Raw genomic sequence first — 57671 nt, forward strand, 5'->3', positions numbered from 1 at the left:
CATTTCGATCCCTAGATGCGCCATTCGTCGGAACTATAGCTATATTAAATCACAGGTCGAGTGTAGTTCCATTAGAAAGTCCATCTACATTTCTAACAGGCGCAACAGCGTTCTCCCAGTGTGCAGATCTCAAGTCCATGTTAGTCGCATAGTTGGCTGCTGCGATATTTAAAGGTATTCTGAAATCGTACACGGTAGTTCCATCGCTAATACGCAATGATTCCGGAATCATTCTGTTGTATGTTGGTGACCACGCTGGCCTAACATAGGTGTTTTGAGTACCGTAATCATGGGACAGTTCAAGAGTTTTTCTAGCAATGTGACACCACGAAAGAAGTATATTATTCTTATCCCCTCTTTCATATCTATTTTTTACGGTTAAAATAGCGTCACCCTGACCGAAAGAAGGTCGTGCTGTATATCCACTACAGGTCTATTTTCAACGATGAACGCTACCATCGTAGTTACGTCAATAATATCGTAGCTTTCATTGATAGTAATCTTATCCGAAGCATAGTAAATGCCGTCGCTAACTTTTTGACAACATTCAAGTCGTCAGCCTTAATTTCCTGTATAAGGTTTTTATACAAGGAATAGCTGAACTGCACTAGCTGATCCAACAGCAAAGTTTGTCGTATTCGATGCGCCTGATACATATATTAAAGACTTGCGCGAAGGAGAAACGAAAAGCCATCCATTATCAGTAGCGGTATTTTGCGAGATAAGAGTTAGTGTATTTGCATCCGGTACCTGTAAAAGATAGAATTTCAAACCGCTACCATCTCGCCAAACACTACCAACATCGGAAACAGTCTTGCCGTGCCCTGTCACTGTAGCGTTAACTACGCCAAAATAACCGTGATTGCTCCCTAAATGCCCTCCATTGAAGTTAATAGGTGATGCCTCGTCAGAGCTTCCTCCATTCAGCCCAAATACTGCCGTAGCTTCTACATCATCCCCTTTGTTGATCAATTTGTTAGATGCAATATTGATAACGTTATTTGCTGATGATCGAAATCTTAATCCTGTAACGATGTCGTATTCACATGAAATTACAGTTCCTATATACAGGTAGTCCCCGATAGAATGACTTCTATACTTCTTTTCGATAGTAGCTACCATTGGGAGATATTCAGGTCTTACCTGCCCGCTCTTGTTATAAGATTGATATATTGAATTTAACGGAGCTTTACCCAGCGCCATTACGCCATTTCCGTCACCTGTGTGATTGAATCTGATATTCATTTCCAACGATACCGCTCCTGTTGGAACTGTGAAAGTATCGTTTATTTGTTTCCCATTTTATGTGGGTGAGTAATCTATAAATTCGCTACCATCGTCATTTACAGTTTAAGCAAGCCGCCTACAGAATTTAGAAAACGTAAGTTACCGTTGGTCGCGTTCCTTCCTATAATCGTGATAACGTCATATCCTATAACGGATAATGGCTGAGAATACGATGAGTTCGCATCATTTTTAAGTACGCCGGTGTATAAAAGTGCACAGACTACCAATCAATTAAGAATCAGGCCACTTAACACGAAAAAAACTACTGTAGGGACAATAGTTTAAAAAATTTAAGGGATACATCAAATGGTTACTTTGCGAAATTCAATGCTGTCTCATTCATATCGTTGTTGATATAGTCATTTATCAATTAACAGATCTGATCGATACACTTAAGAAGAAATATTACATGAACCTTTATATTTAAGTTTTTATCATCAACAAAACCTACATGGACATTGTATATCAGATTAAAGCAGATAAAATATCACCGATACACTAAAAAGCCGCCAACTCAAAGACGGTAATCTCTGGTGCAATACCTACGCGGCCTGGGTATCCTAAGAACCCATAGCCCGTATTGACGTACAACTGGCTGTTTCCTTCTTTGTAAAGACCTGCCCATTCTTTGTAGATATACTTTGCCGGCGACCATTGGAAGTTCTCGCCACGTACACCAAACTGCATACCATGCGTATGGCCGGCAAACATAGCATCAACATCGATGTTCAACACTTCCGCACGCCAATGAGAAGGGTCATGCGATAGCAATAGTTTAACGGGTTTTTCGTCCGTTCCCATCAATGCTTTCTTCAGATCGCCCTTTTTAGGGAATCGACCGGTACCCCAGTTTTGTACGCCTACGATTGATAACTCGTCGGACCCCATCTTGATGGTCCTATTTTCGTCCATCAATAAATCCCAGCCCATCACTTTATGCGTATCAATAACGTCTTGAAGGTTCTTGCGCTTTGCCGGAGAATCCTCCTTGCCATAGTAATAATCGCCATAATCGTGATTTCCTAAAGTGGAGAACACTCCCAGATCGGCGTGCAGCTTAGAGAAGATATCCTGGTAGTCTCTCATTTCGGAAGCCACATTGTTCACTAAGTCTCCAGTAAAGAAAATCATATCTGGCTTTTCGCCTAACAACATCTCAACACCACCTAGCACGGCTTTCTTATTATAAAATGAACCCGAATGCACGTCAGATATCTGTGCAATCTTAAGTCCATGGAATGCTTTCGGAAGATTAGGCAATACTAATTTCTGACGACGGATTCTATAGTCATATGCCGTTGAAATTACGCCCCATGCCAAGGGAAGCATCGGAAGTGCCGCGACTAATATCCCGGACTTCATAAGAAACTCCGATCGAGAGATTCCGTTTTTAGGAACTTCCGGCAGCGGCTTTTCAAGTTCTTCGATATTTTCTTCTAGATGGGTTACCTTTTTAGGGCTGAATAATCGAGACAGCCATATCCCACCACGCCTGATATCATCGATGATCAATACCGCCGCAAAGATAAACTTGCTAACTGCCGTCATAAAGAAAGCAACAAGAATGATCGAGCGATACATCAGTGGAATACTGTATTGAAAAGAAATAAACAGTCCTATCAGCAAGGATATCGAATAACCCCACCACAAATAGCTGAACCACCTTGTCTTTACGAACTCAATATTGGTCGCGCGAAGGGCGAAAAATATGTAAAAGTCCAGTATGAATAATAGAACTGTATTTAATTGTAACATCTTTAATTATTATTTGCTAACACCAACCTGCGCAGCGTTTCAATCCATTTCGGATTTCTGTTCAAGCTTTCTACCATATGCACTTCTTCTCCACCCAATGCTTTAAACTCGTTAGCATATTCAACCTGAATCTCGTCGATCGTCTCAATACAATCAGCCACGAATGCAGGACTGAATACTAAAATACGTTTTGCCCCGCTCTCCGCTAATTTGTGAAGGGTATCAGACGTGTATGGTTGAATCCAAGGTGTCTTACCCAAGCGAGATTGGAAGCAAACAGTGAACTTATCTTTTGGTAGGTTTAATTTCTCTGTAATAGCCCTCGTTGTTGCATAACAGTGCGACAAGTAGCAATATGGATTTGCCTCTGTCTTACAATGATCACAACCAAAGTCTGGACATTTCACATCGCCGCCTGCATGCACCTTTCCCAATTGACGAACTGGAAGACCATGATAACTAAATAAAAAATGGTCAAAGGATGCCAAATCATGCTTTAAAGCATGCTCTGCAATTACCTCAATCATCAAAGGATCATCGTAATAGCTGCTGACGAAGTTTATCTTTGGAATAAATTGCCAACTGCGCATAATCTCCATTACTTTATCAATAACAGAGCCGGTTGTTGCTGAGGCATACTGTGGAAATAATGGAATAACAGTTATTGACTCAAGCAGCATGGCCTCCATTTTCACTAACGCATCGTCTATCGAAGGATTCTGATACCGCATTGCCAATTCGACATGATATTCATCGCCTAATACTTCCTGTAGTTTCTTTTGCTGGTATAGGCTGTACGTCATTAAGGGTGAACCTGCTTCATTATCCCAAATACTTGAATAGGTCGCAGCAGAATCGCTGGATCGTTTCGGAACAATAATACCTTTCACCAACAGTGTTCTGGAGATATAGGGAATATCCATAACACGCGGATCCATTAAAAACTGTGTTAAATAACGTTTAACATCACTTTTGGCAGGTGAGTCAGGCGTCCCCAATTGCACTAACAGTACCCCCTTTTTAGCTTTATTCCTCATATGGAGAGTAAAAATAATTATTAATTATAGCAAAAGAGGCTCTGCTATAGAATTTTAAAATAAGATGACGATTAATAAGACTCAATAGTCTCTTTCACTTTCTTCATCAACCACATCGGAGTCGATGTAGCTCCACAGATACCTACGGTATCATTCTCAGCAAATAAACTGCTTTCCAGTTCTGCCGGATCGGAAATAAAGTGGGTTTCCGGATTGACTTGTTTACAAACTTCAAACAAGACTTTACCGTTAGATGATTTTTTACCGGATACAAAGATGATCTTGTCGTATTGTCCAGCAAAATTTCCAAGATCCTCATAACGATTGGAAACCTGGCGACAGATGGTATCATTTGCTTTCACCTCATAGCCGCGACGCAACAGCTCATCTTTGATCTGATAAAAGCGATCAACCGACTTGGTTGTCTGGCTATATAAGGTGAATTTAGCCGGTAATTCCACATTATCGAGCTCGTCGATATCCTGAAATACAATAGCCTCATTGTTCGTCTGCCCTTGCAAGCCGATCACTTCAGCATGGCCGTGCTTTCCGAAGATCAGGATTTTCTCCTCGTCATCATGCGATGTTTTGATACGGTTTTGAAGTTTCAACACCACCGGGCATGAAGCATCAATCAGCGTAATATTGTTTTCAAGGGCGATTCGATAGGTTTCAGGCGCCTCTCCGTGAGCACGGATCAGCACCTTTTCATTTTGAAGGGTCTGCAAGTCATCATGCGAAATAATGCGAAGTCCCTTGGCTTTTAGCCTAGCGACTTCCTCATCATTGTGCACAATATCTCCCAAACAATAAAGATAGCCATCTTCATCAAGAATCTCTTCAGCCATATCAATGGCATACACAACTCCGAAACAAAAGCCGGAATCTTTATCTATGGTCACTTGCAGGTTCTTCGACATACTACAAAGTTACGGTTTAGCGTCTACTAAACAATATCCCGAACTATAATTCTGTTGTCTACTTCAGCACAAACTTGAATCCTAATGAAAATCTTCCTGGTTCAAAATGTGAACTATGCGATAGATTCCACCAAGGTTTCCAGTCAAAATGCATGGCTAATGGTGTTGAAGGAATTCTGAATTCCAAACCTACTGCCGGGCGGATCGCCACGTCTACGTGATTGTCTTCATCCCAACGATCATCATCGTCAAACCAATCATCATCCCATTTTCCATGATCGATGAACGATAATTGTGGACCAACGCCAATATACCATGATAGGCCCCTAGCACCCGATATACGCTGATTGTAAGAATAATCAACGCCCAAAACCGTGATATGATCACCGAACAATAGTTGTGCATTACCGGCATTATAACCTCCAAAACTGTGTTTGATTTGCGGACCAAACAACGTTTGTCCATCTCCAGCGTCAATACCTAAGCCTAGTGCCGTACGATAAGGCGTTTGTGCCTGTACCCCGGTAAAAGCAAAAAGGAATCCCAATGACATTAAAATAGGTAAAATGATTTTCTTCATATCCAATTAAAGTGTTTGTGATTTATAAACTTTGTGCATCAAAGTTTCCGCTGTTTAAACAAATAACTTGCCAAAATACGTTAAAACCGAGTTTTAGACCGGTAAAAAGCAGCAAATCAGTCTTTGAATATTTAGATTCCTACTTAGGGTTGAGGATATGCCTCTCTCTTCATCCATAGCAATCCGCTTTAAAAACAGACACTTTCAGAAAACTTTCATCTTCCATTGGCACCATCAACAAGGATGAATTTCTTGATGACCATTGAAAACAAGCACGTTCAGAAAAAAAAAGCGGGACATTTAACTGCATTCCTGTTTATTTATTGTAGGGAAAGCGTAACTTTGCAAAAAATTTTTAGAGTAAAATGGCTACAAACAGAACATTCACAATGATTAAACCAGATGCAGTTGCAAATGGTCACATTGGTGCTATCTTAAATGACATTATTGCTGGCGGTTTCAAAATCGTAGCAATGAAATACATTCACTTGACAGAAACTTCTGCGGGTAACTTCTACGCAGTTCACAAAGAGCGTCCTTTTTACGGCGATTTAGTAAGCTTCATGACTTCAGGTCCTATCGTAGCTGCTATCTTAGAAAAAGAAAACGCTGTTGAAGATTTCCGTACATTAATCGGTGCTACCGATCCAGCAAAAGCTGCTGAAGGTACCATCCGTAATAAATATGCGAAATCTATCGATGCGAATGCGGTTCACGGTTCAGACTCTGACGAAAACGCAGAAATCGAAGGAAACTTCTTCTTCAACCAATTCGAGAAGTTTTAACCTGCATTAAAATATTATAGTAAAAGGGAGCTTTGCTCCCTTTTTTATTTATATACACCTGTTTTTAAGCAACATACAACTCTTTCAACCCTACCCCTGTTACCATAGCGTCACCAAGGTTTCTCTACCTACAAATTAGAAAAACTGTTAAACCATATATTATATCAAGGATTCGCAAACGCGCGAAGCAGTTTCATTTTAAAAAAATGAATATATTTGGTATTAACTACGACCAAACGGAAAACCGCACACAAAATGAAAACAAAACAATTATCTGCACTGCCCTCATTATTCGTTCTTCTGATCTTTCTACCGATTGCCAGTCATGCGCAATTTGGAGGTCTATTGGACAAAGCTGCGAAAGCAACGGGTGCCAAGGGAGCAAAGGTGCTTGGACTCGATAAAATGTTTAAAGCACCGGAAGCAATCAGCACGAATTTCGAGGATGTCAACCGTCAAGGCCAAGAGATGCCTGACTTTCAAAATGATGCGACTTATAAAGCATTAACCTCCCTTCCGAAAAAAAGTGAGTCTGGCTATGTGTTAGCTGCGGGACATTATGAGATCACCAACAAGAGTTATTGTCTAAAGGCGGGCACCTATGCCCCATCTTCGGGTGATGGCTATATGTATGCACCAACTTTGGGCAAGAAAGAGGAGCTTGTGATCGCTATCTTAAAGAGCGCAGAAAAGCACCCTGAAGTGAAACAAAGCGATATACAGATGCTATTATGGACCATCATCGCTCGCACAAAGTTCAGTGATTATTCTGGCCCGGTAAAGGTGACGGCTTTAAAATTATTGAGCCCGAAGCAGCTGTTGCAATTGGAAGGCGGAGCCCTAGGTATCCTTCCGTTTGATGTTGTTCAAGAAGCAAAGAATAAATTACCAAAAGAACTGCAGGCGGTATTTGAGGCGGAGAACCAGATTAGAAACCTAGTTTTATCCGGAAACTATTCTTATGCAGAGTTTGAGCAATATGCAATTCTAGCGGGCATGGCTCCGGTAAGAGAAGATACGCCGAGCGGCATTTGGACCTACCACCCAGATGGTTATTACATCCGTTATTTCCCAAGCGGATACAGCCGTACGAAAACACAAATTTATGTGCCGGCGGAGACCATTGAAAGAAATGCGGCAAAAGAATTGATTTATGATGCCACAGACGATATTGCCTGCCCTGCGAACGTAGGATCGCAACGCCTAGCACAAACCAACGAAGTGGTTGAAGATTAAGCACTGATATTGGGTTATCATTCAGGATGGAGACCTACTATGGTCGTAACTCCTTTGACTCAAATCCCTTGTAAAGCCCTTTCAAACCCAATACAAACCCCAATCATAACCCTTTCCAGACGGTTATGTTTGGGGTTTGTATTGGCATTATATCGGAGATAATACATCTTTGTTCTGTCTTTGTTATCAGGATGCAATGGTTTACTTCACGTTAATCACATGGTGAAGGGAAAGTTGCATCTGAAAGGTCCCTTTATTTGAGCCCACATGCTGCAACATACTTCCCAGCTGAATTCCTAAATTATGTTTCACCTTATAGCCTACTGCGGCGTAAATACGATTCCTGTCGAACGTTCTTAAAGGTTCGGGCTGGAGGGCGTTGATAAATACCTCTTGGTATAATGCTAAATAGGTACCGCCTGCGTTGAACTTCTTTTCACTGAGCGGAATGTCTGCAAATAGACAATAACGAGCTCGTCCATAAAAATCGCGATCTTCTATAAAGCGTTCTTCTAGGCGCAGGCGATGGCGGATTCGGGTGGATTTTACGGCATGAGTGAACACGAAATCTTGAAAGATGCGATGTTCGTTGAACGGGGCGTTCGGAGCTCCTTTCAATTCTGAGTAAATAAAACCATAACCTAATACTGCGGTTAGAAAGGGTTTAATTTGGTATTGCCCTCCTACTCGGATTAAAGTCTGATTATGATCTCCACCGAATTGAAAATCTCGAAGTTGCGCCTCATGATAAATTCCAAATCGGCTATTGTCGAACTTTGTTTGACCGTAATATAAGAGGGCCGATTCTAACTGTTGTGCATAAGAAAAGCCTATGCCTGTGATAGCAAGTACTAAAATAAGAAAGGTAGATTTCATTTCAGCAAGATAAATAATACCATTAAAAGCTTAAATATTACCGTAAGTAAAAATCTTGATAGACTTCTCGAAAAAATTAAACAAAGGCCAAATAAAAATCCCCAATTGCGCTCCCGTTTGTTGGTTGCGCAATTGGGGATTGCTAGCTTTAAGCTTTCCGAAAACTTCTGTGCCCTATTTCAGTTTCTGATGGAATATCTCTTCTGCTTGCGCATCATCAAATGCTTTTATTTGCTTCAATAGCTTTTTCTTCATTTTCTTCAAAATGCTTTGATAGGAAGGATCTGCTACCAGGTTCTTTAGCTCCTGCGGATCTGTTTCTAAATCGAAAAGTTCCCATGCCTCTACACGTTTATAGAATCGAATCAGTTTATACCGTCCTGATTTCACCCCGAAGTGCGGCGACACCGCGTGTTCTCCATTTTCAAAGTAATGGTAAAAAATATCCTCACGATGTTTTTTATCCGTCTTTGGGAGCACCACAGCGAATGATTTTCCCTGCATATCTGCAGGTTTGGCAACACCCGCTAGTTCTAAAAGGGTTGGCGCTATATCGGCGTTCACTACATTAGCTTCAATCTTTGAAGTTGCCGGAATAAGCCCCGGCATACGCATAATCATTGGCGTTTTGAAAGACTCTTCATACATGAAACGCTTATCGAACCATCCATGTTCACCCATGTAAAATCCTTGATCGGAAAGATAAATGACAATCGTATTCTCTTCTAATTTGTTCTTCTTCAGATAATCTAAAACACGACCAATATTGCGATCCATAGACTGCGCTGTGTTCAGATAATCGATCATATAGCGTTTATATTTCCACTCTGCGAGCTGCTTACCTTGCAAATTACGGTTTTTGTAATCCTCAAAGATAGGACGATAATACTTGATGTAGGCCTCTCGCTGTGCAGCGTTCATCCTTTTGAAATTACCATCAGCCATCATCTCCTCCAGCGAGTTGAACATCTTGAGATCGTATCCCATGCGCATGTCCTTGTCAATCGACATTTCCTGAACTTCCGCAGCTTTTCGGCTCTGGTAGTTATCATAGAATGTTGAAGGAGTTGGGATATTTTGATTGTCATAAGTCCCGAAATCTTTCGGATCCGGCATCCAGGTTCTATGTGTCGCTTTATGGCCAATGATCAAACAGAACGGATTTTGTTGATCGATCGTATCTAACCAATTCAAAGCTTTATCGGTTACTAAATCAGATACATAGCCTTCCTCTCGTTTTTTTCCTTGTTTTGAAACAAAATCAGGATTGAAATAGTGTCCTTGACCGATGAGTATATCATAATAATCAAAACCTTGAAGCTCCTCACCCAAATGAATTTTCCCAATCCAGGAAGTATGATAGCCAACCTGTTGCAATTCCTTTACAAAGAGGTTTTGTGAGAAATCAAATACAGAGGTTTCATTATCCTTGAACCCATTTTTATGGCTGTATTTCCCGGTCAATAATGTGGCCCTAGAAGGACCACATATCGAGTTATTGACATATGCGTTCGTAAATACCGCACCATCTTTTGCTAGCCTGTCGATTTGAGGCGTTTTCGCGAGCTGTGAACCGTAGGCTCCGATGGTTTGATAGGAATGGTCATCAGAAATGATAATGACTATATTGGGCTTCTTTTGCTGTCCTAAAGCAGCTATTGCACAAGCCATATACATGATAAAGAACACGAACCTCATATTGCCCTATTTTTGTTGTTTAAAAACTAAATTAACGGTTTCTCCGTTGGTTGATTTGATAAGCACCGTTGCTTCGCGCGCCGCTGACGTTGTATTGCTTGCAATTACGACTTGCTGCGTTACTTTTGCAGAACCATATTTGCGATTGATACTGATCCAAGAAGCGTCTGCTCCTGCTTCAATCCACCATCCATTTGTTGTTGCATCGATGGTAAGTGTATAAGAGCCGCCATTTGCGGGAATACTTGCCGGAATTTCATGAGTAACATCAAATGGTCCGGGTTGAGGTTTCACATGCTGATCCTTCTCACAAGAGGAGAAGAAGATGGCAAAAAGGAATACCATCAGAAAATAAGATGTATGTCGAATAAATTGCATTATATTATTTTTCATCGTTTACCAATTAGGGTTCTGTTTCCACTTTCCATTTGTCAACTCCAACATTCTTTGTTGAATTGGCAATAGATAATCTCTATTCACTTTAAATCCATATCCGTTCGGCATCACTTGCTTATACGGGTCTATATATCGCTTAGCGTCATTAGGCTGTCCGCTCAGAAAGAAGTTTACGCTTTTACCGGCTGGAGCTGTATCGAAATAAAGCAAGGCATCATTGTAGAAACCGGTTGCTGTGTTTTGTACAGCTAGATCGCTTCCTACGAAAAGCGCTCCTAAAGGTCTTTTTCCGACCAATAACACATCTGCCGAAGCCCAGCGCATGACATCGTCTAAACGCGTACCTTCAGCTACCATCTCTACTCGACGTTCGCGACGTACAGCCTGCAGGGCTTTCGACAAGTTGCGGAATGCATAATCAGCTTGCGTATTATACTCTAGCTCGATGTTCACGGCCGGCATACCGACACGTGATCTCAACGGAGTCAATGACTGCGTCGCTAAACTAAGGTCGCCGTCTAATTCGATCATCGCTTCCGCATAGTTTAGAAGTACCTCGGCGTAGCGGAAATAAATAACCGGTGCGGCACTCATGCCATCATCAGTTGTTGCAGCGATATTATCGTATTCGATATATTTATACATTGGATAGCCAGTCGTATTTCTACTGAAGCCACTCTGATTGATGGGCGGAAAAGGAGGCACGACGCCACCTGGTCGCAATGGTTGCCCGGAAACACCAGCAGTCTGAAACAATCGAGGATCGCGTAGCGTCGGTTGCAATTCCTGTCCATAGCTCTTTTGTGCCTGCTCGCGAGCAGCTCCTACAAAAGGCTTCCCATCGCGCGTTAAGTAATCATCTACCAAGCTTAGCGTCAAGCCTATATCACCACCACCAGTCGATAAATATTTAGAAACACCATGCCCGATATTCTCTGCCGGATTATATCGGCGGAATAAAAGGACTTCTTTATTTCCTCGCAGATCTGTATTGTTGAACATATTCTTGTAATCTGCTAGCGGGTTTCCTGTCGATGAAATCTGCCAGCGCCCAGCATCAATTACTTTCTTCGCAGCATCGCGTGCTTGCGTTAAATATGCATTAATTTTCTGTGCAGTGACAGCGCTTGAAGCGAATCCAGTTCCTTTTGCTTGATGATATTTTTGCCATGTTCCTTCGTACAAAGCAACACGAGAAGTCATTGCGAAAGCCACATCTCGATGTACACGCATGCTATTGTTGTTGTTTTGAATAGCAAGTAGTTCACTTGCGCGATCAAGATCCTGCAAAATGGAGTCAACGACCACCAAACGGCTATCGCGCTGTAAAAAGGTCGATTCATCCTCGGAATTTAGTAAGGTATTGACCCAACTTACATCGCCATATTTTTTTACTAAGGAAAAATAAAACCAGGCTCTAAAGAAGTAGGCTTCCCCCAAATATTGGTTGATGTCTGCCGCATTCCCCTTAGCTTGTTTGGCTTGATTCAAAAAGAAGTTCAATCCGCGGATCTGATTATACTCGGTCAATGCTGTTGCATTAGAAATGGTCAGCTGTCCATTCAACCTTGGGTTTACGGTGGTAAAGATCATGTTGTCTGTACGCGCATCGTCATAAGCAATGCCCTCACCTCCTGTAAAATTTGGATGGTTTGGAAGTTGCTCATAAAACTGATTCATATACAGTCGTAATTCGTTGACTGTAGCCAAGCTTCCACTCGTGGAAAGTTGATCTTGTGGCAGTCGATTTAAGAAATCCTTACCACAACTTGTCGTAAAGAATACCCATAAAAAATATAGATAATGATGTTTTTTCATGAGAAATAGCCTTAAAATGTGATGTTTACACCAAAAGAATACACCTTGCTCAACGGATATAACTTACCCGTTCCTTGTCCGCCAACCAATGTTTCAGGATCGAACATTCCAGCGAGCTTTGTGAAGGTCAGCAAGTTGTCGCCCGTGCCAAATACAGTCAATCGATTGATCTTCATACGCTGTGTCCATTCTATGTTGAACGTATATTGCAGCGTCAGGTTCTTCAAACGGATGTAAGAAGCATTTTGGATATATCGGCTGGCAGGGGATTGTGTTTTATTGGTATAAGAAGCAATAGCACCGACAGGGGAAGCATAAGGGTTCGGATAGTATGCGTCAGGATTGGTTTCGCTGAAGTAATCTAAATGCTCTTTAAAGACAGTAACCTGTGCCAAGGAACCAGACCCCCAGAAGTAAGCATCTAAGGCAGCAGGTAGGAAGTCTTGTTTTCCAACACCTTGCCATAACATGCTCAGGCTCCAATTTTTCCAATTAACGCCTCCAGAAAGGCTAAAGTTATATCGTGCGCTGCTGTTTCCGATAATGCTGTAATCACCCGAATCTCCTACTCTATTTGCACCGATATCGATCTTGCCATCGCCGTTGATGTCTTCATATTTTACATCGCCAGCCACCCAATCACGTGCAGAAAGATAAGATCTATTCAATGTTGCATTGTAATTAGCGGCTTCTTCGGCAGTTTTCAACAGGCTATTTGCTGTAAATCCCCATATCTCACCTACATTCTTACCTTCGTACCAAGCTCCCGCCGGATTAAACCGCGTAGGGTTTTGGTAGCGAGTTACAACTGAACGGTAGTCGGTCAACATTAAACCTAGATCATAGCTTAAGTCTTCCGAGATATTGTCTTTCCATTTGATGGATAGTTCCCATCCGCGGGTTCTCAAATCTGCATTATTCGACTGTGGAGGTGTCGCACCATACATATCTGCTACGTCGCGAGATGGCCCTAACATATCTTTGGTATTGCGTTGATACCACTCTAATGTTCCCGATAGACGGTTTTCTAACATCGCGTAATCTATTCCGACGTTCGTGCTTTGGACTTTCTCCCAAGTAATCAAAGGGTTGAAAGCACCTGGCGCTTGAATATAGCTTTCGCGCTCGTCGCCAAAATAGTAGCGGCCGCCAGTTCCCAATCCAGGAACAACGATATTCATGTTCTCTAGGTAGGCGTACATGTTTGCACCCGCTTGATTTCCTAGATTACCATAGGATCCGCGTAGCTTTAACTGATTCAGCCAAGGCAAGCTGTTCTTCACAAATTGTTCCTCGCTGATGTTATACGCCGCAGAAACAGATGGGAAAAATCCCCATCGCTGGTCGCTCGCAAAGCGAGAAGACCCGTCGTAACGTCCGTTAAGTTCTAAAAGGAACTTGCTGTTGAAATTATAGTTGATACGCGCGAAGAAACCTCTTGTTGCCCAGTGGTTCCTTACTTCGGAAGAGGCTTTGGTGCCTGTCGCCAGGTCTGTTCCCGGACGGTCGAAACTGATCAACTCCGTCGCTGAAGCGCCAAGCTCTTTGTATTGATTGTATTCTTGTTGGAAACCTGCCGTTAAATCAAATTGATGTTTGTCTACAGCGACTTTATAATTGGTATAGATATTCGGTGTGATGTAGGTTTGCTCATACATGGTACGAGCAAAGCTACCCGCTAGCGGAATATTAAATTCCGAACGGTTCATGGTAATCGGCGTACCATCAACGCCATAAATTGTACCAGGAACTTTAAGGGTCGAGCCTTCAAAATTTCGCTTGCTGAAGTTCAAATCAGCGAATATTTTCCAGTCCTTTGCAGGTGTTATCTCTAAGCCACCAAGGATAACAAGGGCCGCATTATTACTTTTATCTTGTGAGCCGGATTGCAGATAAGGAACGAAGGATTGCTCTGTAAAATTACCATAGAAATCATATGGCGATACGTTTGGACGCATACGGGCAAGGTTGTGAAAGAATAAGCCTTCATAGCCTGCTAACGGCGATTGATTCTGATTGTGCGTGTACTTCACATTGCTTTTTAATTTGATAAAATCTGCTAATTGTGAATTTACAGACACATTTACATTATAGCGTTTGTAGTCTATATCCGCATAACGTAGTGCTCCATCCTCTTGGTAAACACCTCCGGAAACGTAGAATTGCGTTCCATCATTTCCACCACTTAGGTTCATGGTATAATTCTGGCGAAGTGCATACGGTTTGTAATGAAAATTAAACCAATCTGTATTCGCTACCCCATTTGCACTGTTCTCCCAGCTGCCGTAATTGTTGGAATTTACTTCCGGGAATATGGAAACCGAGCCAGGGTTATCGATATATTGCTGCAAAAGGGCAATCTTCTCTTCGGAATATTGCTTCGTGCCCAATGCGTTGAAAGTTGCTGCATTGAAATAATTTGCAAAGTCTACAGAATTGACCATATCCGGTAGATTTACCGGTGAAGTGAAACCTGTATTCGAGCTGAAGTTGATTTGCTTTCTACCTGATGCACCTTTTTTTGTTGTTACTAAGATAACACCGTATGCCGCGCGAGAACCATAGATTGCTGAAGCAGATGCATCTTTGAGTACGGAGATATTTTCTATATCGTTAGGATTGACATCAGCCAGCGACATCTCCATTCCATCTACCAACACATAAGGCTGATCCGAACCGCTTAAGTTCCCTGTACCACGTACGTTCAGTTTGAAAGATTGTCCGGGCTTTGTCGCACCATTAACACTTACATTCAGACCAGGCATGGTTCCCTGCAAACTTTGTGTCGCATTGACCACTGGTCGATTTGCAATCTGGTCGCCAGATATCGTTGCTACGGAACCGGTTAAATTAACACGCTTTTGCGTACCATAACCTACCACAACAACCTCTTCCAACTGGGCAAGATCCTCAGCGAGGGTTACCTGCATCGGTTGTCCGGTAAATGGTATTTCTTGGCTCAAGAAACTAACGTAACTAAAGATCAAGACAGGGTTATTCCCTTCTGTTTCTAACGAGAACTGACCATCGCTATTCGTGCTTGTGGAACGTTCGGTCCCTTTTTGCTTAACAGACACGGCTACGAGCGGGTTTCCATGTTGATCTTTAACATTCCCTGAAGCTATATTGGATTGTTCATTATTCTTTTCAATCAAGACGCGGTTCGTTCCTACTAAGGTCATTTGGAAGTTCTGCGCTTTCAATATTGGACGCAAAAGCTCGCGCCAATCTTTCTTTTCAACGCGGATATCTGCGATACGGATATCGCGAATAGCATTGTCGTTGTAGATGAATGATACTGCGGTCTGCTCTTCGATTGAGTTGAGCAGATTTTTGAGCTTCACATCTTTAAATTGCATGGAAACTTTATTCTGTGCTTTGGATTCGCTAGCCATGCTGTCGGCAGCAAAAGCTAACATAAAAATCAGGATAAATTTGACCATCAAGAGCCACTTTACGTAATTAGGAATGGGCACACGACTTAGTTCATGTGATTTTTTTTTCATAAATTTAGTTTTTTAATTAATCAGATTTGAGCATCCAACTTTCCTAGGGCGAGATGCTCATGGTTAAATCATTTGGGTATTCCTTTTCCAAAGGGATACCCTTTTTTGTGTTTATCTTCTATCTTTTATTTGATAATTATGGTCTCTCCTTTCATCGTATAATTAAGGTTTTTATTAGTTTTTTGAAGTATTGACAAGACTTGCTGACAGGTTGGTTCCTCAAAAACTCCTGTGAAGGCTTGTTCTTTTAATTGATCATTTTCTACGATAATGGTCACGTCGTACCAGCGTTCAAGCCTTTTTACAACTTCCGCTAAGCGATCTGCTTTGAACACCAATTTATTCTCGGTCCAAAGTGCATCTAAGGCTTTGTTGTCTTTTTTCTCGACGTTGCGGAAAGCGACAGTATGCTGAATAGCGGTTGTATCTGCCAGAGCTAAACTCACCTTTCCATTGACTTCCTTACGAGCAATCTCTATCCTATCGCCGGGTTTCATTACGAAGTCCTTGCTGCCTTTGCTTTCGTTCAAGGTTAGTTTTACTTTTCCTTCTATCAAGGAAGTCACAACTTGTCCTTGATCCGGATAGGCCTGTAGGTTGAAAATAGTTCCTACGACATTAACATCGACTTCGCCCACTTTTACTTTCATCGGCAGCGCCGTATTCTTCGCCACCGAGAAGTAACCCTCACCCAACAGCTGTAAGTTGCGATGTTCTTTCCCATAGCCCTGCTTCAACATCAACTTACTATCACTATTGAGCCAAACCTCCGTTCCGTCGACTAACTTAAAGTATTTACGTTCGCCTTTGTGAGTGGTCAATTCCATGCAATCGCCATCGACTGCTGGAGTTTCTTTGGTTTTATATAGATAGAACACTGAAAAAATCAGCAATACCGCAGCGGCCGCCTGCAAGAATTTCTTCCAAGGGGAGATGCGCGCTATTGGTTTTGTTGGATTTGATGCTACGCTACCAGGGATATCATTAGGTCTGGACTTCTCATAAAGTACTTCTAACTCCAATCTGTCCTGCTCCGTCTCTGCTTCCGATAGCAGGTACTCGTATAGTATCACGCGGTCGGGATCTTGCAATAGCAACTCTTGCAACCTGATCTGCTGATCGGCTGACAGTTTGTTAGCGAGTGCTAAATTCAATAAACTAAGAAATTCTTCGTCCGTGTGATTCATACTTTTGGTCTTCACTCACATAGACACATGAGGTCGATAAAATCACCAATCGATTATCGGAAATTCCGAGAAAAGGAGATAAAAGACTGATACTAAGCGATAAAAAATTATCTATTTTTTAGGGATTGCCAGATTTTTGCGAGTGCGATCTGAATATGTCGATCAACGGTATTCTTGGAGATGTTCATTATTTCCGCTGCTTCTTGGTAGCTACGAGACTCTTCTTTAACGAGAAGAAAAGCTTGCTTTGTTTTCTGAGGCAGTGCGTCGATGGCCTGTCGTATTTCTTTAACCCGTTCACTTTCCATCATTAGGCGCTCGGGATCCGGGAACTCTATGTTCATTTCCGCGAAATCGTCAGGAACAAGATAAACAGGTTGATTTAATCGTAATAAATTGAGGCATCTGTTTTTCACCATCCGTAGGAGGTAGCCTTCCACGGAAGAGACATGCATGAGGTCGCTTCCTAAATGCCACATCTTCCACATCACTTCCGAACAGACGTCCTGCGCGAGTGCGTAGTCTTTTAGAAAACCAAAGGCATACCGCTCAAGAACTTTGTAGTTCCTAAGGAAATAAGATTTAAAAACCATCTCATCTCTATATTGCGCAATGCGTTCCTTTTCCAGGGAAGTTAGTGGTTTAAACGGCATTTTTTTCACAGTGACTTCGCAAGATAAGAATTTTAATACAAACAGCATTGGAAAAGCAATGAAGCGGAATCCTTCGCTAGCAGATTGGAATTTGGCTTAATCAGGTTAGTTTTTTACCAGCACAGGCTTTCATGGATTTGAATATCCAGATTGCAACAACTCGCGATTTAAAATCGAATTACATGGATTTACTCCAACATTCCTTAAAAAAAATACCGGCATCGTTTGCGTAGATTTTTAATCTTAGTAACCCTTGATTTTCGTAGATTGTTATAAAAGAGCGAGGCTTATCCTTGCTCGTATAAAATTATAAACTTGTCAATTTTTTCTTGGTCAAACATGGGCTATGATTTGTATCTGTAGCACCGAAGAAATTTTAATTTCGAGAAATTCCGTCGATTGCTTTGCCTTCGAAAAACCAACTAAACCAAAGTAAAATCGCTACTGTGTTTTTACAGCATTTACTAATGAAAAACAATTTATCATGGATAGTATTTCAAGAAAAACATTTTTAAAGACCTTATCGCTATTGAGCATAGGGACGATGGTCAACCTTCCTACTGATGCTTTTGGATTAAATCGAAAACTTCGCGTCGTACTCGTTGGTACCGGGATTCGAGGAATTACATTCTGGGGACGTCGATTGGTTGAGCAGTTTCCTGAAACGCTCGAATTTGTCGGTTTAAGCGACATCAATCCAGGGCGCCTAAAGTATGCGAATGAGTATATGGGGGTATCTTGTCCTACCTTCGTAAATTATGACGAGATGCTACGTAAGACAAAGCCAGATTTAATCATGGTCTGTACGACCGATGCCTCTCATCACGAACTTATTATCAAAGGTTTGGCTTATTGTGATGTTTTAACGGAAAAACCATTAACTATCGATGAAGTAAAGGCACAAGCAATCATTGATGCGGAGAAAAAATATGGGAAGAATGTGATTGTTGGTTTCAATTACCGTTGGAGCCCTTACATGACCAAAATTAAACAGCTTATTTCAGAAGGCGCGATTGGCCAGGTCACTTCTGTGGATTTCAACTGGTACTTGAACACTCATCATGGCGCTTCTTATTTCCGCCGCTGGCACGGATTGATGAATAAAGGTGGCTCCTTATGGATTCACAAAGCAACACACCACTTTGATTTGCTGAATTGGTGGTTATCGGCAGAACCGGAAGAGGTTTTTGCATATGGTGCTTTAGAGCATTATGGTAAAAATGGTCCATTCCGCGGAAAGAACTGTCGCTCGTGTGATCATAAAAAAGACTGCGCTTATTATTGGGACATTACGAAGGATAAACAAGCAATGAATCTATATGTAGCGAACGAGAACTATGATGGCTATCTTCGAGATGGCTGCGTTTATCGAAATGAAATCGACATTTACGATAAGATGTCCGCACAGATCAAATACAAAAATGGCGTAATCGCTAATTACTCTCTAACCACCTATTCTCCATATGAAGGGTGGCGAATTGCATTCAATGGGCAGAAAGGTAGAATTGATGCTTGGCTAGATATTCCTTTTATCAAAGGAGAGAGTTTAAGCCAAGAGGAATTGCACGCTGCTGAGATGCAACAGGCGAACAGTGACACTACGCAATCGCAGCTTATTTTGTTCAGAAACTGGGAAAAATATGAGGTCGTTACAGTTTCTAGCGAGCGTAGTGGCCATGGTGGTGGCGACCGCCGTTTGCAGGAGGATTTGTTTTTAAAGAAGTCGGCTGAAGATCCTTACGACCACAGAGCCAATCTGAGGGATGGCGTTTTGTCGGTGCTGATCGGTGTGGCTGCTAGAAAAAGTATAGAAGCAGGAAAACCGATTCAAATTGGGTCGCTGACAGACTTGGAGCCGGAGATAAAGAAGAGTTAAGGGTTTGAGGGGGGGGGATTATCTTGAAGTTTCAACCAATTTTGAGCGTTAAATGAAAAGAAGGTCTCCCTCAACGAGATGTCATGGACTTCAATTTATGAAAAAGGCGTCGAAACGGGCGAAATGCGAACCATCCGGCAGAGAGGAACTTAGATGTGGTCGTGACTTTATTTGCTATGCCATCCTTGCCTTCATAGGAAGTCAGAATGGCGATTAGATCATCTTTATTCACTTTTTCAATCTGTGCGAGATTTCCATCGCCCACGAGAAATAGGTAATTCTTATTTTTAAATAGAACACGATGTAATATCCAGCCCGTCCGCCAACGCGCAAGAACGACGTCGCCCATCGTCGCGTCTTCGAATTTTATGGGGGCGACGGTTATTTTACATCCATCCAGAATAAAAGGTTGCATGCTACGTCCTTTCAATCGGAACTGTACCGACTTCCCTTGGGCAATCAAATCCTCTAAGCCCTCGAAAAAGCTTTGATTATTAAAGGTAATATTGGTCATCGATGCTAATCATACTTACTTATGGACAAAAGGTAATCTTAAAACGCTCTCGCTTTGAGATATTGATCTTCTTTTTGCGTCATTAGTGCTTTATCTTCTTTTTTCTTATCGTAGTATCCACACAAGTGCAAAACGCCGTGGATAATGACACGATGAAGTTCGTCGCGTTCTGCAACAGCAAACTTCTCTGCATTTTCACGAATACGATCGATAGAGATAAAGATATCGCCGGCGATGATGTCTTCCTCTTCAGAAGAGTCGAAGGTTACGATATCGGTATAGGTATCATGATCCAAATATTGCTTATTGATTGTCAGTAAATACTCGTCAGAGCAGAAAATGAAATTGAGTTCTGCTACGCGAATAAAATCTTCATTTTTTATCGTTTGGTTGATCCATTCACGTACCTTTTGTTTTTCTTTTAAGGTGAATGCGATGTCTTCTGAAAAAAAATGTATATTCTTAAGAGCCATTGTTAGAATCCTTTGCTGTCCATATAAGTTTGAAGAATAAGCGTGGCGGATACCGTATCGACCAAACTTTTCTCTTGGCGTTTTTGTTTTTTCAGTCCCGATTGGGCGATGGCTTGAGAGGCAATCTTCGAGGTAAAGCGTTCATCAACTTCCACCACAGGAATGCTTGGATAAGTCTTCTTTAACTTACGCATAAATCCAACGACATGCTGTGCTGATTGCGAAGGGCTTCCGTCTAGTCGCATAGGTTTTCCTACTACAAATGTTTCCACTTGTTCGGTTGCTAAGTAATTTTGAAGGAAGTTCCAGACTTCCTCAGGGTGCACTGTAGCGAGTGCTGTAGCGATAATCTGTAAAGAATCAGAAACGGCGATGCCGATACGTTTCGTCCCGTAATCGAAAGCCATCAATCTCATGGGCATTGTTTTCCACAAAAGTACGATTAAAGTTTGTAAGTATTCTTATTCAATGTTTCTTAAAAATCTATACTTTTGATAGAGATTAATAATAAACTATGCAAAGAATCGTTTTCCTGCTACTCATCTTCGTTCCTTCGTTAATTTTTGCGCAAAATCATGCGCAAGAAATAGCAACATATAGGAAGGAAAAGGACGCAGCCTATTTAAAAAATGAGTATGGACCGTTGAAAGCAGATCAGCTATCTTATTTAGATTACTTCCCTGCGAACCAACAATACCTTGTAAAGGCAAAGGTTGAATTACTGCCCGATGAACCTACATTTCGGATGCCAACCTATGACGGCACATCGAATGAGTATAAGCGCTATGCTTTATTGCATTTTGATTTGTTCGGAGCGAAGTATACCCTGACAGCCTATCAAAGTGTTGCATTATTTCAGACGGAAGCCTACAGGGATCATTTATTTGTTCCTTTTATGGACAACACGAATGGTGTTAGCAGCTATGAGGGAGGGCGATACTTGGATTTAAGTATCAAAGAGATTAGAAATAACGAATTAACAATAGATTTTAACAAGGCCTATAATCCCTATTGCGCTTATAGCAATGGTTATAGGTGCCCACAGCCACCAAAGGATAATATCTTATCCCTGGATATCGAAGCTGGTGAAAAAAAATACAAAGGTCCTACAAACGAGAGAAAAGTGAATATATCAGCGGCAAAAAACTTTAACGACACGGAGCGAAAGATCATCAATTCTGCTGATGATACTACGCTAATGCATGTTTATCTGATTACCCACGAGAAGGAATTGGCGGTATTGAGAAAACCATCGGAAGATTTGAAATTTGATGATCCTTTAGTCGATAAATTGGCTTCAAGAATGTTTAAAACGGTGCAAGATCCGCAGCATAAAGGGGTGGGAATCGCAGCTCCACAGGTAGGAATCAACAAGAATGTTATTTGGGTCCAGCGCTTCGATAAGGCTAATGAACCTTTTGAGTTTTATATTAACCCCAAGATTATCTGGCGTTCGAAACTGATCCGCATCGGTGCTGAGGGCTGCCTTTCAATTCCGGATCGCAAAGAGGATGTTGAGCGTAGCTATGCCATTCGTTTGCAATATGTGGATAGGAAGGGCAATGTTGTTGAAGAAAATATTGAAGGATTTACTGCTGTTATTTTTCAACATGAAATTGACCACCTCTATGGTATCTTATACCCGGACCGATTGGAACAGCAACTAGAAAGGACGGGCGTACCTTTAGATCATAAAATGAAGTTTCGGCTAGAGAAAGGCCATATCATCCCTTGATTTTACTGTATTGACACACACTTCACAATAGAGCAAGTGCGCTTTTTTGCTGGGCTTTATCATATTTGTGGAGTTATCGAACTATCCTGGTAGCTAAGCGTATTCAAAGCTGCTGGCCAGCGCCTAGGAAAGGGAGGAGGCAACCTATCAAATGACAGCAATCTAAGAACGGAGGCTAAACCCATTAAAAACAGAGATTACCTAGACATAAGGTTAAAGGTTTGCTTCAAAAGGGCGGCTGGTGTTTTTCCCGATCATGATATTAATATAACAAAATTTTCACTATGTCGTAGGGAGAACACCTATTTTCGATATCGGACGTGATCATTTTCACCCATATTACTTTTGAAGCTAGACAGGCAAGGAACGGTCTGCCTACCGAATTTCGGTCCGGTAGAGAGAAGCGTTCAAAAGATGTTTGCGAATGGAATTGGAGTCCTTTATTTGTTGGTCAGTTGACGTCCGATCAGCTTCTGAATCTTCAACAGCAATGACTTTTCCTCAGGGCTACAAAAAGAGTGCGCCTCTCCTGTCTTTCCTGCTCGGCCTGTCCTTCCAATGCGATGCACGTACGTTTCTGCGTCTTCCGGAAGATCGTAGTTGATGACCATGGGAAGTTCCTTGATGTCGATTCCTCTTGCTGCAATATCTGTTGCCAACATCACATCTACTTTACCTTCTTTAAAGGAATTTAACGCTTTTTGACGAGCGTTCTGCGTTTTGTTCCCGTGAATACTGACCGCAGTGATGCCGTACTTCAATAATTTTTTTGACAAGCGATCAGCGCCGTGCTTCGTGCGCAGAAAAACAAGTGTTTGCTGACCCGTCCTTCTAGTAAGGAATTGCTTAAGTAGCGTTGTTTTCTCCGTTTTATCCACTAGATAGACCGACTGGTTTATAGTTGGTAGAGTTGAAGAAACAGGAGAAACTGCGATTTCTTTTGGATGCTGCATCATTTCTTTGGCCAGTTTGCGAATACCCTGGGGCATCGTCGCAGAAAACAGTAGGGTCTGATGCTTTTTCGGGAGAGCAGACATTATTTTTTTTATATCATGCAGGAATCCCATATCGAGCATATTATCTGCCTCATCCAAGACTAAGCAAGCAACCTTTGAAATGTTTAGGTGCCCTTGAGCGTGCAAATCGAGCAGTCTTCCAGGAGTCGCTACGATTAGGTCGACTCCTTCTTTCAACTTGGCAACTTGTTGCTGCTGAGATACACCACCAAAGATCGCCAAATGTCGCAATGGCAGGGCATTGGCGAAGCTTGATAGACTTTCTGAGACTTGCACAGCAAGTTCGCGCGTAGGAACAATGACCAGCGCTCTAGGATGGCTGCGATCATCTTTTGCAGTATGCAAAAGATGTAATATAGGAAGTGCGAATGCAGCCGTTTTACCGGTACCGGTCTGGGCGCAAGCAATGATATCGTGTCCTTTTAATATCAGCGGGACTGCCCGACTCTGAATTTCCGTAGGTTCCTGATAGCCTGTCTTCTGAATAGCTTTCAATAAGGGCGCTATGATTCCCATGTTTTTAAACGTCATTAAAATATTTCTTTAGTTAGGTCGCTATTGGGATCAATTTGAGTTGGGGCTTAGGCAAGGCTCCGTCGCTAGCGTTTGCTTTTGCTCTACACTGTTTCTAGAATCACTAAGACATCTGTCCCGAACGACTGGAAAAGATATGCTTTCCCTCTTTGGGTATATACCAGCCCTACTGTTGTGTTCATGAACCGATTCTTTCGAGCGTGCGCGCAGAGCATTAGCTGTCCACATGCGACATCCTTCTCAAAGTTTCTACATGGGATGCAAAGGCCCCGCGCAGCGTTTTAAATTCGGTATATGGAATATTGAATTCTTGACAGGTTGCTATAACGATGCGATTGATCGCCGGATAATGGGTATGACTCACTTTTGGAAAAAGGTGATGCTCGACTTGAAAGTTCAATCCTCCGAGCAACCACGTCAAGTATTTATTGTCAGTAGCAAAGTTAGCAGTGGATTGAATCTGATGAACCATCCAGTCTTCCGGCACCCTCCTAGTCGTCAAGGTCTTAAACTCGGTTTCCGTCACAACGTGAGCCAACTGAAATATGGTGGCAAGACTGATTCCACAGGCCATACCTGCTACCATCAACCCAATCAGCGTGGGAATTATTCCTAACAGGCAGCAAGGAACGATTAAAAAAAGAAAGAAATGAATACACTTGCTTAACCAGAAAATACGTTTTTCTTTCAGGGGAAAGTCAAATTTATCGGCGCTCACTCCCATTCGTTGCCGGAAATATTTTTCATAATCCTGATAAAAGATCCAGGCCAAATAAGAAATACTATACAAAAATGGGAAATACCATCTCTGGTATCGATGATGCTTTTTGAGGGGCTGGTCCGGATGGATTCGCATGAACTTGATCTCTATATCATGGTCCTCTCCATCGATATTCGTATAGGTGTGGTGGGCAATGTTGTGTTTTAATTTCCAAAAGTAGATATTTCCACCAAGTAGATTCAGTGAATAGGAAAGCAAGGTATTCAGCTTTTTATCACTACTAAATGTATCATGACCGGCGTCGTGCATGATGTTGAATCCGATAGCCGCGAGATTTAGCCCCAAGAGCATGCACAATAGCAGTTGGAGTGACCAATGAGCAATGTTGAACAGCAGCAGCGCATATAGGCCGATTAGCGTGATCAGTAAGATAGCGGCCTTTAAGAAGAGGCGGCGGTTGCCCGTTTTTTTCTTATGGTGATCCGTAAAATAACGGTGTATCCTAGCTTTCAAAGTCTGCGAAAACGAAGAACTGTCTTTACAAAATTTAACGGAAGGTTTATTGAGGGTTGATTTCATTCAAGAGTTGTATTAAGTTGAGATCGAAGATGGGGCGACAGGGACGCTCACTGGAGCATGGGTTGCTGCGCTGGCCACAATAGGCTTGTTAAGTATCAATTGACTACACTTTTTGTATTCCAAAACGGTAAAAACACGAGCGGCGAGTGGAGTAGGCACGGATAAATCCTAACGAACAAAAATTGCTCATTAATTTAGATGCGCGGAAAAAACTGGGAAATGGGATGGTAAAGATGATTAAAGGTATAATTGATCGTTCAGGATCGGTCTCCATAGTTACATAACGTTATCAAATAAGACTGCAGCAGAAGCAATATTGCTAATGCCGCAGCCCTAACATCGCAAGATGGAGTTTCTTATGCGATACGGACGTTAACTGCATTGAGCCCTTTTTGCCCTCTTTCCACGTCGTATGTAACCAAATCGTTTTCTCTAATATCGTCTCTTAGTCCGGTCGAGTGTACGAAAATTTCCTGACTACCGTCTTCTGGGCTAATAAATCCAAAACCTTTCGTGTTGTTAAAGAACTTAACTTTTCCTTGTGCCATTGTATTGTGTTTAAAATAAAAAAAATCATGCTTGACTACCGTGAATCAACGGTAACAAAATTAATCGACTTGTTTAAAAAGAAAGGGGAGCGAATCAGTGAATCCGAATAATTTGGATCGGTGCTACATCTTTTAGATTGAAACAAACTTAGCAGCTGAAAATCGCGAAACTAAAAGGGAAAAGTAAACTGATCGCGTTCAGAAAAGCATTGGCAGAGCCTGATTATTCACAATGATAACTAAAACTTTTGATTATACAACATTTTTTTCTTTTTTATTTCAACTAATCGATCAGCATGATGCTCTTTTTCGGCCTGTCCCTGCTCATAGACTTGTTGAAATAATGCTAGGCTCTTCGGATCGATAAAAGACACTAAGGGGCGTCTCACGCACGTAAAATTCAAACATCCTAGCAATCCTATCATCGGTTTGGCGAACTGCCCAGCCGTAAAATTTTTCCTTCGCGCCGGTTTGTTTTATTCATCCTGCTCTAGTGGTTATCGCGAATTACCCTGCTGAATGTAACATTGCCGTAAACCTTAATACGTGGAGGTTGAAAGCTCGATTTCCCAGATGAGACCTCATTCTACCGCTCCAACAATAATTGAAGTAGCGAAGGGATCAACCGTCCTATAGCTTAAAAGTTGAAACTTTTATGCGCCACTAAACCAAAAGAATTAGAAAAAAAATTGTTAGTTAATGAAATGCTTCCTATCTTCGAATGTGGCATTTTACTAATAACCAACCGGTGACGTAACCGGAATAACTTAAATCAAGTTGATAAATTTTCTATAGACGTTGGTACGCTGTCTTGCGTGTGACGCTCCAGATATACGAGCTGTTAATCCACTCTCGGGAATAGGTTGACGGGATTTCCCTGAACAGAATCAACTTCAAAAACACTTCGGTTACGTAACCGGAAAATATTAATAACCAATTTATACAAATTATGAGCAACAAACCAGCATGCGCTAAATCCCATTTCTACCGAGGATTTAGAACATTAAAAATCGCAACACGACAGCGGCTTGTCCTGCTATCATTTCCTTTAGTATTTCTGGGAATCCCTCCGAGCACCCTTTACGCCCACTCCAGCAGTCGTTTGATTAGCCTACAAACAGCACAGGGTATTGTGAAGGACAAAGATGGAAAGCCCATTGAAGGAGCGACCGTAACAATCCGCGGCACTTCTGTGGGAACACAGACCGATCGCAACGGGCATTTTATGTTTCCCAATTTAGAGAAGGGCAGTGTTTTAGTGTTCAGTTTTACCGGATACTTGACGCAGGAAGTCACTCTCGAGAATCAAAAAAGCATCGATATTGTGCTTGTTGAAGATCCTGAAGCATTGGAGGAGGTCGTAGTCGTTGCCTTTGGAACGCAGAAAAAGACGGATATGGTGGGCTCTGTAACACAAATTAAGCCTAACAACCTACGGGTTCCCAGTAGTAATTTGACCACGGCTCTGGCAGGACAAGCCGCAGGTATCATTGCCTTTCAAAGAAGTGGTGAACCGGGGATGGATAATGCTGATTTCTTTATTCGCGGGGTGACATCCTTTGGTACGGGGAAAGTGGATCCTTTGATTTTAATTGATGGAGTTGAATTAAGTGTTACGGAACTTGCGCGACTACGTCCCGATGATATCGAGAGCTTTTCGATCATGAAAGATGCGACTTCCACCGCTTTATATGGCGCTCGCGGAGCCAACGGTGTAATATTCGTAACAACAAAGCAGGGTAAGGAGGGAAAAGCTAACATTTCTTTGCGCGCAGAAGGATCTGTATCTGCTCCAACAAGTAATGTTGAATTAGCCGATCCAGTTACATACATGGAACTTTATAACAATGCTTTGGTTTCACGTGACCCTTTCGCCGAACCCCTCTATACACAAGAAAAAATCGAATCGACACGTGAGGGTTTACACCCCATTATATTTCCAGCGGTTGATTGGCGTTCTGCTCTCTTTAAAGATCAAACGTTTAATCATCGATACAACTTGAACGTGACGGGTGGCGGAAAAGTTGCTCGTTACTATGTTGCCGGATCGTTTGCGCAAGATAACGGTATGCTACGTGTTGACGGTAAAAACAACTTCAATAACAACGTCGATTTAAAGAGCTACACCCTACGCGCCAATGTCAACATCGATCTGACAAAAAGCACAGAATTAATTGTCCGCCTTAATGGAAACTTTGATAATTATACAGGTCCGATTGAAGGTGGTGGTGCCATGTATAACAAAGTCGTTCGCGCAAATCCTGTAGATTTCGTCCCTTTCTATCCAGTGGATGATTTACATAGCCATATCGAACACATCATGTTTGGCGGCTTGCGAGAACGCGCATTCTTAAATCCGTATGCCGACATGGTTAAAGGCTACAAAGATTACGATCGTTCGCTGATGATGGCGCAGATGGAGATAAAGCAGAACTTATCGTTTTTAACGGAAGGGTTGCGCTTTCGCTCCATGTTCAATACCAACAGAATCTCCCGATACGATATCGAACGCGCATATAAACCTTTCTTCTACGAATTAGCCTATTACGATCGTCGAACTTTAGATTATGTGGTTTCTATAACGAATGAAAACTCAGGGGAGGAATTTTTAAGTTTCGGTCTTGACAACGAGCTTCGTGCTCAAAACTCCGTTTTTTACATGGAGAATGCAATTGATTACTCGCGAACGTTCAATGAGAAACATAGTATTAGTGCTTTATTGGTAAATATCCTCCGTTCTAGCACCAACGCCGTTGCAGGAAGTCTACAGCTTTCCTTACCCTCAAGAAATTTTGGATTATCAGGCCGTACAACTTATTCTTATGATAATCGCTACTATGCCGAAGTGAACTTCGGTTATAACGGCTCAGAACGCTTTCACGAAAGCCATCGATACGGATTTTTCCCTTCATTTGGATTGGCTTGGAGCATTTCCAACGAGAAATTTTGGGAACCTTTAAAAGGCAAAATTAACAATCTTCGCCTACGCGGTACTTACGGATTAGTAGGAAATGACGCTATCGGCTCGGCTACAGATCGTTTCTTTTATTTATCCAACGTGGTAATGAATGATGCCTCCAAAGGATTTACTTTTGGAAGAGAATATGGTACTACTCAACCTGGAATCAATGTAACACGTTATTCAAATCCCGACATTACTTGGGAAACGTCCTATAAGACAAATCTGGCTCTAGAATTAGGTCTATTTAATAAGGTTAATATTCAAGCGGACTTCTTCAAAGAAGAAAGAAAAGATATATTGATGAACCGCTCGGCAATTCCCACAACGATGGGTCTGTCGGCTGCTGTTCGCGCGAATGTCGGTCGTGCCTCCGGACAGGGAATGGATATGTCAGTCGACTATTCAGAAAACTTTTCAAACGGTTTTTGGATGCAACTTCGAGGGAACTTCACTTATGCAAAAAGCAAATACTTAGCTTATGAAGAGCCTATTTATGAAAAAGAATGGTGGAAGTCGCGCTTAGGATATTCGATTCATCAGCCTTGGGGATATATTGCTGAACGCCTATTCGTTGATGACAGTGAAGTGGCGAATTCACCGAGTCAACAATTTGGCTCCACCAATGTTGCCGGTGATATCAAATATAAAGATGTCAATGGCGATGGTTTAATAACCACATTGGATCAGGTTCCAATCGGATTCCCTACTATTCCAGAGATTATTTATGGAGGCGGATTCTCTGTTGGCTATAAAAACTTTGATATTTCGGCATTCTTCCAAGGTTCTGCACGTTCGTCCTTTTGGACTGGCGGGGTCGTAGATGGAGTTACCGGACCAGCCAATGTCCAACCTTTTGTTGGCGGAAAACAAATCCTAAAAGCGTTTTCAGATAGTCATTTCTCTATGGAGAATCAAGATCTATATGCGCTATGGCCACGCTTAAGCACACAAAATCAAGCCAATAATACGCAGTTAAGCACATGGTGGCTAAATAATGGCGCATTCGTACGGTTAAAACAAGCAGAGATTGGTTATTCGTTACCAGATCGCTTGGCAAAAAGACTTTATACGGATAAGTTAAGAATTTACGCAAGTGGTACGAACCTGTTTTTAATAAGTGGTTTCAAATTATGGGATATCGAAATGGGCGGAAACGGTCTTGGCTACCCCTTGCAAAGAGTTGTCAATTTTGGAATCAACCTATCCTTTTAACCTATTAAATCTGTAATTATGAAAAAATACATATTTCTCCTCATACTATTTCTGGCGACTTCCTGTAACAAATACTTGGATATCGTTCCGGATAATATAGCCACGATCGAATATGCATTTCGATTACGCGCGACTACTGAACGCTATTTATTTACCTGTTATTCCTACCTCCCACAGCTTGGAAATAGAAACACAAGTCCTGCACTCTTTGGAGGTGACGAGCTGTGGTGGGTGCGCGAGAGTATCTCTTCAAACCCATGGCATATTGCAAGAGGAAATCAAAACGTCACTAATCCCTATCTAAACTTTTGGAATGACACCTACCCTCTTTGGCGTGCCATACGGGAATGTAATATTTTCTTAGAAAACATCATGAACGTCAAGGATGTAGAAGATTTTGAGAAAAGGAAATGGGCGGCCGAAGTAAAGTTCTTAAAGGCCTATTATCATTTTTTCCTTTTGCGAATGTATGGGCCGATTCCAATTATGAAGGAAAACATCCCAATTTCTGCATCCGAAGAGGAAGTTCGCGTTTCGCGCCAACCTGTCGACGAGGTGTTCAATTATATTGTCGAGTTAATTGATGAAGCTTGCCTAGACTTGCCAGATCTTGTTGACGACGAGAATTCGGAATTAGGAAGAATCACATTGCCTATTGCGATGGGTATGAAAGCAAAAATATTGGTCTATGCAGCAAGTCCCCTATTTAATGGAAACCCAGATTACTCTGGTTATTCAAATAAAGACGGTACGCTACTGTTTAGCCAATCTGCGAGTCCTGAAAAATGGGCGAAAGCCGTAGCTGCGTGTAAAGAAGCAATTGATAAGTGCCATTCATTGGGAATGGAATTGTATTATTTTGAGGAAACCAATATTGCGAGAAATTTATCGGATTCTTTGAAGACACAAATGAATACGCGGAATTCGTTTGTAGAACGTTGGAACTCAGAAATCATTTGGGCACATACGAAGAATAATGCGCGCGATTTGCAAGTCAATGCCATGCCTAAAAGTTTGCCTGCCGCAGCCATAGGCAATGGCGCAGTGGAAGGACATTTTGCAGTTCCGATGCGAATTGCCGATTTATTTTACAGCGAACATGGTATACCCATCGATGAGGATATCAGCTGGCCATATGACAATCGGTTTTCTTTGCGAAAGGCCGTTGATAAAGATCGCTTTTTTATTCGGAAAGGATATACGACAGCGGAATACAATTTTGACAGAGAATCAAGGTTTTATTCGACGCTTGGCTTCGATGGAGGAGTTTGGTTTGGCCAAGGTAACTTTGATCAGGAAAACGCATATTGGCTAGAATTAAAACTTGGACAAAGCGGTGGAAAAAGAGGAAATCTAAACCATACCGTAACCGGATATTATCCTAAAAAATATATCTACTATACGAATGTTTTATCGACGACTGCTAATACTTATACATCGGTGGACTACCCTTGGACTATGCTTCGATTAACAGACCTCTACATGTTATACGCAGAAGCATTAAATGAGTTGCAGGGTCCAAATGATGAAAGCTTCATCTATTTAGACCTCGTACGCAAGCGAGCAGGTTTAGCCGGTGTCAAGGAATCGTGGACAACCTATTCGAGAAATCCAACAAAGTTCAACACTCAACAAGGGCTTAGAGAGATTATCCAGCAGGAGCGTAATATTGAATTCTGCTTAGAAGGGCAGCGATTTTGGGATGTCCGTCGTTGGAAAACCGCCATTGAAGTTTATAATGATGTCATTAGCGGTTGGGATATGGATCAGGCACGAGCGGAAGATTACTATCGTGAAAAAACCATATTTCGTCAATCGTTCGCCCTGAAAGATTATTTCTGGCCGATTCGCGAATACGACTTAATTGTCAACAAAAACTTAGTTCAAAGTCCAGGATGGTAAAATGATAAAATCATGAAAAGAATAACCACATATATCGCAATTGCTGTTATCATGGTATTAGCAGCTTGCCAAGAAATGATTCATAGCCCTTTAGAAGAAGTCTCTTCAACGCCCGGGCAACCGACCGTAACGAAAATTGAGAATATAAACGGCGGGGCAAAAGTAACTTATTCAATACCCAACGATCCAAGTATATTATATGTTGTTGCTGTTTATAATACTGGGAAGGGCGAGGAACGTGAGATTAAATCGTCAGTTTATAAGAATTACATTGAGCTTGAAGGATTTGGCGATATCAATCCTTATCAAATTAAACTGTATAGTGTTAATAAAGCTGAAGTTCGTTCAAGTCCTGCCGAATTCACAATTAATCCATTAAATCCTCCAATCGACGAAGTCTTTAAAACGTTGGTTGTTAATCGAGATTTTGGAGGACTAAATGCTAAGTTTAGCAACGAGAAGGAAAAGGGCATTGTTTTTTATACCCTTTATAAAGATGAAGAAGGAAACTGGGTACAGTACGATCGCCTCTTCACCTCAGCGAAGTTTCGTGACTATTCCGTTCGAGGATTACTTCCGAATCCGACCGATTTTGCTTTTTTCTTCCGTGATGAATGGGGAAATCATTCGGACACTTTAAAGACGAATATCACTCCGCTGTATGAAGAAATGTTGGAGAAAAAGTTGTGGAAAGCTTATCCACTACCTAGTGACACTTATACGGTGCAGGCAAGTTGGGGACCTATTAGCAATATATGGGACGGGGATTATGTTCGTCTTTCCAAGTTATATTATCAAGCTACTGCCGGTGCGTCTATGCCGAATTGGTTCACAATTGATTTAGGCAAAAAATCTAAATTTAGTCGAATGGTTGTTTTCCAAGCACCTACGGAACGTCCGACCTATGCATATAACTATGGAACACCTCGAACCTATGAAGTTTGGGGGTCAAATAATCCAAATCCAGACGGCTCATTTGACGGCTGGACCCTGCTAATTCATTGTGAGTCTATAAAGCCTTCGGGCAGCCCGGTAGGTGAGCGCACTCCTGAAGATAGCGCCTATGCTTTGGCTGGTGAGAACTACAACTTCCCCCCAGAAACCGAAGCATATCGATACATCCGGTTCAAAACGATCCGTTCTTGGACTGGTGCACAAAACTTGATGCTTACTCAGCTAGATTTATATGGCCAGCCAATGGATCAATAGTTATGAACTTAAAAAAACAAAGTGTATGAAAAAGCAAATTAATTCTCCCTTTATACTATTTACCATCTTGTTCGCTGTCGTTTTAACAGCTGGGTCTTGTGGTCGCATGGATGATACTTATGTTCAATTTTTAGAGGGCGGAGAAAAAATATACGTTGCAAAAGCGGACTCGCTAAAATTAAAATCAGGAAGAAACAGAGTTGAACTCTCTTGGTTACTTTTATCGGATCCCAAAGTTAAGAAGTATAAGATATATTGGAACCAACGTCGAGATTCTTTAGAAAACACTATTAGCAAGTCAGATGATGTTGACACCGTACGTGTCATTATTAACAACCTTCTAGAGGGCAATCAGACCTTTCAAATATTTACCTATGACGATTCAGGAAATAGCTCTGTTAAAGCAGAAATCTCCGGACGCGTTTATGGAACCCTCTATGAAAAATCTTTACTGAATGCTACCATTTCGAAAGTTCTTAGAAAATCTGATGATCTGAAAATCATTTGGAATGTCAATCAACCGGCAGGATTGAGTGTAACTGAGATTAAGTATTTGGATATGACAAATAATCAGAGGCTGATCCTGAACAAGAATTTTAAGGATACCACGACTTTAGCACAATTTCCATTGAAAGGCAACTTTGAATTTCGTTCTGGCTTTTTGCCAGACTCATTGGCGATAGATACGTTTTATGTAGATTTTGCAGAAGTCAAAACCAATTAAATCAACACTAATAAACCAACACTATGATTCTACAGCAAAAGAACCGACGATGTAAACCTCCTTTGTTTCTATTTCTTTTATCGATTTTTTGCCTAAACATCGCTCTAGGTCAGCAAAAAAAAATAACAATCATTCCGGCGACCGAGGCCATCAAAATCAATAGCGATGCAATGCGCATTAACGAGAAAAGCAGCGAACGAATTACCGATTCTAGGTTAACGACTAAGTCCGGAATCACCTTGAAAGCAGGTATTGCCCAGGCCATAAATTCTGAACGAGAGGAATCGGATATAGCCTTCCGCATTCGCATTCCTACTGCCGGCCACTATACGATTTACACAAATGCGGTGACCGATTCGGAGGGGGCTCAACTGATGAAAAAAGCGAAATCGAAGTTCGAGTCCTTGTTTATGCGGATACAATTTGGCGACAAACGAGGGACCAAACGAGTGGTCTATGTTCCTTGGGACCGACCTGTCCAACATACGGGCATCTTTGACCTTCCTGCCGGCGAGCAGGATGTCAAAATCTGGTTACCTCGAGGAGTGCGATTTGAATACGTACAGATTCAAAAATATGTCGCTCCTAAAGTCCCGACGGCTGCAGCTTCTTATAAACCATCCGTAAAGCCGCCCAGCAGCCGGCCACGGCTTTGGGTAAATCAGGAAACACTACCAATGGTCAAAAAGAATCTGTTGGATCCAGAACATGCGCCTATTTGGAACAAACTTAAGGATGATGCATTAAAGCCATTCCCGCTTGTATTCGACCCCAATGAAGAGATGTCTTATAATGTTGATCTGGAGAAGGCGATGGAGCTAAAAGCGTTCTATTATTTAATGTCTGGTGACAGAAAGATAGGTCGGGAGGCGATTGACCTAACAAAGGCGTATCTTTCTCATGTGGAGTTCGGTAATATTTTGGACATCACGCGGGAGCTGGGCCGTGCAATTTATACAGCAGCTTTGGTGTACGACTGGACATATGATCTTCTATCTAAAGAGGAGAAGGAAAATTTGGTTAAGGATTTTATGCGCCTCTCGATGGATATGGAAATCGGCTGGCCTCCCTTTCGTACCAATATACTAAATGGCCACGGAAACGAAGCAATGGTCAACCGTGACTTCTTAGCAATGAGCATTGCAATTTATGACGAAGATCCTGTACCCTATCAATATGTATCCTATCAAATATTAGCAGATTTGGTACCGATGCGCCGTTTTGAGTATCAATCACCACGTCACAACCAAGGTATTGGTTATGCGGCTTATCGTTTTGCTTGGGAAATGCATGCGGCATGGTTGTATTATCGAATGTCGGGACAGAAGGTCTTTGATGATAATATCACTTCGATGCCTTCCTATTTTATGTATATGCGTTCTCCTGCAGGCGAGATGTTACGAGATGGAGATGGTTTTGCATCAGGGAAAGCTGGTGAGCCTTTCTATTGGAAATCGCCACAAGTGATGTTTTTAATGTCCACTTACGGGCGAGATCCTATTGTGAAGGGAGAATTCCTTCGGCATGGCCAGCTTAATAACCCGACGATGTTTCTATTGCTGAACGACCCAACTTTGAAAGCCGAACCTAGCTTGAATAGTTTAGCTCTTACAAAGGACTTTGGCCCAATTTTAGGATCCATGGTAGCAAGGACCGGTTGGAATATCGGTCCTGATAGCGACGATGTGGTGGCAGAAATCAAAGGTGGTGGTTATCATTTCGGGAACCATCAGCACGCGGACGCTGGCGCCATTCAATTATATTACAGAGGCTTTCAATTTGGTGATATCGGACTCTATCGATTCTACGGAACTCCCTATGATATGGGATTCAACAAGCGCTCGGTTTCCCACAGCGTGATGCTTGCTGTCGACCCAAATGAAAAGTATTACCGTAGTGAAGTAAATGATGGCGGTACTCGCTTCAACCAGCGTGCGCCACGCTCTCAAAAAGAAGTTGAAAGCGATCCTTGGTTCCACAATGGAAAGGTAATGACGACTGCTGTAGGTCCCGATCCAAAGCAACCGTATTTCAGTTATTTTGCCGCGGACTTAAGCAGTGCCTATTCGGAAAAAATGCTGAATTACACGCGGCAGTTTTGTTTTATTAATACTGGCCGGAAAGATATTCCTGCGGTGATTGTATTAACCGATCAGATGGAGACCAAGACTCCAGCTATCGATAAATATTGGCAGATCGCGTCGCTTAATAAACCAGAGCTTACTGCTAATGGATTTATCTTACACAATTCGCTAAATGGACGTGTGGGGAAAACGCATGTTTCTATCTTAAGCCCTTCTAGCGGTTATGATGTTAACGTGCTTTCGGACTCTATGACGACAAATGTTTTCGGAAAACAGTTAGAAGTTCCTGAAACACCATTAGCAGAGGGAAAGGGTCATCGAACACTGGTTTCTCATCAATCCAAGGAAAATACGAATCATTATCTTACGGTATTCCAGGTATGCGAGGGAAACAGCTCTCCGCTGGTTCTTTCGCAAGAAAAGAGCGGAAATGTTGATTTGATATATATTGGAGATGACTTAGTGGTAGCCAGTTCCGCAAAAGAGATCAACGAAAAATTCGGGTTTAAAAATAATCGGAAGAACAGCAAGGCTATTTTAACTGGCTTGAAACCCGGAAAATGGGTATTGCGTCGTGGTAAGAGAGTGATGGCTGAGAAAGAGGTTAGTGCGAAGGAAAGAACTGCATACTTTGAGCTGGATCGGGCGGGAGCGTATAGTGTTGAAATGAAGTAGAGAAAAATCTCGTGTAGCAGTTCTACAAAATGCTGCACGAGATTTCCAGATTATTTATGGTTACTATTAATTTCAATTATTGCATGAATATCCTTTCTGGATCCCCAAAGAGCGCTGTACTGTCAACCACAGCAGCCTCCGAAGATTTTAATTACTTATTAAGGAACCCTTTTCTTTAAATCGACATAGCGATCATCGAGGCAGACAGAGAAATTTAATTCATCATAAGTACACTTCTCTTTAAGTTCAGCATCGGCAAGTTAGCTTCAATTTCATGTAAGTAATAACTGATGATGTGTTGGGATCTTTAGCACTGAGAATCGCAAAAGTACCTTTCGCTGCTGTCGTAAATGTTTAGCACCTATTATCATGTTTGCTGGTTGGTAAGAAGAATGGGATATTCAAAATTAGTTGGGGAATCATTTCTGAACAATTCTCCGCCTACCATGCCCCCTAGGGCCGCTGAAATTCCTCTTAAAACGCAGCAAAGTGCGGAAGTTCATAACCGCCTCGGAAATCCCCACGATAAAAATAATTCAAAATGCCTCACTCCATCATGGAGAACTCTAAATATAAAAAGCCTTTCCCCTCGCTAATTACCTTGCTTAAAGGCCATCTATCACTTCCCTCGTTGAGGATTTTGTACAAGAAAAGATAAAAGCCTATCCTGCCGTTTCTACTCCCAGCTTACGCATTTAATTCTTAACCTTTTAATAGATCAGCAATTAGTTGTTCCAGCTTATCAAGATCGAACGGTTTGGGAAGAAAAGCATCGGCAAGAGCACGCTTTGCTAAAGTTTCGATCTCACTGTTAGCTGAGACAAGAACGACCGGTATATTAGAAAATTTCGGATGTGTCTTGAGGAGCTGTGTGGCTGCTATCCCACCTATTTCCGGTATCCAATTGTCCATCAAAATCAAATCTGGCTGGTAGGTAGCTACTTTCTCAAGAACATCATGTGAGGTCGATGATTGATTTATCGTATAACCCAAATCCTCCAATACGATGGAAAAAATTTCCAGCACAAAGGGGTCATCGTCAAAAATAAGTATTTTTTTTTGTGTCATTTAGCCGTGGAATTATTTATGATTTTTAAGTAAATAATTAAGTGAGTTTTTTCCAAATTTTTTGTTGCCCTATGCGCTGAAAACGACTTTCTAGTGTAGAAAACACCAAGGTCTCTTTTGGCCCCAATCCCAGAAAACCCGAGTTCTCTAAACTTTCGTAAAAAAGTCTAATCACACGGTTTTGTAGCGTACGATTAAAATAAATAAGTACATTGCGGCATAAAATAAGTTGAAAGCTGTTGAAGGAAGCGTCTGAAACCAAATTATGGGTTGAAAACACCATACGTGACCTCAGTTCATCGCTAAATTGAATAACTCCATGATTTGCAGAATAATGAGCTGATAGGCCATTGTTCCCGCCAGACAAAGCGTAGTTATGTACATACTCATGCATGTTTTCCATTGGAAAGATGCCTTTGGAAGCTCGTTCCACTACAGATCCATTGATATCCGTTGCATAAATCAGCGATCGTTGCAGTAAACCACACTCTTTTAGAAGTACCGCAGTCGTATATGCCTCCTCTCCTGTTGAGCATCCTGCAATCCAAATTCGGATTAAGGGGAAAGTGCTTAAATAAGGAATTATCTGCTGCCGCATAGATAAGAAAAAATCCGGGTCGCGAAACATTGTTGTAAAAGGAACAGTGAGCTGCTGAACAAAAGGTACAAGTAAAGAGGTATCTCGCATTATCTTTTGAAATAAATCATCCAGATCAGGGCTTTTCCAAATCAATAATATTCTTTTCAGCCTGCGTTCCAATGAACTTCGATTATACTCTGTAAAGTCATATCCGAATTGATTCAAAAGAACCTGGAAAAACGAATCCATTTCATTTCTATCAATCATCACTTCCTGCTAAAAGTATTCTATTAATTTCCGTTAACAGCTTATCAATATCTACCGGTTTGGCGACATAGCCGTCAGCTCCCGCCAAAATACATCGTTCCCGATCACCCATCATCGCTTTAGCCGTCACCGCTATAATGGGTGGATAATCTTTTCGTGGCGATTGATGAACAAATTCAAGGAGTTCAAACCCATCGAATTCCGGCATCATCATATCCAGAAGCACGATATCAACCCCCTTTTCCTTCTCTAGATAATCTAATCCCTCTTTTGCAGAAATACAACCTTCTGCTTTCAGACCTCGTGATTTCAAGGCCGTTTTCAACGCGAATATATTTCGCAGATCATCGTCAATAATTAAAATATTCATCTGCTTTAGGGGATTAACGTTCAAATAACCAAACTCTCAGTAAAGACACTAATTGATCTATATCTACAGGCTTGGAAATATAGTCGGAGGCTCCAGCTTTCATGCATTTATCTCGATCACCAGTCATCGCTTTAGCGGTAACGGCAATAATCGGTAAATTTTTGAAGTGATCCCGAGCACGAATTTTTTGAATGGCTTGAAAACCATCCATATTGGGCATCATGATATCCATAAGCACAATGTCGATTGTCGGATTTTGTTCCAACACCTGACAGGCTTCCTGTCCATCCATTGCCGAAAATACTTCCACATTATATTTTTCCAACGCTCGAGACAACGAGAATATATTTCGAATGTCATCATCGGCGACCAAAACCTTGCGATTTTGTAATGCATCAGTTAAGTTTCTATTTTCTTTCCGTACGTCTTCGCGCACCGCTTGCCCCTTCTTATCTACCAAATGTAAGAACAAGCTAACCTCGTCGAGAATTCGTTGGTAAGAATGAACCGTCTTCACTACAATGGAATCAGCATACTCTTTAATGCGCATTTCCTCCCGACCTGACAGGCTTTTGCCTGTAAATATGATGATAGGTAAGTCCTCTAAGCCGCTGTTGCTTTTTATGGTTTCCAAGGTCTCATAGGCAACTTCATCAGGAATTCCCATATCTAAGATAACACAATCCACCTTTCCCTTAGTTAAGGCTTCAACACTTTGTTCCACGGAACTCTTTACTTCAGTAGAAATCTCGAAACTTTCTAAATACGAGGAAAGAGCGGCAGCGTGCTTTGGATTCTCTTCAACAATGAGTACCTTTTTCGAGCCGTTATTCAAAGCTTCCTCTATTCTTGAGAAAATACTTTGAAATCCTTGCTTTTGGAACGGCTTGCGAATGAAATCAATTGCCCCACGGCGGATGCTTTCATTTTTCCTTGCCTGTTCTGCGGACATCATATGTACGGGAATATGGCGCGTTTCTACGTTGGATTTTAGCTCATCTAATATCTGCCAACCGTCCATAATAGGAAGAACAATATCTAACAGAATCGCCTTAGGCTTATACTGCAGGGCTGCATACAATACTAAATCCCCACGTCCTACAACGATGGTTTTATACCCTGCTTTTCGAGCATAATCCCTGAGTGCTTTTGCAAATACCACATCATCTTCTACGATCAGTATTACTTTATCCCCTTGGTCTATTGTATCTCGATCATCAGGAATTTCTTCTGGGAGGTTAGAAGTTTTAGGGTGTTTAATAACGGTCGATTCCGGGTTTAACGTTTCGCGTGGGCTGTCTTGATTAACAAGAACATTTTCTTCTGCTTTGGCATGCTCTAGGGGGAGAACTAAAGTGAAGCAACTCCCCTGTCCAAGCTCACTTTCCACACGTATTTCTCCCGACAACAATCTTGCAATTTCGCGGCTAATAGAGAGCCCAAGCCCCGTACCACCAAAACGTCGGCGTGTAGATCCATCAGCTTGTTGGAATGCTTCGAAGATTAGCTGTTGTTTTTCGGATGATATTCCTATTCCTGTGTCCTGTACGCTAAACATCACAGCCTCACCATCTGAGCTTGAGTGATTTACCCTCAACGTTATTGATCCCTGGGCCGTAAACTTGATAGCATTGGAAAGCAAATTACGTAAAATTTGTTCTAACCTAAGACGGTCACTTTTCATGCGAAAATTTTCCGGCAGCGTAGATTCCACACAAAAATTAATCCCTTTCTCTTTGGTCAATGGCTTGAACATCTGAGTGAGATCACCTATTAATTCACTTAGAAAAAACTGCTCCACCTCCAGAGACATCTTTCCAGACTCGATTTTGGAGAGGTCAAGAATTTCATCAATTAGCGTCAATAAACCTGTGCCTGAGGACCAGATTACCTGGGCAGATTCTACCTGCTCGCTATTGAGATTTCCTTCGTTATTTTCGGTCAAAACTTTTGAAAGTAACAGGATGGAATTCAGTGGTGTTCTGAGTTCATGTGACATGTTAGCAAGGAATTCAGATTTATATTTTGTACTCAAAGCAAGAGCCTCAGCTTTCTCCTGAATTTCTCTATTTCGGATCGCGATCATCTGATTTCTATCCTCGAGAATTTGCGATCTCTTTTCCAATTCTTTATTGGACAGTAAAAGTTCTTCTTGTTGCGATCGTAATTCCTCCTCTGACACGCGCAGTTTGCTTGCCTGTGCCTCTAGTTCAGTGTTAAGACTCTCTAGCTCCGCATGTTGAACTTGAAGCTCTTCTGTTTGGGTCTGGGTTTCCTCTAAAAGCTGCTGAACGCGTCCTCGACTTTGCGCAGCGGCAATTGCTGCCCCTATAATTTCGCAAAAATCGCCCATCACCTCGATGGTATCTTGGGGCATTGTATTACGTGCTCCAACCTCTATAGCCCCTATACAATGTTGCTGATAGATAATGGGCATCAATACGATTTGCTTCACTTGTAACTCTCCTTGAGCAAAGGACAGATTAAATTCATCGGGCAGCATATCACTAATTACCCGAGGGATCTTATTGGTATACACTTCGGCTAATAATCCAACATGGATAGACCTTTCGTCTTGAGGAAGCGCCTTCAACCCTACTGTATGCTTGAGCTTAAATAAGTCTCTTTCCACTACGTAAATGGCACCATTGTCAAGTTTTAGAAAGTCAACTAAGAAATTCAGACTAAATCGGCCAATATCTAACAAATTGGGATTACCCATCAAACCGGCATTGAGTTCGGCAAGCCCATTCTTTCGCCAGTCGTTCCAATGGAGCTGCTCAAAGGTTTGCTGAAGAGAATTAGTCATTATACGGAGACTTTTAGCAATCGTCCCTAGATCGTCTTTTTGGCTATCATCAATGGAGATATCATAATTCCCTTTTGTGATCTCTTGGGCGATCCCACGTATGAGATTCAGCCTTCGACTCATTTCATTATCTTTAGCGATAAGTTCCTCTTGAAGTGCTCCACGACGCTTATAATCCGTACGCAACTTCCAAAACAACACTGAAGTTATAATCACCGATATTAGTGAGGCGATAGCAATTAAAACGGAGGTGGTCAAGGCAGAACTTTCTAATTCTTCTGAACGTTTGGAGACTCGATTTTCTTCCTGCTGTCGGATCGACTTAATCAACGAGCGGCAAGAGTCCATGATGGATTTACCACGATCTAAAAGATCTGGGGATAACTCCAACAAATTGCGGCGCTGTTCGATTAACTCATCCAGAACCTCTATCCTTTCTGTGGCAAGCGTGGTGAGCTTTTGAGCGCGAGCGTACTGATCGGAAGTTAAATCTCCTTTCATAAGCGCATCAATTCGTTGAGGTAATGAGCTACGACTATCGCGGTAGGGTTCCAGGAATTTATCACGTCCGGTAAGAAGAAATCCACGCTGTCCGGTTTCAGCATTTTGTAGATCGATAAGTATTAACTGTGCGTTAGTGATATTATGTTGCGCTTGATCCATCAGCTCTTTGTTTTCACGCTGGTCTTGAGTCGATAAAAACAGGATGCCAGAAGCGATCAATAAGACAGTCATGGAAAATCCAAACCCCAACTGTAGATTCCGAAGTATATTTTGCTGCATTTATTAAACTGGTAATGTGAAATAAAATGTTGAGCCTTGGCCAACTTGGCTCTCTACGCCACACAAGCCTCCATGTTGCGCTATAATTTCCTTGCAAATATGTAGGCCCAGTCCTAACCCCTGAAACTGAACTGATGCCTCCTGCACACGAAAGAATTTATCGAATACAAACGGAATTTTATGGGGTGGTATCCCCATCCCTTCATCTTGAATTTTTACAGTCAGAACTTGATCATCTATTTGGGTGTCAACAATGACTACATCCGAATTAGGGGCGTATTTCACTGCATTCGAAAGATAATTGATTAATACTTGTTCAATACGTAAAGAATCGACATAGATAGGTTTGTTTAGCCGTGTACCCGTTCGGAGAATTTGCAACTTCCGATGATGATTGGTCATCACCGTTGTATCAATTACATGTTGAATGATTTTTTCCAAATCGACGGGTTGTATATTAATTTTCAATCCGCCCGTTTCTAAACGGGAAATATCCAATAAATCTTGCACAAGCAGGTTTAGCTTTTGCGCCTGATCGTGAACTTTGGCAAGATAACCGTAGGCCTTATGATTACTGATCTCTTTCATTGCGCGCAAAGCTATTTCTGCAAACGCTTTAATACTAGTCAAGGGCGTCTTTAGCTCATGACTTGCGACGCTCAGAAAGTCATCTTTCTTTTTCTCCAACTGTTTACGTTCATCGATGTCCGTCATGGTACCTACCCAGCGAATAGTTTTTAAATCTTTAGTGACAGGGGCGATCTTCACTAAATGATATCGATAATTTTCTGTATTATTTTCCTTTAAGCGAACTTCTTTCTGTAGGGGCTGTCGATCTTCTAGCTGCAATTTCCAAATTTCAAAAACGTCGGCATCATCGGGATGTAATTCTGGCCAATTATCTTTAGAAGGAGCATATCGATACCACTGCTGGTTCACAAAATCAACGTTTCCTAAGCCGTCGGTAGTGAATGCTATCTGCGGGAGCGCTTCTAGCGTGACATTTAGCTCTTGCAGCTTCTCTGCGAGTTCACTTTGCGCCTTTTGACGTTGCTGAACCTCACTTTCCAAATACGTTTTCATCTGTTGTAATGCGAATGTTTGTTCGTATAGGCGATAGAACGTCTTTACTTTTAACAAGAGGATATCTGGATCGACAGGTTTTGTGATATAATCGATACCCCCAGACTCGTAACCCTTGGTAATATATTTTTTTTCGCGATTCACGGCAGAAAGAAAAATGATGGGAATATCTTTGGTCTTCTTAGTTCCAGATAAGGTTTCTGCGACTTCATAGCCATCCATCCCCGGCATTTGAACATCGAGAATTATTAATGCATAGTCTGTTTTTAAACATTTTTTCAAGGCGTCTTCACCCGAATTGGCGGAGTCAGTCCGAAATCCCTTTAATTGCAACGTTTTTTCAAGCGAATATATATTTTCCTGCTTGTCGTCAACGATTAGAATCATTTAATAAATATTATGTAAGAACATCAGGTAGAACGAGTATCCATTGTTGCTCAGTAGATGAACGGACTAAATTATTAAAAAAATCATAAAAAGCTATAAGATTTTCCCTTAAAGTCGCTTGAAGAAAAAGGTAGTTAGGGAATATCGCAATCAGTTTGTCAGCTATTTTGGGCAAAATCTTGTCTTAAGAGGTTTTGGTGTAAAATTTATAGACGCTTAATGTTGGCTTCTAATTTTTTTTTGGTAGACTATTGAATGCTATTCTAGCTGGCGATTGGGATTTACTCGTATCGATACAATAATAGGAAAGCTCCGCTCCAGTCTGTTGGATGCGTTTTAGGTGGTAGACTAAAGCTATTTCTTTAGGGCAATTTCTGGCATAGCTTGGTTAAGTGTAATCGAGCAGTAAACACATCATCAATTGAGGGAAAACCGCACACATAAGCGTAATAATGTTTAAAAACATTTAATATTGCTTCGAATGATTCATTAATTTAAAATAATTCCTTAATATTTACTTAATAAACCTTATTTATTTTCGGCATCTGAAAAACATACTAAAGAAGGGAGGGATAGCATAGAACAATCGTGACGCAATAACGAGTACTAACTCAGATTTTATATGATACATGCTGGAGGATTCCTATACCGAAGGGATATACCGGCCAAGAATCAACCTTAACAATTCGATTACAACTTCAATCCGTGAAATTGATAAAATATTTTTACATGTTTATAAACTTAAAAAAGGGTGTTGCACATGTTTCATACGCTGCAGGCTTTTGCTTTTTAATGCAATTACCCTGCATTAATTCTTCTTACGCGGTAGAGACACACTTAATAGGTCCAGCAACATTTCCTTCAATCAAAGCCGCTCTAAATGCCCCGCAACAAGAAAGAGGCAGAATTTCAGGAACCATTTTAGATGAATCAGGGACACCTATTGCAGGTGTTACCGTCAGCATCAGTGATCGTGGAATTACAACCTCTACCGACGATCAAGGGAAATACAGTACCGACGTACCTACCGGACTTCATATAATTAAAGTAAGCTCTATCGGCTATATTACTCAAGAAATGAGCATTCGGGTTACCTCGAATACAAATGAACGCCATAATTTTACCCTTGCTTCAGACAATGACAAAATTGACGAGGTGGTAGTAGTTGGATACGGTACTTCCAAAAAGACCGATGTTACAGGTTCTACCAGTACCATTTCAACTAAACAATTTGAAAACGCTCCGGCAACTCGAATTGACCAGCTACTTCAGGGCCAGGCATCTGGGGTGGATGTAAAGTCTACCAATGGAGCGCCTGGCGCACCTACGACCATTAGAATCCGTGGTTCTAGATCTATTACGGCGACCAATGAACCGATCTATGTAATTGACGGGATTGTGGATCCAAGTGGTACCAGTTTAAATTCCATTAATCCAAGCGACATTGAAAGCATAAACATCCTCAAGGATGCCTCCACAACAGCGATCTATGGTTCTAGAGCTTCAAATGGTGTAATCCTGGTAACCACAAAGAAAGGTGTTGCCGGTAAAGATATTGTACGCTTTTCGACCAATCAGGGCTTTTCACAGCTACCCAGAAAATTGGACTTAATGAATGCCCGAGAATTTGCAGAATTTATTAATGAGGCTCTGGTATATGGCAATAAACCTCCTCTCTACCCCAATGTCGACTCGTTGATCAATCAGATCGGAGAAGGGACTGACTGGATTGATGCGGTTACCCAAACGGCTCCATTCGCGAGCTATGATGCATCAGCATCGGGCGGAGAAGGCGGTGACCGGGGATATACCTATTTCGTTTCTGCCAATCTATTAGACCAGAAAGGGATTATTAAAAACACAGGGTTTAAAAGGTATCAGGGAAGAATAAACTTGACCAAGAAATTCGGGAACCGAATTAATATGGGTGTAAGCACCAATATCAGTAGAGAGCAGCATAGAATCAGCAGCTTGAATTTTGGCACCAATACGGGCTGGTCTACCTCGTATATCTTCCTTCCTCCTACGATGCCTATTTATAAAGAAGATGGTTCTTATGAGACCTACAATCCGATTTGGTATACCGGTGGACATATCAACAATCCCGTAGCGGTTCTGGATAAAGTAAAGAATCAAAGAGCAATCAACAACATATTGTCCAATGCATACTTAGAAATTGAGGTTCTCAAAGATTTGAAAGTGAAATCCACTCTAGGAGTAAATTTCATCAACCAGCGGGGAGATTACTACAGTCCTACGGATATGCCTCAAAATATTTTCAATAATCGTCTATTCGGATCTGCCAATTCCGACATCTACAACACGCTGGGTTTGATTAATGAAAATACGCTGAATTTCAAGAGATCCTTCGAAGAGCATACTCTGGATCTTTTGGCTGGTGCAAGTTACCAGACCAAAAGTATCAATCGGCTATATGGTTCTGGAAGTAACTTAACCAATGATATTACCCAGTATAACAATCTAGGGCTGGCCGAGCAGCAATTCCGTGGGTTAGCATCCCATCTGGATGAAAACACTATCGTGTCATTTCTTGGAAGAGTAAATTACAATTATGCTGGAAAGTATTATTTTACGCTTACCGGCCGGGCCGATGGTGCCTCCAACTTTGCCCAAGGAAAGAAATGGGGAATGTTCCCTTCCGGGGCTGCTAAATGGCGCATTTCTCAAGAACCTTTCTTTTTGGAATCCAATCTAAACGGAACAATTTCAGAACTTGCGATCCGCGCTAGTTACGGTATCTCTGGAAATCAAGGAATCGCCAACTACCAATCGCTAGCCTCGCTTCCTTCGACCACCAACTCCTATATCTTTGGGGGACAGCAGACCTTAGGCTACACCCAGGGGAACCTATCTAATAAAGATTTAAGCTGGGAAACTACAGCGCAATTTGATGCCGGACTGGACGTCCATTTTTTTAATGGCAGAATTAATTTAACGGCAGATTATTACGATATGACCAGCCGCGATTTACTGCTAACCGTTCAGTTGCCTTCTCAAACCGGATACACCTCCAGACTGATAAACCTTGGAAAATCGCAAAACAAGGGATTTGACTTCTCTGTTTCGGGCGAAGTGCTTCGCAAAGGAGATTTCTCTTGGCAGGCCAACGTGAATGTTTCCACCAACAGTCAGAAAGTAACCGATATCGGTCCCCTTAGCAAAGTCTTTTTGGATGCTGGCATTGGGTACGGCGTGACCACCAGTTACCTAGAGAAAGGATATCCAATTGGAGCAAATTTCGGTCTAGAATATGCCGGAACTTGGAAAACACAACAGGAAATCGATGCTGAGCTGGCGAAGCCTGCTCAAGACCGAGAGTTTGTCTCGCACAACAGTCATTACCTTCCGGGAGGACCAAAATACAAGGATTATAGCGCTGATGGTCAACTAAACGTAAACGACTACCATTACCTAGGTCAGGCTAACCCGAAACTTTTCGGTGGGGTGGGAAGTACATTCGCTTATAAAAGATTGTCGCTAGACGTATTCTTTCAGTTCAATCAGGGTGCTAAGATGTACAACGCGATGGAATTTTTTAACGGAACGGGCACCTCGTATTCTAACCAATTCAAGTACATAATCGACCGCTGGTCTCCTGAAAACCCAACTTCTGATATTCCAAAAGTTGAATCAAGGGACAACATCGCGAGCACCAGGCTACTACAGGATGCCTCTTTCATCCGATTCAAGTCTGCTCAAATCAGATACGCTCTAGGTGGGGTGATACTTCCGAAAATCATCAAGGATATGGATATATTCGCCAGTGGTACCAATTTATTTCTATGGACAAAATACCGCGGTTTTGACCCTGAGGTGAACACCAGTGGCGGAAGTTCTACCTTGATTGCTAACGACAACGGAAATTATCCAAACGGAAGAGTGGTTACATTCGGCGTTAACTTAACACTTTAATGAAATATAAGATGAAAATAACATCTAAATTATACAGAACCGGGGCATTCTTAGCTATTCTATTATCGAGTGCCAGTTTCACAAGCTGTGAAAAATCATTGGAAGAAGAGGCGAAGACTTTTATTAATCCAGATGATTTCTTTACCAATGAAACTCAATGTATTCAAGCTGTCAATGGGGTGTACCAAACGCTATACAGCATTTACAGTTCACCAGATTATTGGCGCATGGTCGATTTGGGAACGGACGTTGCTTATTCAAATGACGTGAATTCTGCAGTCCAGAACTACGAGTTCGGATCAGGCAGTAACGGAACCGGGAGTCTTTGGCTTAATGCATATTCAGGAATAAAGAATGCTAACCTGGTGATCAGTCGTGTCGCAGTTGCTGAAATTGATAACACAATAAAACAAAGAATCTTATCGGAGGCCAAATTCCTCAGGGCACTCTATTATTTCAACTTGTCCAACACGTTTGGCGGCGTACCGCTATGGACACAGGAAATTGATATCAACGCCGTTTCATCGCTCAGCAGAAGCAGCTTAGCAGATGTAAGAGCTCAAATTATTCAGGATCTTACTGAGGCTGAAATGGGACTTCCCCTCTCCTATCCATCGTCTGATATAGGCAGGGTAACCAAAGGTGCTGCGCAAGCTTTACTTGCAAAGGTTTATCTATTTGGGAAAGATTGGAAAAATGCTAAGGCCACCGCTTTGAAGGTCGTTAATTCCGGCAGTTATTCGCTAATGACAAATTACGATCAACTCTTTGACGTGAACACTGGGTTTAAGAATAATAAGGAATCCATCTTTGAGATTCAATATTTAAGGGAACCGACTTCCAACACAAACACGCGCACTCATTCCCAGATATCTTATTATATTCCACAACGTGACGCCGGAAAAAGGACCTACGCCGGGGTAGATTTTGGCAATCTGGTTGTCGACGGTTGGAACGTCTTTTTACCCACCGCAAAACTGGTATCCATGTTCGAGCCGGGCGATAAGCGTAAGGACATCGTGCTAGGTTTCGGATTTAGAGACCAAAAGTTCACCAGATTCCCTAAGCCTGGATACCCTTGGTTTGGCAGCAAATTTTGGGATTTAAATGCCAATGGGCAGTCATCGGGAAAAAACCTTTATCTTCTTCGTTATGCCGACGTGCTTCTCATGCTCAGCGAAGCTGAAAACGAACTTGGAAACACTGCCGAAAGTATTCGATGGATGAATATGATCAGGGTTCGAGCCGGTCTGCCTGAATTAGCGGCTAGCACGACCCGAGCTGAAATTACCAGTAAGATATTTAACGAAAGAGCCATCGAGTTTGTGGGGGAATTTCAAAGGAGATTCGATTTAAACCGTTGGGGAAAATTAGTGGAGGCCGCAAAATCTGTCGCGGTCGATAACCCTGTTGGCGCAGCAAAAGTGAAGCCTTTCCATCAGTATTATCCTATAGCTCAGGAAGAGATCATTAAGAATCCCAACCTGGAACAAAACGAGGGGTACTAACGATAAAAATGTACTCAACCTGAACTCTGGATAATAAAGAGTTTATAAGGCAAAAAAAGGCTTGATTCTTGTATTTAATTAGGTTACAATCAGATTAATACAGTTAAGAATCAAGCCTTATCCTTCGAGATGAGGAAATATAAACCCTTGAGAGCATTGATCTTTTTTGTAAAGAAATGCGGCCGATCATTGACCAAAGGCTAATTGTGGAGAGAAAATTAGGCATGCCCAACCGTGCCGCTGGGCTCTGCCCGCATGAAGTGATCAGTCTGATAATCCTTTTTGATACCCTATGATATACGAAACAACAGTCCTTTTATGCGTACGCATAGCTACACCTGGTGGATGTATTTCACGGATTGACCTCGTACAGCCATGTCTTCGCGCTTCACTTCCCGCGTGGGATTGTGTTGATGTAGTTTGTCAACATGCGTTTTCTGACAAATAGCGAAGGGATTAATTAAATCGATGCTGCGCATACCCAAAGTTTGCCAAACCAGATGAATCCGTCAGCACAAAGTCTTCATGGATAGCCCAGAACGGCCCTACTGCTCCATCGGTCGGCTCTACGCGTTCCAAGGGGACCTGATTATACGGGTGAAAGCGTCTCGTTTTAACCCACCAAAGAACATGACGATGACAGCAGATGAGGGCATATGATGGATATGACCAAGGATATTTTCGGCAAGCTTTACGGGCATGAGAGGGATATGTCCAACGTAATGGCGGATCGGCTGTGGTCGCAGCGGATACAGATTAAGATCTGAACAGGACTGTCTAGATTAGCTATGGTGCGCGTTGTTTCAAGATCCGATCAAAAGCGCGAGCCGAAAGTCCGAGACGTTCCCTAGCTCTTTTTTAAAAGTTCTCTGCCTGAATCGGTGCTTTCACCTACTTCATGTACCCCTAGGGTTATTCCATTTCGCATTGTTATGGCTGGTAGGGAAATAATAAAGCGTTGGTTTGCATTTCAGGTGCCGTTATGCCCCTGGCGCGGATAGCTTCCGATCTCTCCGTACGTTGCCCTCTGGACAGCCCGTCAAAGGCAACAAGCATTGCCTGAACATGTAAATCTATTCGAACTAACGACGGAGCTGAAATCTTACTTAAATGATGGTGTACAACAGCGCTTCCCTAGCTAAATTCTACTTCTGGGAAGCTAGTAACCGTAAACACAAAGAGATGTATATTTACCCCGGCTATAAGGAATTATCCTAGCAATGCCCTACATTATAGGCTCCGTTTTTTTCGTTCCTACGATACGGAACATTTTCTTTTTTGCCGGGTTAAAGGCATCCTGATGTCCGTTAAAACCTACTTTAGGATACGAAGAAGGAAACAGAAATCTGTTATTTTCCGCCCCTTGTTTTCCCAATTGAAAAGCCGACTTTTTCAGCCTCCTCACATGGAATGTCTAATTTACCAGTACTATCTCTATCATCGCGCTGCACATCAAAGTAACATCCCTCATCTTCCCTGAAGTAATTTTTTCATTTAATAATAGCAGGAGTGTTTTATTAAATTATATCAAAGCCCGACATCTCGTTAGCCACAGTTAATGCCATTCAACTCTTTGAGATGATTAATAGATTAGTACCTGTCGACTTTCCATTAGCGCGGCCTACCCTCTTTTAAAAAAGAAACGACAAACGTTGTCCCACAACCTTCTTTACTCTGAAAACTAATTTCAGCCCCCAGCCACTCTACCATGGTTTTGATAACCCATAGTCCAATTCCATTGGGTTTTTCCCCATGTAATCCTTCTCGCCTGGCAGCACTAAATTTTGAAAAAATATCATGTTTCATATGATCCGGAATGCCCACGCCAGTGTCCTGTATTTTTAGTTCAATTGCCCGATCTGTTTCAACAGCAGAGACGCTAATGCTCCCTCCTTTTGGAGTAAACTTCAACGCATTAGAAATAAGGTTATTGACTACCTGTATTAGCTTCTCGCGATCGACTTGTAGAAATATCTGATCTTGATTACTATAAAAAATAACGTCCACACCAAGTTGGGTTTTCATTACCTTATATTGCTCTACCAGTTTTCTCAGACTATCCACTATATCATTTCGAACGCTTACCACCGGCACACTTAAAGAAGTCAGAAATTCCTTCTGTAAAAACGAACGAATCATCTGGATGTTACTTTTACATATCTGTTGTACTACGCTAAGTATCTCTTGCACCTTAGGTATCTCTTGCGAACTTGCTTTACCATATGCAAAATCAATTAGCGTGCTTGCCGTGGAAAGCGCACCGACTACATCGTGGCTCAATATAGTTAAAATAGCGTTTTTCTGAGCATTATGTTTAAGTACGACATTGTTGGCTTCCAAGATATCACTTATATCCTGCGCCAGCGCAAACACCTGAGAGGTGTCTAGAATAGGATAAAAATTACATTTCAAATAACTAATTTGTCCAAACTTGATTCTCCTCAATACAAGTCCTTCAATGGACTTGTCATTCCCAAATCGTAATAGCGATTCAAGCAATGCTCTATCTTCCTCATGAAGCTCATTTACAAACGCACCGAACCCACTCTGGGAGGTTGAAGATCCAAAAAATTGTTGAAAAAGGGGATTCATATAACCAAACCTTAAAGTCACTCGATCGAAAGAAAAAATCATATACGAGTCGTTGCCAGTTAAGGGTGCGATGGGGTTGAATGCGTGATTCTTCATGTTATATTATTTGAGTGTAAAGCGTTAATTTTTGTTACAAATTATTAATTCTAGATTCGCCTAATCATCAGGTTTAAGTTGCTTGGCATTGAGGTATTGATAAATAACAATGTGTTGACACCTTCCTCTGAGGCACCATGCTAATCGCTTTTAAAACAAAGTATTGAGTTACCCATTACTACAAACGATGTGCAATAGAGGCATGGATATTTAGGAATGAAGATGACGCCTCGCGCCGATTGCTAGATGATACCCTCGGACAAATCCCCATAGGTAGCAAATCGTACTTGCCCTAACCCATTATCTATCATTGAAAAATCATTTCATGATATACATCGACTAAGATATTACGCCTTAGAGGGCCAGTTTGCAATAACCTGCTTTCCATGCTTGCGAAGCACGAAAAAATACCAAGTGATGCGAAACCTGTACTTCTTGCTTCATCGTATTGTTTTTAAATAACAATCAAAGCTTATAAAAGTTGTTATTCGGTTAGCCCTAACTTTTTGAAATCTTACAGAATGGTAAATAAGGCCCTCCACTCGCTCCAGGAAAATTGCCATCGTCGTTGAGCGTAATTATCCAACTTACTTTCTCTGTATAAGATTTTATGAACGTTTACGATAATGAGTTGACCACATAAAAGAAAATTATCTGAACCAGGAGGCATTCTGAAGAAAGAGGGACGATTTACGCCAAGTTCTCACCGATCAGCAGGGAAAGCTCTGCCAAAATGATTAAAAGTGTTGGCAGACATTGAAGGTAGATCCCTCTGATGTCATTTAGCCACTTTAGCGCAAGGCACCCACACATGCCACTCCACAAAAGACCGACTACCAAGCTCCAACCAGATAACGATTTTGAGCTAAATAAGCTCGTGGCAACGAGCACCACAGTCGCCAAGATGCTGCATATAGAAAGGCTACCTTTAAGCATCAAAACCCTCGTAGAGAAAAATTCCTTTTTCTGTATCAAAATCTCATATAAGTGTAGCAATGCCGTCAACAAATTGCCGGCGATGAGCAAAGCAATAAGGTATTCTACTGAAAAAAACATCATTTCAATAAATCTACTATCTTAACAAGTCCCGTCAAGAAAACCATTAATTTAGGAATGATCTTCTTGAACTATTTAATTTAATGGTTGATAAAAGAATGGGTAAATCCCCAGAAATTCTGCCTTATTGGTGGCCTTAAGATACCATTCTTTTCCGTCGATTGTGTACATTACATGGAATTCGGGACTAAGTTGTTCTCCTAAAGGCTCCAAAAGGGTTCCTAGGAGGATTTTATCATAATCTGAGGGAACAAAAACCGGAAAGGCCAGTTCCTTATGGCAGGTTGTAAACCCAATCTCTAACAGCGTTTTGGCGACTTTAACGACAGTATATAGCGGTATGAGAGACTTAATATAAGTTCACAATAATTAAGACACATCACGCGAATATAAACGATTTTTCTGGTGCTCGGTTAAGTATAAGATATTCAGTTATCATCTCTACGGATAATAGGTCAAATAATTAACGATATATAAAAGCATTACGTCCTGATGGTATAGAAGATCTTAATTGATAAGGATTGCTCTTTTAAACGAAAAGCAGCCCTAATTAATGTACTTTGAAAATTGCTGTAAAATTCCCAGCTACTTTTGAAGTCGAACCTCAACAGCCCAAACCCCTCTTCTTCCCAAGGCTAGTTCGTAGGTTACTTGATCCCCGGCTTGGAAAACATAATCCGCGTCCTGTCTGGCAAAGAAAACATCTTTCTCACCATCGGAAGGAATGATAAATCCATATCCCTTTTCTCCGCTAAAAAACTTAACTCGTCCCTTTTTCATTTGTAATCAATTAATAAAATCTAAACAACCAACCTTACAAATTCGAGCATCTACCGACTCATCTGCGATGCTAAGACGCTTCTGTCAAGAACTTATAAACCAATAAAAACAGTAGGAGGGCTACAGACGAAATTTTTAGACGTGTTCTAATCCAGCCACGTCTTTACATCCATGTAAAAATTTTAATGCAATTTAACGATAAATATTCCTATTTCCTTCATTCTCTATCTCAAATATGACAATTCCCTTATATTCATTTTACCTTAAAAATTAACTACTGTTATTCAACGAGTCGAGTATAACAGTCTAAAGTATTCTGTTAATGCCCTTCTAACAAATTGAATAATTTTACCTCCTTTTCGTTCTACACCTATATTTTTCCTTTGGCACACCCCTTGCTATTACTCTAGTATTACAACCTTAAGAATTTATGGCTAGTGTTAGCGCGAGGCTTCATCGCTAGCCACAAATTCAACTCATAGTTTTTACTAAAGATAATTTAGATTTTTTATTTTATAATCCTTTAGAGATGAGCACCGATTTCATAAAAAACCAAGTAATGGTACATTCCTCTGCGCTCTTGCGTTACGCAAACAAGTTTACCAAAAACGAAGATGACGCCGAAGATTTAGTTCAAAACACCTTATTGAAGGTCTATAAATATCGCTCAAAATTTGTAAAGGAAACCAACGTGCTAGGATGGATGTATACGATTATGAAAAATACGTTCTTAAACGACTGCAGAAGAAACTCTCTAGTTTTAAAGTATATGGACCACGCCAAGGCTACTCAAAACATCAACAACGCATCGGTTTCGAATAATGGAGAAAGAATGTTTATCCAGGAAGAGATTCAAAACGCTTTAGAAAGTTTACCTGAAATCTACTACAAACCGTTCATAATGCACTTTGAAGGATACAAATATCATGAGATCGCCCAATACTTCAATATTCCCGAAGGGACCATCAAAACGAGGATTCACGCGGCAAGAAAAGGTCTTCAAAATAAGCTAAAAGAATATAAGTTAAACTACTGACCATGGGGTAGACATTAAATTCCTAAACCCGCCATTTTTATAAATCACCATTCACCTCCATATCACATCGTTCAACTACCTCTAGGGGCTCTAATACTTTCGGAAAACGCTAGATGACCCCTTTTCACGATCGTATAGCTCCAGCTATAATCGATGTTTATTTTGAACAGCATGGTAACATAGAAGTAAAACTTTGACTCCTTTTAGGAGTCGGATTTTCTTAAAAAATCAGTACGTCCATTACACCCCCTTCTCTAGGATCATCTGCATTTAAATCCCCCCTCATTTGCTTATAACCATTTATTTTTCATTATCTCACTATGGAGATATTATAGGTTTCCTTGGAAGGATTTCAACTATGATGCGATTTGGCAGAACAACCATTCTTTGAAGCTCATATCGCCAAAACTACGAAACGAAGAGCGTAATACTCGCCTTAATCAGAACTGCGAGGTCAAATTCGAAATATTAGATATCACTTTTTTGAGGGATATATAAGATTTTCAATTATTACAGCGGTCAGGGCTCCAGTTTTGATCCGAAATGATCTAGAGGACATTAAGACCACCCGCTATGCACATTTTTACCGCTACAATTTGTACTATTTTAAGGACAGTCACAACAGGAAAACGAAAGTGCGTAAAAACATCAATTAAAACGGTTTACCCTTATTATTATCATTTTTTCATCCAAGTTGTAAATGTAAAAGAGCACAGCATAATTAGGATTAGACAGGGATACTACTTATTACTTGTAGCAATTTTAGGAACTGACCAAGAGGATAAAGATATGCGGGCAGTGTAGAGAAATTTGATTTAGCCGTTAATTGCAAGCCGAGTTCTATAAGATTAAGAGATTACTGAGGCTTATAGAACTCTTGAATTGAAAATCGCCCATTATAGCAGACATCAAACATTAACTTGCCAGTTGGTTTTAGAAATTTTAGCAGTGAATTTTCATTAGCGTTGATCTGTTTATGACGCTATTCGCCTAGCGTATAATACTTAAACCCAAGATTTTCCATCTCCCTTCGATCTAACAGTCTCCGACCGTCGAATAGAAATGCGGGGTTAAGCATATTATCCTTTATGGTTTGCCAATCAATCTCCTTAAATTCATCCCACTCAGTTAATATTGCTACGGCGTGAGCACCTCTGCACGCCTCATAGGGGTTAAGGTGAACGGATAATAAATCCCTATTTTCCTCAGAGGATCGTGTGGATATTGCATCTATGTCCTGATAAATTTTGGAAGCCGACACCTTAGGGTCATACACTGCAAGCTGAGCCATTTCGGTCAACAAATGGTCAGCAATATATATTGCAGCAGATTCTCTAGTATCATTGGTGTCTTTCTTAAATGCCCACCCCAACATGGCTATCCTTTTCCCATTCACGGTGTTGAATAATGTATTTACTATATGCTTTGCGAATCTAGATTTTTGATGATCGTTCATTAGGATCACCTGTTCCCAATAATCGGCAACCTCAGTTAGGTTATAAGTACGTGCTATATAAACGAGATTTAGAATATCTTTTTGGAAGCAAGAGCCTCCGAAACCGACCGACGCTTTAAGAAATTTTGATCCAATGCGGGAGTCCATTCCTATTGCTGTGGCAACTTCATCGACATTCGCACCTGTTTTTTCACAAAGCTCTGATATCGCATTAATCGAAGATACACGTTGAGCAAGAAATGCATTGGCTGTAAGCTTGGACAGTTCAGACGACCAAAGATTTGTGGTTAAGATTTTGTCCGGATTTACCCATCGTTGATAGATATCTTTGAGCGCTTCTATTGCTTCACCACTTTCTCCGCCGATAAGAATTCTGTCCGGATCTATCAAATCCTTAATAGCGCTGCCTTCTGCAAGAAATTCGGGATTGGAAAGGACGTGAAATTCAAGTCCGCCCTCGGCATCTTCAAGAATACTTTTAATCGTGGCGGCAGTGCGCACAGGGATGGTAGACTTTTCGACCACAATTTTGTCAGATTTGGATACCCTAGCGATTTGACGAGCACAAAGTTCAATATATTTTAAATCCGCTGCCATTCCCTTCCCAACACCGTAATTTTTTGTCGGCGTGTTTACAGAAATGAAAATCATCTCCGCTTCCTCAATTGCCTTGTCCACCTCGGTGGAGAAAAACAGGTTTTTGTGACGAGTCCGTTCTATAATTTCTGAGAGACCTGGCTCATAGATGGGCAGTTCCCCCAAATCCGCCGAATTCCACGCTGCTATTCTTTCAGCGTTTAAGTCGACCAATGTTACTTGGATTTCGGGACATTTATCTGCTATTACCGCCATAGTGGGGCCGCCCACGTAGCCGGCGCCGATACAGCATATCTTCTTAATATTAAGTTTCATAAAATATTACAGTAATTCAAAATTAAAAATTTTCCCTTAATTGAGTCTCGAAGTATGCGATAGTCTTTGATAATCCATCTTCAAGTTGAATTTCGGGTTGCCAATTCAACTCCGTTTTCGCCAAATCAATATCCGGCTTCCTTTGTCTAGGATCGTCTTGTGGCAAGGGCAAGAACTTTATTTTTGATTTAGATCCGGTGAGTTGAATAATCATTTCTGCGAGCTCTAAAATGGTAAATTCGCAAGGGTTGCCTATATTAATTGGCCCGATAAATCCCTGAGGACTTTCCATCATAGCGATTAACCCGGTAATCAAATCATCAACATATTGAAAACTACGAGTTTGGAGTCCATCCCCGTACAAGGTGATATCGCGATCAAGCAGTGCCTGAACTATAAAATTCGACACAACTCTCCCATCCTGAGGATGCATCCGAGGACCGTATGTATTAAATAT

41 protein-coding genes (1 of these 41 only partly in view) are annotated in these 57671 nt (G+C 41.5%); 12 read left to right on the forward strand and 29 right to left on the reverse strand.

The window, feature by feature from the left end; genetic code table 11:
• Positions 1-49: 49 nt before the first annotated feature.
• The 6 genes from QYC40_RS16890 to QYC40_RS16915 form a co-directional block, all read right to left on the reverse strand.
• A complete protein-coding gene (locus QYC40_RS16890) occupies positions 50-232 on the reverse strand; it encodes a hypothetical protein (RefSeq protein ID WP_301991381.1) in 183 nt (60 codons plus the stop codon).
• A gap of 350 nt (positions 233-582) precedes the next feature.
• A complete protein-coding gene (locus tag QYC40_RS16895; RefSeq protein WP_301991382.1) occupies positions 583-1122 on the reverse strand; it encodes a hypothetical protein in 540 nt (179 codons plus the stop codon).
• A gap of 663 nt (positions 1123-1785) precedes the next feature.
• Entirely contained in the window at positions 1786-3042 is a 1257-nt protein-coding gene (locus tag QYC40_RS16900) for a metallophosphoesterase (protein WP_301991383.1), read from the reverse strand.
• Positions 3043-3044: 2 nt separating this feature from the next.
• Positions 3045-4079, reverse strand: coding sequence for a ferrochelatase (hemH, locus tag QYC40_RS16905; RefSeq protein ID WP_301991384.1), 1035 nt, complete (start codon positions 4077-4079; stop codon positions 3045-3047).
• 71 nt (positions 4080-4150) lie between these two features.
• Complete coding sequence (locus tag QYC40_RS16910; protein WP_301991385.1) at positions 4151-4999, reverse strand: 4-hydroxy-3-methylbut-2-enyl diphosphate reductase; 849 nt, start codon at positions 4997-4999, stop codon at positions 4151-4153.
• Positions 5000-5057: 58 nt separating this feature from the next.
• Positions 5058-5579 (reverse strand): hypothetical protein, encoded by a 522-nt coding sequence (locus QYC40_RS16915; protein WP_301991386.1) that lies wholly within the window; start codon positions 5577-5579, stop codon positions 5058-5060.
• A 365-nt stretch (positions 5580-5944) separates the two neighbouring features.
• On the opposite strand from QYC40_RS16915, the gene QYC40_RS16920 reads away from it, so the two are divergent.
• Together QYC40_RS16920 and QYC40_RS16925 are read left to right on the forward strand one after the other, a co-directional pair.
• The gene (locus tag QYC40_RS16920) at positions 5945-6364 is read left to right on the forward strand and encodes a nucleoside-diphosphate kinase (protein WP_149524526.1); all 420 of its coding nucleotides are present in this window, start codon (positions 5945-5947) and stop codon (positions 6362-6364) included.
• Positions 6365-6619: 255 nt separating this feature from the next.
• Positions 6620-7600 carry a hypothetical protein gene (locus QYC40_RS16925; RefSeq protein WP_301991388.1) on the forward strand — a complete coding sequence of 327 codons (981 nt, stop codon included), beginning with the start codon at positions 6620-6622 and terminating at the stop codon, positions 7598-7600.
• A 201-nt stretch (positions 7601-7801) separates the two neighbouring features.
• Here the strand turns inward: QYC40_RS16925 and QYC40_RS16930 are convergent, their stop codons facing one another.
• The 7 genes from QYC40_RS16930 to QYC40_RS16960 form a co-directional block, all read right to left on the reverse strand.
• Positions 7802-8476, reverse strand: coding sequence for a DUF2490 domain-containing protein (locus tag QYC40_RS16930; RefSeq protein ID WP_301991389.1), 675 nt, complete (start codon positions 8474-8476; stop codon positions 7802-7804).
• 174 nt (positions 8477-8650) lie between these two features.
• Positions 8651-10174, reverse strand: coding sequence for a sulfatase (locus QYC40_RS16935; protein WP_301991390.1), 1524 nt, complete (start codon positions 10172-10174; stop codon positions 8651-8653).
• A gap of 6 nt (positions 10175-10180) precedes the next feature.
• Positions 10181-10567, reverse strand: a complete 387-nt coding sequence (locus QYC40_RS16940) for a BACON domain-containing protein (RefSeq protein ID WP_301991391.1) — start codon at positions 10565-10567, stop codon at positions 10181-10183.
• Positions 10568-10570: 3 nt separating this feature from the next.
• The gene (locus tag QYC40_RS16945; RefSeq protein WP_301991392.1) at positions 10571-12388 is read right to left on the reverse strand and encodes a RagB/SusD family nutrient uptake outer membrane protein; all 1818 of its coding nucleotides are present in this window, start codon (positions 12386-12388) and stop codon (positions 10571-10573) included.
• A gap of 11 nt (positions 12389-12399) precedes the next feature.
• A complete protein-coding gene (locus QYC40_RS16950; protein ID WP_301991393.1) occupies positions 12400-15894 on the reverse strand; it encodes a TonB-dependent receptor in 3495 nt (1164 codons plus the stop codon).
• Between the two features lie 125 nt (positions 15895-16019).
• On the reverse strand, positions 16020-17081 hold the full coding sequence (locus QYC40_RS16955) for a FecR family protein (RefSeq protein ID WP_301991394.1): 1062 nt from the start codon (positions 17079-17081) through the stop codon (positions 16020-16022).
• Positions 17082-17188: 107 nt separating this feature from the next.
• Positions 17189-17734, reverse strand: coding sequence for an RNA polymerase sigma factor (locus QYC40_RS16960; protein WP_301991395.1), 546 nt, complete (start codon positions 17732-17734; stop codon positions 17189-17191).
• A gap of 484 nt (positions 17735-18218) precedes the next feature.
• Here QYC40_RS16960 and QYC40_RS16965 point away from each other — a divergent pair, with 484 nt between their 5' ends.
• Entirely contained in the window at positions 18219-19610 is a 1392-nt protein-coding gene (locus tag QYC40_RS16965; protein ID WP_301991396.1) for a Gfo/Idh/MocA family protein, read from the forward strand.
• 70 nt (positions 19611-19680) lie between these two features.
• Here QYC40_RS16965 and QYC40_RS16970 read toward each other — a convergent pair whose 3' ends face one another.
• Genes QYC40_RS16970 through ruvX form a run of 3 tightly spaced genes read right to left on the reverse strand, consistent with a single transcriptional unit; the run spans position 19681 to position 21013 of the window.
• Positions 19681-20124, reverse strand: coding sequence for a S24 family peptidase (locus tag QYC40_RS16970; RefSeq protein WP_301991397.1), 444 nt, complete (start codon positions 20122-20124; stop codon positions 19681-19683).
• Positions 20125-20162: 38 nt separating this feature from the next.
• A complete protein-coding gene (gene ybeY, locus QYC40_RS16975) occupies positions 20163-20597 on the reverse strand; it encodes an rRNA maturation RNase YbeY (RefSeq protein ID WP_301991398.1) in 435 nt (144 codons plus the stop codon).
• 2 nt (positions 20598-20599) lie between these two features.
• Entirely contained in the window at positions 20600-21013 is a 414-nt protein-coding gene (gene ruvX, locus QYC40_RS16980) for a Holliday junction resolvase RuvX (protein ID WP_301993714.1), read from the reverse strand.
• A 98-nt stretch (positions 21014-21111) separates the two neighbouring features.
• Between ruvX and def the strand changes: the two genes are divergently transcribed.
• Positions 21112-22332, forward strand: coding sequence for a peptide deformylase (gene def, locus QYC40_RS16985; RefSeq protein WP_301991399.1), 1221 nt, complete (start codon positions 21112-21114; stop codon positions 22330-22332).
• Between the two features lie 440 nt (positions 22333-22772).
• On the opposite strand, the gene QYC40_RS16990 is transcribed toward def, so the two are convergent.
• From QYC40_RS16990 to QYC40_RS17000, 3 genes are all read right to left on the reverse strand, one after another.
• Positions 22773-23864, reverse strand: a complete 1092-nt coding sequence (locus tag QYC40_RS16990) for a DEAD/DEAH box helicase (protein ID WP_301991400.1) — start codon at positions 23862-23864, stop codon at positions 22773-22775.
• 232 nt (positions 23865-24096) lie between these two features.
• Positions 24097-25182, reverse strand: a complete 1086-nt coding sequence (locus tag QYC40_RS16995; protein ID WP_301991401.1) for an acyl-CoA desaturase — start codon at positions 25180-25182, stop codon at positions 24097-24099.
• 356 nt (positions 25183-25538) lie between these two features.
• The gene (locus QYC40_RS17000; protein ID WP_149524482.1) at positions 25539-25730 is read right to left on the reverse strand and encodes a cold-shock protein; all 192 of its coding nucleotides are present in this window, start codon (positions 25728-25730) and stop codon (positions 25539-25541) included.
• A 949-nt stretch (positions 25731-26679) separates the two neighbouring features.
• On the opposite strand from QYC40_RS17000, the gene QYC40_RS17005 reads away from it, so the two are divergent.
• From QYC40_RS17005 to QYC40_RS17025, 5 genes are all read left to right on the forward strand, one after another.
• Positions 26680-29904, forward strand: a complete 3225-nt coding sequence (locus QYC40_RS17005; protein ID WP_301991403.1) for a TonB-dependent receptor — start codon at positions 26680-26682, stop codon at positions 29902-29904.
• Positions 29905-29922: 18 nt separating this feature from the next.
• Complete coding sequence (locus QYC40_RS17010; RefSeq protein WP_301991405.1) at positions 29923-31806, forward strand: RagB/SusD family nutrient uptake outer membrane protein; 1884 nt, start codon at positions 29923-29925, stop codon at positions 31804-31806.
• A 12-nt stretch (positions 31807-31818) separates the two neighbouring features.
• Complete coding sequence (locus QYC40_RS17015; RefSeq protein ID WP_301991406.1) at positions 31819-33015, forward strand: DUF5000 domain-containing lipoprotein; 1197 nt, start codon at positions 31819-31821, stop codon at positions 33013-33015.
• 25 nt (positions 33016-33040) lie between these two features.
• Positions 33041-33739: a DUF4998 domain-containing protein gene (locus tag QYC40_RS17020; RefSeq protein ID WP_301991407.1), complete on the forward strand. Its 699-nt coding sequence runs from the start codon at positions 33041-33043 to the stop codon at positions 33737-33739.
• A gap of 170 nt (positions 33740-33909) precedes the next feature.
• Positions 33910-36498 carry a hypothetical protein gene (locus QYC40_RS17025; protein WP_301991408.1) on the forward strand — a complete coding sequence of 863 codons (2589 nt, stop codon included), beginning with the start codon at positions 33910-33912 and terminating at the stop codon, positions 36496-36498.
• Between the two features lie 702 nt (positions 36499-37200).
• On the opposite strand, the gene QYC40_RS17030 is transcribed toward QYC40_RS17025, so the two are convergent.
• From QYC40_RS17030 to QYC40_RS17050, 5 genes are read right to left on the reverse strand one after another with little or no spacing between them, the layout of a single operon-like run.
• Positions 37201-37566: a response regulator gene (locus QYC40_RS17030; protein ID WP_301991410.1), complete on the reverse strand. Its 366-nt coding sequence runs from the start codon at positions 37564-37566 to the stop codon at positions 37201-37203.
• 37 nt (positions 37567-37603) lie between these two features.
• Positions 37604-38413, reverse strand: a complete 810-nt coding sequence (locus QYC40_RS17035) for a protein-glutamate O-methyltransferase CheR (RefSeq protein WP_301991411.1) — start codon at positions 38411-38413, stop codon at positions 37604-37606.
• Entirely contained in the window at positions 38406-38783 is a 378-nt protein-coding gene (locus QYC40_RS17040) for a response regulator (protein ID WP_301991413.1), read from the reverse strand. The genes QYC40_RS17035 and QYC40_RS17040 overlap by 8 nt, the downstream gene beginning before the upstream one ends.
• A 13-nt stretch (positions 38784-38796) precedes the next feature.
• Positions 38797-42375 carry a response regulator gene (locus tag QYC40_RS17045; RefSeq protein WP_301991415.1) on the reverse strand — a complete coding sequence of 1193 codons (3579 nt, stop codon included), beginning with the start codon at positions 42373-42375 and terminating at the stop codon, positions 38797-38799.
• 3 nt (positions 42376-42378) lie between these two features.
• On the reverse strand, positions 42379-43845 hold the full coding sequence (locus QYC40_RS17050; RefSeq protein ID WP_301991416.1) for an ATP-binding protein: 1467 nt from the start codon (positions 43843-43845) through the stop codon (positions 42379-42381).
• A gap of 729 nt (positions 43846-44574) precedes the next feature.
• Between QYC40_RS17050 and QYC40_RS17055 the strand changes: the two genes are divergently transcribed.
• Both QYC40_RS17055 and QYC40_RS17060 read left to right on the forward strand, forming a co-directional pair.
• The gene (locus QYC40_RS17055) at positions 44575-47778 is read left to right on the forward strand and encodes a TonB-dependent receptor (RefSeq protein ID WP_301991417.1); all 3204 of its coding nucleotides are present in this window, start codon (positions 44575-44577) and stop codon (positions 47776-47778) included.
• Positions 47779-47789: 11 nt separating this feature from the next.
• Positions 47790-49286, forward strand: coding sequence for a RagB/SusD family nutrient uptake outer membrane protein (locus QYC40_RS17060; protein ID WP_301991418.1), 1497 nt, complete (start codon positions 47790-47792; stop codon positions 49284-49286).
• 456 nt (positions 49287-49742) lie between these two features.
• On the opposite strand, the gene QYC40_RS17065 is transcribed toward QYC40_RS17060, so the two are convergent.
• The 3 genes from QYC40_RS17065 to QYC40_RS17075 all read right to left on the reverse strand — a co-directional run bounded on the left by QYC40_RS17065 (position 49743) and on the right by QYC40_RS17075 (position 53810).
• A complete protein-coding gene (locus tag QYC40_RS17065) occupies positions 49743-49865 on the reverse strand; it encodes a hypothetical protein (RefSeq protein WP_260041133.1) in 123 nt (40 codons plus the stop codon).
• Positions 49866-50897: 1032 nt separating this feature from the next.
• Positions 50898-51974 carry a sensor histidine kinase KdpD gene (locus QYC40_RS17070; protein ID WP_301991419.1) on the reverse strand — a complete coding sequence of 359 codons (1077 nt, stop codon included), beginning with the start codon at positions 51972-51974 and terminating at the stop codon, positions 50898-50900.
• Between the two features lie 1641 nt (positions 51975-53615).
• A complete protein-coding gene (locus QYC40_RS17075; protein ID WP_301991420.1) occupies positions 53616-53810 on the reverse strand; it encodes a cold-shock protein in 195 nt (64 codons plus the stop codon).
• Between the two features lie 559 nt (positions 53811-54369).
• Here QYC40_RS17075 and QYC40_RS17080 point away from each other — a divergent pair.
• Positions 54370-54846, forward strand: coding sequence for an RNA polymerase sigma factor (locus QYC40_RS17080; RefSeq protein WP_301991421.1), 477 nt, complete (start codon positions 54370-54372; stop codon positions 54844-54846).
• Between the two features lie 982 nt (positions 54847-55828).
• On the opposite strand, the gene QYC40_RS17085 is transcribed toward QYC40_RS17080, so the two are convergent.
• Together QYC40_RS17085 and QYC40_RS17090 are read right to left on the reverse strand one after the other, a co-directional pair.
• Positions 55829-57214 carry a nucleotide sugar dehydrogenase gene (locus QYC40_RS17085; protein ID WP_301991422.1) on the reverse strand — a complete coding sequence of 462 codons (1386 nt, stop codon included), beginning with the start codon at positions 57212-57214 and terminating at the stop codon, positions 55829-55831.
• A 22-nt stretch (positions 57215-57236) separates the two neighbouring features.
• Positions 57237-57671, reverse strand: the final stretch of a protein-coding gene (locus tag QYC40_RS17090) for a UDP-glucuronic acid decarboxylase family protein (protein ID WP_301991423.1). It continues 495 nt past the right edge of the window; 435 of the gene's 930 nt are visible here — the last part of the coding sequence; the start codon falls outside the window, past its right edge; its stop codon occupies positions 57237-57239.

The sequence above is a fragment of the Sphingobacterium sp. BN32 genome, from assembly GCF_030503615.1.
Taxonomy (GTDB): domain Bacteria; phylum Bacteroidota; class Bacteroidia; order Sphingobacteriales; family Sphingobacteriaceae; genus Sphingobacterium.

Excerpts from the sequence above, each read along its gene's own strand:
- QYC40_RS16935 (WP_301991390.1), bottom strand. The coding sequence starts at position 10,174 with ATGAGGTTCGTGTTCTTTATCATGTATATGGCTTGTGCAATAGCTGCT.
- QYC40_RS17010 (WP_301991405.1), top strand. The coding sequence starts at position 29,923 with ATGAAAAAATACATATTTCTCCTCATACTATTTCTGGCGACTTCCTGT.
- QYC40_RS16910 (WP_301991385.1), bottom strand. The coding sequence starts at position 4,999 with ATGTCGAAGAACCTGCAAGTGACCATAGATAAAGATTCCGGCTTTTGT.
- QYC40_RS16955 (WP_301991394.1), bottom strand. The coding sequence starts at position 17,081 with ATGAATCACACGGACGAAGAATTTCTTAGTTTATTGAATTTAGCACTC.
- hemH (WP_301991384.1), bottom strand. The coding sequence starts at position 4,079 with ATGAGGAATAAAGCTAAAAAGGGGGTACTGTTAGTGCAATTGGGGACG.
- QYC40_RS16990 (WP_301991400.1), bottom strand. The coding sequence starts at position 23,864 with ATGGGAATCATAGCGCCCTTATTGAAAGCTATTCAGAAGACAGGCTAT.
- QYC40_RS16925 (WP_301991388.1), top strand. The coding sequence starts at position 6,620 with ATGAAAACAAAACAATTATCTGCACTGCCCTCATTATTCGTTCTTCTG.
- QYC40_RS16890 (WP_301991381.1), bottom strand. The coding sequence starts at position 232 with ATGATTCCGGAATCATTGCGTATTAGCGATGGAACTACCGTGTACGAT.
- QYC40_RS17085 (WP_301991422.1), bottom strand. The coding sequence starts at position 57,214 with ATGAAACTTAATATTAAGAAGATATGCTGTATCGGCGCCGGCTACGTG.
- QYC40_RS17070 (WP_301991419.1), bottom strand. The coding sequence starts at position 51,974 with ATGAAGAATCACGCATTCAACCCCATCGCACCCTTAACTGGCAACGAC.
- QYC40_RS16950 (WP_301991393.1), bottom strand. The coding sequence starts at position 15,894 with ATGAAAAAAAAATCACATGAACTAAGTCGTGTGCCCATTCCTAATTAC.
- QYC40_RS17050 (WP_301991416.1), bottom strand. The coding sequence starts at position 43,845 with ATGATTCTAATCGTTGACGACAAGCAGGAAAATATATATTCGCTTGAA.
- QYC40_RS17015 (WP_301991406.1), top strand. The coding sequence starts at position 31,819 with ATGAAAAGAATAACCACATATATCGCAATTGCTGTTATCATGGTATTA.
- QYC40_RS17040 (WP_301991413.1), bottom strand. The coding sequence starts at position 38,783 with ATGAATATTTTAATTATTGACGATGATCTGCGAAATATATTCGCGTTG.
- QYC40_RS16970 (WP_301991397.1), bottom strand. The coding sequence starts at position 20,124 with ATGACCAATATTACCTTTAATAATCAAAGCTTTTTCGAGGGCTTAGAG.
- QYC40_RS17005 (WP_301991403.1), top strand. The coding sequence starts at position 26,680 with ATGAGCAACAAACCAGCATGCGCTAAATCCCATTTCTACCGAGGATTT.
- QYC40_RS16965 (WP_301991396.1), top strand. The coding sequence starts at position 18,219 with ATGGATAGTATTTCAAGAAAAACATTTTTAAAGACCTTATCGCTATTG.
- QYC40_RS17060 (WP_301991418.1), top strand. The coding sequence starts at position 47,790 with ATGAAAATAACATCTAAATTATACAGAACCGGGGCATTCTTAGCTATT.
- QYC40_RS17030 (WP_301991410.1), bottom strand. The coding sequence starts at position 37,566 with ATGACACAAAAAAAAATACTTATTTTTGACGATGACCCCTTTGTGCTG.
- QYC40_RS17055 (WP_301991417.1), top strand. The coding sequence starts at position 44,575 with ATGTTTATAAACTTAAAAAAGGGTGTTGCACATGTTTCATACGCTGCA.
- QYC40_RS17000 (WP_149524482.1), bottom strand. The coding sequence starts at position 25,730 with ATGGCACAAGGAAAAGTTAAGTTCTTTAACAACACGAAAGGTTTTGGA.
- QYC40_RS17045 (WP_301991415.1), bottom strand. The coding sequence starts at position 42,375 with ATGCAGCAAAATATACTTCGGAATCTACAGTTGGGGTTTGGATTTTCC.
- QYC40_RS16960 (WP_301991395.1), bottom strand. The coding sequence starts at position 17,734 with ATGCCGTTTAAACCACTAACTTCCCTGGAAAAGGAACGCATTGCGCAA.
- QYC40_RS17020 (WP_301991407.1), top strand. The coding sequence starts at position 33,041 with ATGAAAAAGCAAATTAATTCTCCCTTTATACTATTTACCATCTTGTTC.
- QYC40_RS16895 (WP_301991382.1), bottom strand. The coding sequence starts at position 1,122 with ATGGTAGCTACTATCGAAAAGAAGTATAGAAGTCATTCTATCGGGGAC.
- QYC40_RS17080 (WP_301991421.1), top strand. The coding sequence starts at position 54,370 with ATGGTACATTCCTCTGCGCTCTTGCGTTACGCAAACAAGTTTACCAAA.
- QYC40_RS16995 (WP_301991401.1), bottom strand. The coding sequence starts at position 25,182 with ATGAAATCAACCCTCAATAAACCTTCCGTTAAATTTTGTAAAGACAGT.
- QYC40_RS17035 (WP_301991411.1), bottom strand. The coding sequence starts at position 38,413 with ATGATTGATAGAAATGAAATGGATTCGTTTTTCCAGGTTCTTTTGAAT.
- QYC40_RS16900 (WP_301991383.1), bottom strand. The coding sequence starts at position 3,042 with ATGTTACAATTAAATACAGTTCTATTATTCATACTGGACTTTTACATA.
- QYC40_RS17075 (WP_301991420.1), bottom strand. The coding sequence starts at position 53,810 with ATGAAAAAGGGACGAGTTAAGTTTTTTAGCGGAGAAAAGGGATATGGA.
- ruvX (WP_301993714.1), bottom strand. The coding sequence starts at position 21,013 with ATGAGATTGATGGCTTTCGATTACGGGACGAAACGTATCGGCATCGCC.
- QYC40_RS16930 (WP_301991389.1), bottom strand. The coding sequence starts at position 8,476 with ATGAAATCTACCTTTCTTATTTTAGTACTTGCTATCACAGGCATAGGC.
- QYC40_RS16920 (WP_149524526.1), top strand. The coding sequence starts at position 5,945 with ATGGCTACAAACAGAACATTCACAATGATTAAACCAGATGCAGTTGCA.
- ybeY (WP_301991398.1), bottom strand. The coding sequence starts at position 20,597 with ATGGCTCTTAAGAATATACATTTTTTTTCAGAAGACATCGCATTCACC.
- QYC40_RS16945 (WP_301991392.1), bottom strand. The coding sequence starts at position 12,388 with ATGAAAAAACATCATTATCTATATTTTTTATGGGTATTCTTTACGACA.
- QYC40_RS17025 (WP_301991408.1), top strand. The coding sequence starts at position 33,910 with ATGCGCATTAACGAGAAAAGCAGCGAACGAATTACCGATTCTAGGTTA.
- def (WP_301991399.1), top strand. The coding sequence starts at position 21,112 with ATGCAAAGAATCGTTTTCCTGCTACTCATCTTCGTTCCTTCGTTAATT.
- QYC40_RS16915 (WP_301991386.1), bottom strand. The coding sequence starts at position 5,579 with ATGAAGAAAATCATTTTACCTATTTTAATGTCATTGGGATTCCTTTTT.
- QYC40_RS16940 (WP_301991391.1), bottom strand. The coding sequence starts at position 10,567 with ATGAAAAATAATATAATGCAATTTATTCGACATACATCTTATTTTCTG.